The 56,744-nt window shown below is 64.6% G+C and carries 51 protein-coding genes and 2 pseudogenes (2 of these 53 running past the window's edge); 36 read left to right on the top strand and 17 right to left on the bottom strand.

Annotation, left to right across the window (positions count from 1 at the left end; all coding sequences use genetic code 11):
• Window positions 1–886: the 5' portion of an MlaE family ABC transporter permease gene (locus VSR82_RS14090; RefSeq protein ID WP_368583339.1), read on the bottom strand. It extends 248 nt beyond the left edge of the window; only the first 886 of its 1,134 coding nucleotides appear in the window; the start codon lies at window positions 884–886; its stop codon lies off the left edge, out of view.
• Window positions 887–1,033: 147 nt separating this feature from the next.
• Between VSR82_RS14090 and VSR82_RS14095 the strand changes: the two genes are divergently transcribed.
• The 3 genes from VSR82_RS14095 (at window position 1,034) to VSR82_RS14105 (ending at window position 3,126) form a co-directional block, all read left to right on the top strand.
• Window positions 1,034–1,972, top strand: a complete 939-nt coding sequence (locus tag VSR82_RS14095) for a biotin--[acetyl-CoA-carboxylase] ligase (RefSeq protein ID WP_429461089.1) — start codon at window positions 1,034–1,036, stop codon at window positions 1,970–1,972.
• The gene (locus tag VSR82_RS14100) at window positions 1,969–2,808 is read left to right on the top strand and encodes a type III pantothenate kinase (protein WP_429461091.1); all 840 of its coding nucleotides are present in this window, start codon (window positions 1,969–1,971) and stop codon (window positions 2,806–2,808) included. Before VSR82_RS14095 ends, VSR82_RS14100 begins: the two co-directional genes overlap by 4 nt.
• A gap of 78 nt (window positions 2,809–2,886) precedes the next feature.
• Window positions 2,887–3,126, top strand: coding sequence for a hypothetical protein (locus VSR82_RS14105; protein WP_368583336.1), 240 nt, complete (start codon window positions 2,887–2,889; stop codon window positions 3,124–3,126).
• Between the two features lie 68 nt (window positions 3,127–3,194).
• On the opposite strand, the gene rfaE2 is transcribed toward VSR82_RS14105, so the two are convergent.
• From rfaE2 to VSR82_RS14135, 6 genes are all read right to left on the bottom strand, one after another.
• The gene (gene rfaE2, locus VSR82_RS14110) at window positions 3,195–3,677 is read right to left on the bottom strand and encodes a D-glycero-beta-D-manno-heptose 1-phosphate adenylyltransferase (RefSeq protein WP_152851779.1); all 483 of its coding nucleotides are present in this window, start codon (window positions 3,675–3,677) and stop codon (window positions 3,195–3,197) included.
• Window positions 3,678–3,829: 152 nt separating this feature from the next.
• Window positions 3,830–4,708 (bottom strand): ferritin family protein, encoded by an 879-nt coding sequence (locus tag VSR82_RS14115; RefSeq protein ID WP_013088232.1) that lies wholly within the window; start codon window positions 4,706–4,708, stop codon window positions 3,830–3,832.
• Window positions 4,709–5,331: 623 nt separating this feature from the next.
• A complete protein-coding gene (locus VSR82_RS14120; RefSeq protein WP_429461093.1) occupies window positions 5,332–6,144 on the bottom strand; it encodes a PhaM family polyhydroxyalkanoate granule multifunctional regulatory protein in 813 nt (270 codons plus the stop codon).
• A gap of 82 nt (window positions 6,145–6,226) precedes the next feature.
• On the bottom strand, window positions 6,227–7,084 hold the full coding sequence (locus tag VSR82_RS14125; RefSeq protein ID WP_176122253.1) for an enoyl-CoA hydratase/isomerase family protein: 858 nt from the start codon (window positions 7,082–7,084) through the stop codon (window positions 6,227–6,229).
• A gap of 54 nt (window positions 7,085–7,138) precedes the next feature.
• A complete protein-coding gene (locus VSR82_RS14130) occupies window positions 7,139–8,392 on the bottom strand; it encodes an ABC transporter substrate-binding protein (RefSeq protein WP_429461095.1) in 1,254 nt (417 codons plus the stop codon).
• Window positions 8,393–8,588: 196 nt separating this feature from the next.
• Window positions 8,589–9,572 (bottom strand): fumarylacetoacetate hydrolase family protein, encoded by a 984-nt coding sequence (locus tag VSR82_RS14135; protein ID WP_429461097.1) that lies wholly within the window; start codon window positions 9,570–9,572, stop codon window positions 8,589–8,591.
• Window positions 9,573–9,593: 21 nt separating this feature from the next.
• On the opposite strand from VSR82_RS14135, the gene VSR82_RS14140 reads away from it, so the two are divergent.
• The 7 genes and pseudogenes from VSR82_RS14140 to VSR82_RS14170 all read left to right on the top strand — a co-directional run bounded on the left by VSR82_RS14140 (window position 9,594) and on the right by VSR82_RS14170 (window position 17,848).
• On the top strand, window positions 9,594–10,658 hold the full coding sequence (locus VSR82_RS14140; RefSeq protein WP_429461946.1) for an IclR family transcriptional regulator: 1,065 nt from the start codon (window positions 9,594–9,596) through the stop codon (window positions 10,656–10,658).
• Between the two features lie 41 nt (window positions 10,659–10,699).
• Window positions 10,700–11,989: a DUF3108 domain-containing protein gene (locus VSR82_RS14145; protein WP_429461099.1), complete on the top strand. Its 1,290-nt coding sequence runs from the start codon at window positions 10,700–10,702 to the stop codon at window positions 11,987–11,989.
• A gap of 151 nt (window positions 11,990–12,140) precedes the next feature.
• Entirely contained in the window at window positions 12,141–12,929 is a 789-nt protein-coding gene (locus VSR82_RS14150; RefSeq protein ID WP_429461101.1) for an alpha/beta fold hydrolase, read from the top strand.
• A gap of 119 nt (window positions 12,930–13,048) precedes the next feature.
• The gene (locus VSR82_RS14155; protein WP_013088223.1) at window positions 13,049–13,306 is read left to right on the top strand and encodes a BTH_I0359 family protein; all 258 of its coding nucleotides are present in this window, start codon (window positions 13,049–13,051) and stop codon (window positions 13,304–13,306) included.
• Window positions 13,307–13,602: 296 nt separating this feature from the next.
• A complete protein-coding gene (locus VSR82_RS14160; protein WP_176383760.1) occupies window positions 13,603–14,673 on the top strand; it encodes a homocysteine S-methyltransferase family protein in 1,071 nt (356 codons plus the stop codon).
• Window positions 14,674–14,735: 62 nt separating this feature from the next.
• Window positions 14,736–17,462: pseudogene (gene metH / locus VSR82_RS14165) on the top strand (methionine synthase); the annotation flags it as partial.
• Window positions 17,463–17,650: 188 nt separating this feature from the next.
• Window positions 17,651–17,848, top strand: coding sequence for an acid-shock protein (locus VSR82_RS14170; protein WP_368583330.1), 198 nt, complete (start codon window positions 17,651–17,653; stop codon window positions 17,846–17,848).
• Between the two features lie 131 nt (window positions 17,849–17,979).
• Here the strand turns inward: VSR82_RS14170 and VSR82_RS14175 are convergent, their stop codons facing one another.
• Entirely contained in the window at window positions 17,980–18,306 is a 327-nt protein-coding gene (locus tag VSR82_RS14175; protein WP_013088219.1) for a DUF1840 domain-containing protein, read from the bottom strand.
• 462 nt (window positions 18,307–18,768) lie between these two features.
• Here VSR82_RS14175 and argS point away from each other — a divergent pair, with 462 nt between their 5' ends.
• The 6 genes from argS to VSR82_RS14205 all read left to right on the top strand — a co-directional run bounded on the left by argS (window position 18,769) and on the right by VSR82_RS14205 (window position 25,747).
• Window positions 18,769–20,559, top strand: a complete 1,791-nt coding sequence (argS, locus tag VSR82_RS14180; RefSeq protein ID WP_410848230.1) for an arginine--tRNA ligase — start codon at window positions 18,769–18,771, stop codon at window positions 20,557–20,559.
• Window positions 20,560–20,638: 79 nt separating this feature from the next.
• The gene (locus VSR82_RS14185) at window positions 20,639–21,454 is read left to right on the top strand and encodes an SPOR domain-containing protein (RefSeq protein ID WP_368583328.1); all 816 of its coding nucleotides are present in this window, start codon (window positions 20,639–20,641) and stop codon (window positions 21,452–21,454) included.
• Between the two features lie 176 nt (window positions 21,455–21,630).
• A complete protein-coding gene (locus VSR82_RS14190) occupies window positions 21,631–22,269 on the top strand; it encodes a thiol:disulfide interchange protein DsbA/DsbL (protein WP_176109704.1) in 639 nt (212 codons plus the stop codon).
• 15 nt (window positions 22,270–22,284) lie between these two features.
• Window positions 22,285–23,058 (top strand): SDR family oxidoreductase, encoded by a 774-nt coding sequence (locus VSR82_RS14195; protein ID WP_410848232.1) that lies wholly within the window; start codon window positions 22,285–22,287, stop codon window positions 23,056–23,058.
• Between the two features lie 3 nt (window positions 23,059–23,061).
• Window positions 23,062–23,880: a helical backbone metal receptor gene (locus tag VSR82_RS14200; RefSeq protein WP_429461106.1), complete on the top strand. Its 819-nt coding sequence runs from the start codon at window positions 23,062–23,064 to the stop codon at window positions 23,878–23,880.
• Window positions 23,881–24,160: 280 nt separating this feature from the next.
• Complete coding sequence (locus VSR82_RS14205) at window positions 24,161–25,747, top strand: ABC transporter substrate-binding protein (RefSeq protein ID WP_429461108.1); 1,587 nt, start codon at window positions 24,161–24,163, stop codon at window positions 25,745–25,747.
• A gap of 94 nt (window positions 25,748–25,841) precedes the next feature.
• Here VSR82_RS14205 and VSR82_RS14210 read toward each other — a convergent pair whose 3' ends face one another.
• A complete protein-coding gene (locus tag VSR82_RS14210) occupies window positions 25,842–26,447 on the bottom strand; it encodes a hypothetical protein (protein ID WP_498857769.1) in 606 nt (201 codons plus the stop codon).
• Complete coding sequence (locus VSR82_RS14215; protein ID WP_429461112.1) at window positions 26,410–26,877, bottom strand: hypothetical protein; 468 nt, start codon at window positions 26,875–26,877, stop codon at window positions 26,410–26,412. The genes VSR82_RS14210 and VSR82_RS14215 overlap by 38 nt, the downstream gene beginning before the upstream one ends.
• A gap of 622 nt (window positions 26,878–27,499) precedes the next feature.
• Here VSR82_RS14215 and VSR82_RS14220 point away from each other — a divergent pair.
• Window positions 27,500–27,991: a lysozyme inhibitor LprI family protein gene (locus VSR82_RS14220; RefSeq protein WP_498857770.1), complete on the top strand. Its 492-nt coding sequence runs from the start codon at window positions 27,500–27,502 to the stop codon at window positions 27,989–27,991.
• A 105-nt stretch (window positions 27,992–28,096) separates the two neighbouring features.
• Here the strand turns inward: VSR82_RS14220 and VSR82_RS14225 are convergent, their stop codons facing one another.
• Window positions 28,097–29,170 carry an MBL fold metallo-hydrolase gene (locus tag VSR82_RS14225; RefSeq protein ID WP_429461116.1) on the bottom strand — a complete coding sequence of 358 codons (1,074 nt, stop codon included), beginning with the start codon at window positions 29,168–29,170 and terminating at the stop codon, window positions 28,097–28,099.
• Window positions 29,171–29,328: 158 nt separating this feature from the next.
• Between VSR82_RS14225 and VSR82_RS14230 the strand changes: the two genes are divergently transcribed.
• The 11 genes from VSR82_RS14230 (at window position 29,329) to bioB (ending at window position 41,995) form a co-directional block, all read left to right on the top strand.
• Complete coding sequence (locus tag VSR82_RS14230; protein WP_018436808.1) at window positions 29,329–29,733, top strand: MerR family transcriptional regulator; 405 nt, start codon at window positions 29,329–29,331, stop codon at window positions 29,731–29,733.
• Between the two features lie 39 nt (window positions 29,734–29,772).
• Window positions 29,773–31,590 carry a bifunctional isocitrate dehydrogenase kinase/phosphatase gene (gene aceK, locus VSR82_RS14235; protein ID WP_429461118.1) on the top strand — a complete coding sequence of 606 codons (1,818 nt, stop codon included), beginning with the start codon at window positions 29,773–29,775 and terminating at the stop codon, window positions 31,588–31,590.
• Window positions 31,591–31,662: 72 nt separating this feature from the next.
• Window positions 31,663–32,871 (top strand): acetyl-CoA C-acetyltransferase, encoded by a 1,209-nt coding sequence (locus tag VSR82_RS14240; RefSeq protein WP_429461120.1) that lies wholly within the window; start codon window positions 31,663–31,665, stop codon window positions 32,869–32,871.
• A gap of 27 nt (window positions 32,872–32,898) precedes the next feature.
• Window positions 32,899–33,576, top strand: coding sequence for an SDR family oxidoreductase (locus VSR82_RS14245; protein ID WP_368583317.1), 678 nt, complete (start codon window positions 32,899–32,901; stop codon window positions 33,574–33,576).
• Window positions 33,577–33,617: 41 nt separating this feature from the next.
• Entirely contained in the window at window positions 33,618–34,748 is a 1,131-nt protein-coding gene (locus VSR82_RS14250) for an acyl-CoA dehydrogenase family protein (protein WP_429461122.1), read from the top strand.
• A gap of 7 nt (window positions 34,749–34,755) precedes the next feature.
• The gene (locus VSR82_RS14255) at window positions 34,756–35,211 is read left to right on the top strand and encodes a YchJ family protein (protein WP_429461124.1); all 456 of its coding nucleotides are present in this window, start codon (window positions 34,756–34,758) and stop codon (window positions 35,209–35,211) included.
• A 613-nt stretch (window positions 35,212–35,824) separates the two neighbouring features.
• Complete coding sequence (locus tag VSR82_RS14260) at window positions 35,825–37,132, top strand: dienelactone hydrolase family protein (protein ID WP_429461126.1); 1,308 nt, start codon at window positions 35,825–35,827, stop codon at window positions 37,130–37,132.
• Between the two features lie 448 nt (window positions 37,133–37,580).
• Window positions 37,581–38,942, top strand: a complete 1,362-nt coding sequence (gene bioA, locus VSR82_RS14265) for an adenosylmethionine--8-amino-7-oxononanoate transaminase (protein WP_429461128.1) — start codon at window positions 37,581–37,583, stop codon at window positions 38,940–38,942.
• Complete coding sequence (gene bioF / locus VSR82_RS14270) at window positions 38,942–40,126, top strand: 8-amino-7-oxononanoate synthase (protein ID WP_429461130.1); 1,185 nt, start codon at window positions 38,942–38,944, stop codon at window positions 40,124–40,126. The genes bioA and bioF overlap by 1 nt, the downstream gene beginning before the upstream one ends.
• Window positions 40,123–40,971, top strand: a complete 849-nt coding sequence (gene bioD, locus VSR82_RS14275; RefSeq protein ID WP_429461132.1) for a dethiobiotin synthase — start codon at window positions 40,123–40,125, stop codon at window positions 40,969–40,971. The genes bioF and bioD overlap by 4 nt, the downstream gene beginning before the upstream one ends.
• Window positions 40,916–41,995, top strand: coding sequence for a biotin synthase BioB (gene bioB, locus VSR82_RS14280; RefSeq protein WP_429461134.1), 1,080 nt, complete (start codon window positions 40,916–40,918; stop codon window positions 41,993–41,995). The genes bioD and bioB overlap by 56 nt, the downstream gene beginning before the upstream one ends.
• Before the next feature lie 107 nt (window positions 41,996–42,102).
• On the opposite strand, the gene VSR82_RS14285 is transcribed toward bioB, so the two are convergent.
• Window positions 42,103–43,140: a sulfate ABC transporter substrate-binding protein gene (locus VSR82_RS14285; RefSeq protein WP_429461136.1), complete on the bottom strand. Its 1,038-nt coding sequence runs from the start codon at window positions 43,138–43,140 to the stop codon at window positions 42,103–42,105.
• A gap of 100 nt (window positions 43,141–43,240) precedes the next feature.
• Window positions 43,241–43,843 carry an RBBP9/YdeN family alpha/beta hydrolase gene (locus VSR82_RS14290; protein WP_368583308.1) on the bottom strand — a complete coding sequence of 201 codons (603 nt, stop codon included), beginning with the start codon at window positions 43,841–43,843 and terminating at the stop codon, window positions 43,241–43,243.
• Between the two features lie 314 nt (window positions 43,844–44,157).
• Between VSR82_RS14290 and VSR82_RS14295 the strand changes: the two genes are divergently transcribed.
• From VSR82_RS14295 to VSR82_RS14320, 6 genes and pseudogenes are all read left to right on the top strand, one after another.
• A complete protein-coding gene (locus tag VSR82_RS14295) occupies window positions 44,158–45,099 on the top strand; it encodes a 2-hydroxyacid dehydrogenase (RefSeq protein WP_498857771.1) in 942 nt (313 codons plus the stop codon).
• 117 nt (window positions 45,100–45,216) lie between these two features.
• Window positions 45,217–46,143 (top strand): hydroxymethylglutaryl-CoA lyase, encoded by a 927-nt coding sequence (locus VSR82_RS14300; RefSeq protein WP_429461141.1) that lies wholly within the window; start codon window positions 45,217–45,219, stop codon window positions 46,141–46,143.
• Window positions 46,144–46,177: 34 nt separating this feature from the next.
• Window positions 46,178–46,699, top strand: coding sequence for a YbaK/EbsC family protein (locus VSR82_RS14305; RefSeq protein WP_410848248.1), 522 nt, complete (start codon window positions 46,178–46,180; stop codon window positions 46,697–46,699).
• Between the two features lie 5 nt (window positions 46,700–46,704).
• Entirely contained in the window at window positions 46,705–46,950 is a 246-nt protein-coding gene (locus VSR82_RS14310; RefSeq protein WP_429461143.1) for a DUF1289 domain-containing protein, read from the top strand.
• The gene (locus VSR82_RS14315; protein ID WP_498857772.1) at window positions 46,947–47,420 is read left to right on the top strand and encodes a MaoC family dehydratase; all 474 of its coding nucleotides are present in this window, start codon (window positions 46,947–46,949) and stop codon (window positions 47,418–47,420) included. The genes VSR82_RS14310 and VSR82_RS14315 overlap by 4 nt, the downstream gene beginning before the upstream one ends.
• Window positions 47,417–48,284: pseudogene (locus tag VSR82_RS14320) on the top strand (MBL fold metallo-hydrolase). The gene VSR82_RS14315 and the pseudogene VSR82_RS14320 overlap by 4 nt, the downstream one beginning before the upstream one ends.
• Window positions 48,285–48,566: 282 nt before the next feature.
• On the opposite strand, the gene VSR82_RS14325 reads toward VSR82_RS14320, so the two are convergent.
• The gene (locus VSR82_RS14325) at window positions 48,567–49,505 is read right to left on the bottom strand and encodes a DMT family transporter (RefSeq protein WP_429461149.1); all 939 of its coding nucleotides are present in this window, start codon (window positions 49,503–49,505) and stop codon (window positions 48,567–48,569) included.
• A 113-nt stretch (window positions 49,506–49,618) separates the two neighbouring features.
• Between VSR82_RS14325 and VSR82_RS14330 the strand changes: the two genes are divergently transcribed.
• Complete coding sequence (locus VSR82_RS14330; RefSeq protein ID WP_368583300.1) at window positions 49,619–50,089, top strand: Lrp/AsnC family transcriptional regulator; 471 nt, start codon at window positions 49,619–49,621, stop codon at window positions 50,087–50,089.
• Between the two features lie 38 nt (window positions 50,090–50,127).
• Here the strand turns inward: VSR82_RS14330 and VSR82_RS14335 are convergent, their stop codons facing one another.
• Window positions 50,128–51,018: an alpha/beta fold hydrolase gene (locus tag VSR82_RS14335; protein ID WP_410848252.1), complete on the bottom strand. Its 891-nt coding sequence runs from the start codon at window positions 51,016–51,018 to the stop codon at window positions 50,128–50,130.
• A 316-nt stretch (window positions 51,019–51,334) separates the two neighbouring features.
• Between VSR82_RS14335 and VSR82_RS14340 the strand changes: the two genes are divergently transcribed.
• The gene (locus VSR82_RS14340; RefSeq protein WP_429461152.1) at window positions 51,335–52,294 is read left to right on the top strand and encodes an NAD(P)H-dependent flavin oxidoreductase; all 960 of its coding nucleotides are present in this window, start codon (window positions 51,335–51,337) and stop codon (window positions 52,292–52,294) included.
• A 38-nt stretch (window positions 52,295–52,332) separates the two neighbouring features.
• On the opposite strand, the gene icmF is transcribed toward VSR82_RS14340, so the two are convergent.
• A complete protein-coding gene (gene icmF, locus VSR82_RS14345; protein ID WP_498857773.1) occupies window positions 52,333–55,725 on the bottom strand; it encodes a fused isobutyryl-CoA mutase/GTPase IcmF in 3,393 nt (1,130 codons plus the stop codon).
• 118 nt (window positions 55,726–55,843) lie between these two features.
• Window positions 55,844–56,744 carry the 3' portion of a LysR family transcriptional regulator gene (locus tag VSR82_RS14350; RefSeq protein WP_368583296.1) on the bottom strand. The gene runs 32 nt beyond the window's last position, so only the last 901 of its 933 coding nucleotides appear in the window; the start codon falls outside the window, past its right edge; its stop codon occupies window positions 55,844–55,846.

Consider the following 56,744-nt stretch of genomic DNA (forward strand, 5'->3'; position numbering starts at 1 on the left):
CGATGCCGAGCACGAGCTTCGCGGCGAGCGCACCGCCCGTCAACGAGATCACGTTGGTCCACATCACGAGCAGCGGCATCGCGACGGCCAGTGCGATCACGCGCGGCAGGATCAGCCGCAAGCCGTGCGGGATGCCCATCACGCGCATCGCGTCGAGTTCCTCGGTCACGCGCATCACGCCGATCTGCGCGGTGATCGCCGAGCCCGAGCGGCCCGCCACCAGAATCGCCGACAGCACCGGACCGAGTTCGCGAATCACCGCGAGGCCGAGAATATTGACGATGAACTGGTTCGCGCCAAAGATGCGCAATTGCTGTGCCGACAGATAGCTCAACACGATGCCGATCAGGAACGCGACGAGCGCGGTGATCGGCAGCGCGCGGGCGCCGGCGTTGTAGATGTTCGCGGAGATTTCGGTCCACGGCGTGAGTTTCGGCTTGCGCAGGATCGCCAGCAGATCGAGCACGAAACGCCCGAGCATCGCGACGCCGCCCTGCATGTGCTCGACGAACGAGAAGATGCCAAGGCCGAGACGCGTGAAGGGATCGAAGCGCGTTACCGGTTCGGCGCTCTCGCGCACCGTGTCGAGCAGCGCGATGCGCTCGAAGATGTCCCGCTGCGTGTCCGTGAGCGCGGTGCCCGGCGGCAATTTGCGGCCCCATACGCGCCACAGCGCCTGGCCGCCGACGTGGTCCATGCTGTCGACGCGCGACAGGTCCCACCCGCCGATGCCCTGTGCACCGGTCAGCGAACGCAGTTGCGGAATCACGTGCCCGGTGTCGCGATCGCGCGCGAGCGCGAGCGCCGTCCACTGGCCCGAGAGACGGACGATCTTGCCTTGGCTGCCGGCCGCGACTTCAAGGCCGGGCGGAGTGTCGTAGTTCAAGGATCGCGTGAATCTGGTTATCGGATTAGCGGCCATTGTAGCGAAGGCTCGGCCGCCGGTCCGCCAGGATGTGCATCGGTCCGCGTCGCTTCCTCGGCGGTCCGCATTCGAGTCCCGGGAGGGTTTGCTGTGGCTACAATACGAGGCATGAATGCCTCCAAGACTCCCGCCTCTCCGCCCGCTGCGACAAGTGCGGCCGCGGCCTCGTCGTCGGCATCGGCCGACTGGCGCATCGATCGCGAGCGCGCGGTCAAACTGTTCGGCGCGCATGCGCATGACTGGCCGATCGAAATCGTCGAAGAAACCGGTTCGACCAACGCCGATCTGATGGCCCACATGAAAGCACTACCGCGACACGCGAACGCGCTGCCGCGGCCGATCGTGCGCGTCGCGTATCTGCAGACCGCCGGGCGCGGCCGTCGTGGCCGGCCGTGGTACGCGGAGCCAGGCAACGCGCTGCTGTTTTCCGTCGCGTGCGTGTTGCCGCGCCCGCTCGAAGGGCTCGCGGGCTTGAGCCTCGCGGTGGGCGTCGCGCTCGTCGACGGGCTGCGTTCGCTGCCGGTCGCGGGTCCCGGACAGATAGCGCTGAAGTGGCCGAACGACGTGCTGCTCGAAGGCGACAAGCTCGCCGGCATCCTGATCGAAACCGCGTGGAGCACCGACGACGCGAGTGCGGTCGTGATCGGCATCGGCACCAACGTGAAGGGCGCCGACGAACTCGCGGCGAAGGTCGGCGCGCTGAACGCCGAGGTACCGCCGCAGGCGCGCGGCACCGTGCCGACCGCGTTGCAGCGCGCGCTGCCGAACGCGAATCTGACCGATACGCTGGCCGCCGAATTGAACGCGCTCGAACCGATGCTGCAGCGGTTCGGCGCCGAAGGCTTCGCACCGTTCCAGACTCGCTGGAACGGCGTGCATGCATACGCGGGCCGCGAGGTGGTGCTGCTCGAGCATGGTCAAGAACTCGCGCGTGGGGTGGCGGCGGGCGTCGACGAACGCGGCCAGTTGCTGCTCGATACGGCCGAAGGGCGCCAGAGCATCGCAACCGGCGACGTGTCGCTGCGCCTCGCCGACGGTGCGGCATGACGCGGCGCGCGCCTTATCTGCTGATCGACTCGGGCAATAGCCGGATCAAGTGGGCGCTGGTGCAGCCGGACGGGACGCAGTTGGCGAGCGGTGCGCTCGCGCATCACGACGTTGCCGGACCACGCGCGCAGCCTGCTTCGCAAACTGGTTGGGCTGACTTGCCGGCGCCATGCGGCGCGTGGCTCTCCAACGTCGCGGGCGCGCAGATCGCGGCGCACCTCGCCGCGCTCGTCGAAGCGCGCTGGCCGCAACTGCCGCTCACGACGGTCCGCGCCAGCGCTCAGCAATGCGGCGTGACCAATTGCTATTCGACACCGCACTCGCTCGGTAGCGACCGCTGGTGCGGCATGATCGGCGCGCACGCGGCCTTTCCCGGCGAACATCTGCTGCTCGCGACCTTCGGCACCGCGACGACGCTCGAGGCGTTGCGCGCGGACGGCGCGTTTATCGGCGGATTGATTGCGCCCGGCTGGTCGCTGATGATGCGCTCGCTTGGTGAGCACACCGCGCAACTGCCGACGCTCGACGCCGCGCACGCGCGTGGTCTGCTCGATGGCGCCGATACGGCCGACGCGGCCCGTCGCGGTCCGTTCTTCGCGACGGATACGCCGCGCTCGCTGTCGTCGGGCTGCACACTGGCGCAGGCCGGATTGATCGAGCGGATGTGGCGGGATCTGCAGGATGAGTGGCAGTTGCCGGTGCGTCTCGTGGTCAGCGGCGGCGCCGCCGACGAAGTGGCGAGCGCGCTGAAGGTGCCGCATACTCGCCACGATTCGCTGGTACTGTCGGGGCTCGCGCTGATCGCCGCCGAGGATACGGCGCGCGAAGGCGGCTGATTGCCTGCCGGACGGGTGCGGCCATGTTTCGCTCTCGGACCCGGCGCTCCACTTCTTTCTGGATTGGAAATACCCACAATGCTTCGCTGGCCGATCGCCATTCTGATTTTTGTCAACGTGTTGGCTTTCGTCGCGCTGCGTGGCGCCTTCGGCCCGATACCCACCGCAAGCGGACGCGAGCCGGGTCATCTGAACCGCCAGATTCATCCGAACTGGCTGAAGGTGCGCCCGGTCAGCGCCGCCGATGCGGCCGACCAGGCAGTGGTCGGCGGACCGGCGCCGCAGGCGCCGATTTCAACATCGGAGTTGCCGCAGTAATCAGGTGAGCGACGCGGTCAGTTAGAGGTTCGGCATTGCGCCGTGCGTTCGCGGGGCAATGCGCGGCATCAACCCTGTGTGCGCACCTTCTTCAACAGCGCAGTGGTCGAGCGATCGTGCTCGAACGCAATCGCGAGCGCCTTGCCGCCCCAACCGCGCACTAGCGCCGATTCGGGCAGCGCGTCCATGTCGTAGTCGCCACCTTTCACCAGCACGTCCGGGCGCAGCGCGGAAATCAGCTCGACCGGCGTTTTCTCGCCAAAGCCCACCACGTAGTCGACACTTTCCAGCGCCGCGAGCAAGGCCATGCGGTCGGCCTCGTTGTTGATCGGCCGGTCGTCGCCTTTGCCGAGCATCCGCACCGATGCGTCGCTATTCACACCGACGATCAGACACGCGCCCAACGCCTTCGCGTCGGCCAGATAGGTCACGTGACCGCGATGCAGGATGTCGAACACGCCGTTCGTAAATACGACGGGCGCGCGCAGCGAAGGACGCAGCTTCACCAGGGCATCGCGCGTCAGAATCTTGCGTTCAAAGATGGCGGTCATCGCACGGTCACAGAGTTGGGGAGTTACGGAGTTGCGGGAAGAGCAATGCCGGGTGCCGCCACGATACACGCTGGGCGGCTCAAAGGAAAACGGTCCGGCAAGCTCACGCTTGCCGGACCGCCATTTGAACGGTGCTGAAACCGCCCGAGCCGTTACGCCGGTTGCTGCTGCGCCGGGCTTTGTTCGGCCGCTTGCAGACGCGCGACCACTTCCTTGCGATAACGGTTCAGTTCCTGCGCGGTGGTGAACGTGCGTTCGAACAGCAGCGACAGGTTGTGCAGAATGCGCTCGACAACCTTCTTTTCCCAACCGTCGTCGAAACGGATCTGCTCGTCGAGCCAGCGCTCGAGCCATTCCGGATCCGGCAGACGCGACTGGATCGTGTCGCGCGGGAACAGCGCCTGGTTCACGTGCAGGTTGGTGGGGTGCAGCGGCTTTTCGGTGCGACGCGCCGACGCCATCAGCACGCCGATCTTCGCGAATGCGGCACGCGCGATGTCGCCGGTTTGCGCCATGGCCTTCTTCATGTAGCGCAGATACGCGCCGCCGTGGCGCGCTTCGTCGCGCGAGATGGTTTCGTAGATGTGCTTGATGACCGGTTCGGTGTGCCATTCGGCAGCGCGGCGATACCAGTGATTCAGGCGGATTTCGCCGCAAAAGTGCAGCATCAGCGTTTCGAGCGGGGGCGCGGGATCGAACTCGAAGCGCACCGCGTGCAGTTCCTCTTCGGTCGGGACCAGTTCCGGCTTGAAGCGGCGCAGGTATTCCATCAGCACCAGCGAGTGTTTCTGCTCCTCGAAGAACCACACGCTCATGAATGCGGAGAAATCGCTGTCGTGATGATTGTCACGCAGAAACATTTCCGTGGCGGGTAACGCCGACCATTCGGTGATCGCGTTCATCTTGATCGTCGCGGCCTGTTCGTCGGTCAACAGCGATGCATCGAATTTGTCCCAGGGAATGTCCTTCTCCATGTCCCATCGAACGGATTCGAGCGATTTATAAAGTTCCGGATAAAGCATGGTGTTCATAGTCCCACCCCTGTTCTGCACATACTGTGTGTGTCTGTTGCTGCTACGTGTAGCCGTTTTTACCTGCGACGAACGGACATGCCGTTTATCGGCCAAGCATTCAATTTTACGCGTTAACCGGCCGCCCAGAAGCATCGGGCAGCAAAGAAGTCCGGGCTGTTGTATTGGCGCCTGGAGCGTGAATCGGGCGCCGCGGCCAACCGTGGGTGAGGAATACCCTTTGCCTGAGGTCGAGCCAGTCCGGGTCGACAACCGCACCGTCCAGCCCTGCACCGGTAGCGCCGGCGGCGAATGACGAGAGGGCGGTGGGATTGGTTGTTTTCGGCGCAAGCCCCAAAGCCAGATCAAGCTTACACAATGATAGCACGCGCCTCCGGCCAAACCCGTGACAGAAGCGGTGCGAGCGCGCTATGGCATTGACTTCTCTCAATAAAGTCGGCAATTCGCGCGGGAAGAAATCGCCGGCGTTGGCATACGGCAAAAACGTAGGCGACGGGTTGTCTTTGGCATGGGGCACTGATTCGCGGCGGCCAGAAGGTGGAAGTGCGGACCTGACCGCCGCTGCTTCTGATATTGCTTGCGCAGTCGCACCGAGCGCGAGCGTGCTGCCCGCACCGCCCCGCTCACGTCGACTTTTTCGGCGTTGCCGCGCTCCTGCCCTCGCCGGACGCGCGTTTGGCCGATGTCGCGGCGCGCTTCGCGGCCGGCCGCTTGGCGGCCGGCTTCGCGCTTTGCGCACCGGCGCCGGACGGATCGCCGCCCGACGGATCGCCGCCCGACGCATCCGCAGCCTTCGACGACTCCGCCTTGCCCTGCGTGCCTCCACCCGCCGCCGCGACTGCGACGGACGGCTGCGTCATCGCGAACTGCGCGATCTGGTTGAACTGCGATTGCAGAAGATTCCACCATGCGGATGCATCGAAAGCGGGTGCCGCCGGCGCTTGCTCTTCGTCGCTGTCTGCTGGAGGGGCGCTTTCGGGGGCTGGCTCAGCGGGCCTCGTCCAGCTCGGCGCCGGCGCGGGGCTCGGGGCGCGGCTCGGCGCGTCAGTCGCGGCCGCACCCGTTGCAGCAGCCGCCGCCTGCGACATCGAGGTCTGCGCGAACGCGCCGAACGCGCGCAGCGTCGCGAGCGTCGCGCGCTGCACTTCCAGCGCCTGGATCGCCGACTGCAGCATGCTCAGATTCAGCTTCAGCCATTGCTCGACCGCGCGCATGTCGGTGATGCGCTTGTCGAGCTCCTCGACGCTCGTGAGCGGCGCCATCATGTCGGACATCATCGACAGCGACGGACTCGTGCCGCCCCCCGGCTGCGCGCCCGTCATGGCGGCGCCGAACGGCGACAGCCGAATCATGCTCCACATCCGATCGAGCATTTCAGCGGGCGGAAAACCGGGAAAGCCGGGAAAGGGCGGCGCGGAGCCAGTGGTGTCGGTCATGGTTGTCGCCTCGGTACTGGATGACAGGTAGAGCGCGCGATGCGGCGCGCGTTGATTCGATCATACCGTTTGGGGTATGACATCACGATGGTTCGCCGTGACGCGGACGGCCCGCGCCAAAATCCGGCGCGCGCCGCTCGCGCAACGAGCTCAAGCCCTCGCGCACATCGGGCCCCGCGAAGCCCATGAACTCCAGCGCGAGCGATGTATCGAACGCCGGCCCCGCCGTGCGCAGCCAGTTGTTCAGCGCGTACTTGGTCCAGCGGATGGCGGTCTGCGACCCGTCGGCGAGCTTGCGCGCGACTTCGAACGCCTTCGGCAGCAGCGCGCTTTCGTCGACCGCGAGCGACACGAGCCCGATACGCTCCGCCTCCTCGCCGCTCACCGGCTCGCACAGCAGCAGGTAGTACTTCGCCTTCGCCATGCCGCACAAGAGCGGCCAGACGATCGCCGCATGATCGCCCGCGGCAACGCCGAGACGCGTATGCCCGTCGATGATGCGCGCCGTCTTCGCCGCGATCGAGATATCGGCGAGCAGCCCCGCGACGAGCCCCGCGCCGACCGCCGGCCCGTGCATCGCCGATACGATCGGCTTGCCGCAGTTGATCACGTTGTAGACAAGGTCGCGCGCTTCGCGCCACACCCGCGTGCGCACCTCGAAATCGTTCGCCATGTCCTCGACGAGCTGCAGATCGCCGCCTGCCGAAAAGCCCTTGCCCTCGCCGCGAATGATCGCGACGCGCGTGTCGGGATCTCGATCGATGTCGCGCCAGATTTCCGCGAGTTCGTAATGCATGCGTGCGTCCGCGGTCGCGAGGCCGCTCTTGTTCGCGCCCTCGCCGCTCATCACGACTTCGAGCACGCCGTGCGGATGACGCTGCAAACGCAGCGACTGGTAGTGCGCGTAGTACGCGTCGTTCGGTTGCGATGACTGAGTCATGGTGAGCGGTCCATAGGTGATTCGTTCAGTCGCGCGCGGAACGTCGCGACCCGTTCAATGCGGCTGATAAAGCCACTTGCCATTAGTGATTTCGACCATCACGCGCGCGCGCTGATCGAGCCCGAGATGATCGGCCGCGCTCATGTTGACGACGCCGTTGGTATCCGCGAGACCGCGGGTTCCTTCGAGCGCGTCGCGCAGCGCGCGGCGAAACGCCGGCGTGCCTGGCGCGCCGCTCTTCAACGCGAGCGGAATCGCGTGCTCGAGCAATGCGTCCGCGTCCGACGTGTACGAACCGAACGCCGACACGCTGCCCGCGCCGTGCTGCGCCTCAAACCGCGCGATGTATTCGAGCGCGAGGCGCCTGGCCGGATGGTCGGCCGGCAATTGCGCGGCGACCAGCACCGGGCTCGCGGGCAGGAACGTGCCGTTGCAATCGGCGCCGCACACACGCAGGAAGTCGTTATTGCCGACGCCGTGGTTGTGATAGATGACGCCCTTGTAGCCGCGCTCGCGCAGCGTTTTCGGCGGCAGCGCGGCAGGTGTGCCGGCCGCGCCGACCACCACCGCGTCGGGGTGAGTCGCGAGAATCTTCAGCACCTGGCCGGTCACGCTCGGATCGGTGCGATTGAAGCGTTCGCTCGCGACCACGTCGATGTGATGCAGTTGCGCGAATTTCGCGACCTCGGCGTAGAACGTCTCGCCGAGCGCGTCGGCCTGGCCGATGAACGCGATCGTCTTCACGCCGTGTCCGCTCGCATGCTCGGCGATCGCCGAGGCCATCATCGCGTCGGTCTGCGGCGTCTTGAAGACCCAGCGACGTTTTGCATCGACCGGTTCGATGATTTTCGCGGACGACGCGAGCGAGATCATCGGCGTTTCGCCCTCGGCGACCACGTCGATCATCGCGAGCGAATTCGGCGTGATCGACGAGCCGATGATCGCGTCGACATGATTTTCGCTGATGAGTTTCTTGGTGTCCTGCACGGCTTGGGTCGTGTCCGAGGCATCGTCGAGCACGATGTACTCGACGGTTTGCCCGCCGATCTGTTTCGGCAGCAGCGCGACCGTGTCGCGCGCGGGAATGCCGAGCGATGCGGCAGGCCCGGTCAGCGACAACACGAGACCGATCTTCACCTGCGCGAACGATGTCAGCGGCAACGCGCAGACGAGCGCGGCGCACAGCGTCGCGGCGCGCCGCGCGAAGCGCCGGCCGCGTTGATACGAGCCACGCGCGCTCGTGCGCGCTTGAACGAGTGACGCATCAGCGCGTCGATGTCCAGCTGCGGGGAAGTTCAATCGCGGCATGCTGTCTCCTCACGTCGGGGTTTTCGTTGTGATGTAGTGCCGATGTGCTACCGATGCGTCGCTGCACGCTATCTGACATTGGCGCCGTCCCAGCCGGCGCGCCAGTCAGTGTAGCCGCGCGCGCGGGCGGTGGCATCGGGCGAAACCCTTTCGCGCGTGCCGCCGCGTCAACGCATTGCCGCGTGAGCGCCGCGCTTCATTCGAGCGGCGCGATGCTCTGCTCAATCGCACCGAAAATCGACTTGCCCGCGTCGTCGAACATTTCGATCTTCACGGTGTCGCCGTACTTCATGAACTCCGTTTGCGGCGCGCCGTGCTCGATCGTTTCGAGGCAGCGCTTCTCCGCGATACAGCAGTAGCCGCGCTTCGCGTCCTTGTTCGACACCGTGCCCGAACCGACGATAGAACCAGCACGCAGATTGCGCGTCTTCGCCGCATGGGCGATCAGCTGACCGAAGTGAAACACCATATCGGTGCCCGCGTCGGGCTGGCCGACTTTCCTTCCGTTCCAGTGGACGATCATCGGCCGATGCACGCGGCCTTCGCGCCAATGCTCGCCGAGCTCGTCGGGCGTCACCGCGACCGGCGCGAACGACGTGGCCGGCTTGCTCTGGAAAAAGCCGAAGCCCTTCGCGAGTTCGGCTGGAATCAGCTGGCGCAATGACACGTCGTTGACGAGCGTCACCAGCCGCACGCCGCGCAACGCCTGCTCGGGCGTTGCGCCCATCGGCACGTCAGCGGTGATGACCGCGACTTCGGCCTCGAAGTCGATGCCGTACTGTTCCGATGCGCACACGATGTCATCGCGAGGGCCGATGAAGTCGTCGCTGCCGCCTTGGTACATCAGCGGGTCGGTCCAGAATTCGGGCGGCATTTCCGCGCCGCGTGCGCGCCGCACGAGTTCCACATGGTTCACGTACGATGAACCGTCGGCCCACTGGAACGCGCGCGGCAGTGGCGCCATGCACTCTTTGGCGTCGAACGAAAAGCTGTTGCGCGCGCGGCCCTGGTTCAGCGCATCGTAAAGGTCGTGCAGTTGCGGCGCGTAGAAGGCCCAGTCGTCGAGCACGCGCTGCAGCGTGGGCGCGATCGCGTCGGCGATGGCCGCCGTGTGCAGGTCGCGGGACACGACGATCAGTTGACCGTCGCGCGTGCCGTCCTTCAGCGAGGCAAGTTTCATAGAGCTGTGAACCGTGTGTTAGTGACGATGGAAGGAATCTATTCTACGATGGTGAATCGGCGCGGCCCAAGATGTGCGTGTTCGTCGTCGTTGTCACTGCCACCATCGCCGTTACGCGCCTTTTTCGATTACCGAACGCGCTGCCCGCGCCCTTTGCACATGTCCGCCAACGCCCGCTCCGGCACGATCCGCACCCGCACCGACCCCGCGTCCGCCGACGAACTGCTCGAACCCGCCGATGCCACCGACGCAACCGGCGCCGATGACGAAGCCGGCGAACCCGGCGAAGAAAAACTGCGCTCAGGCATCCAGTCGATCGAGGTCGGGTTCAGGCTGCTCGACGTGCTGACCCGCGAGCCGCGCGCGATGATGCTGCGCGATCTCGCGCAGCGCGCGGGCATGAGTCCGGCGAAGGCGCATCGCTATCTGGTCAGCTTTCTGCGTCTCGGCGTGGTCGCGCAGGACCCGCTGTCGGGCCGCTACGAACTCGGCGGCTTCGCGTTGCAGTTGGGGCTCGCGCGGCTCGCGCGGGTCGACGGCGTGAAGCTCGCGCGCATCGCGCTCGCCGAGTTGCGCGACCGGCTCGATCAGACGGTCGGCATCGCGGTGTGGGGTAATCAGGGGCCGACGATGGTGCACTGGATGGAGTCGAGCTATCCGGCCAAGGCATCGCTGAAACTCGGCGACGTGATGCCCTTGCTCAGTTCCGCGACCGGTCTGCTGTTCGCCGCCTACCTGCCATCCGGCAAGACCGACGCGATGATCGAGCGCGAGCTGGCCGACTCGCGGCGTTCGTCGCATAGCGGCGCGCCGCGCACCCGCGAAGACGTCGACAAGGTGCTCGCTGAAGTGCGCGAGCACGAGGCCGCGCGAGTCGAAGGCATGCTGCTGCCGACGATCCACGCGTTTTCGATGCCGGTGTTCGATTCGACCGGCGACCTCGCGCTCGCTCTCGTCGCGCTCGGCCATGAAGGCGCGTTCGATATCCGCTGGGGTGGCGAAATCGATACCGCGCTGCGCGAATGCGCGCGCAAGCTGTCGTACGAACTCGGCTATAGCGCGACACCGCGTAGCGACAACGGTTGATACGCGCCAGACCTTTCAAGCTCTCACCGATTCAAGCGCCGATGGATTTTGCTTCCGCCAGCCGCCGTCATGATCGCCTTCCCGCTTTGGGCAGCGGGCCGGGACGCGGCGCGCGCGCGGGGCGCTGGATCGCGGTGCTCGTGGCCGTGGCGGTCTTGCACTGGATCGCGGCGCAATGGTTCGAGCGCAATCGAATGGATCTGAATCCGGCAAATCGCGAGCATGTGCCGGTGCAGGTCGCGCTGCTGACGCCCGAGAGGGTCCAGCGTCAACCGGCGCCAAAACCGGCCGCGCCGGCACCGCACCCGCCCGCGCCTACACGCAAGCCCGCGGCGCGTGCGCCGCGCGAGCAGCATGTGCTGAGCGCGTTGCAGCCGGCCAAGCCGACCGAGCCGGCGGCCACGCCGGCATCGGAGGTCGCGGCAAGCGCGCCGCCCGCCGCCGCGAGCGCGAATGCGCCGGTCAATGCCAATGCCAGCGGCGCCGCCGCGAGCGCCGCTGGCGCGGCCAGCGCGCCGCAAGCGTCGCAGGGCCTGAAGTTTTCGGTGCCGCCGTCGGGCGAACTCGACTACGACACGTTCTACAACGGCGTGCGCAACGCGCCCGGCACGATCCATTGGGCGAGCAATGGGCAAGGCTACGAAATGGTCGTATCGGTGCCGCTGCCGTTCGTCGGCCCGTTCGTGTTTTCAAGCCACGGCGGGATCGATGCGTTTGGCCTCGCGCCGGCGCAGTACAGCGAAAAGCGTGGCCGTCGCGCGGAAGACATCGCGATTTTCAATCGCAGCGACAAGAAGATCGGCTTCACGCGCACGCCCGCCTCGTTGCCGTTGCCCGACGGCGCGCAGGACCGCTTCAGCGTCGTGATGCAGCTCGCGAGCCTCGTGCGCGGCGATCCTGACGCCTATAAGCCTGGCGTGACGCGACAGTTTTTCGTCGTCGATTCCGATAGCGGCGAGAACTGGCCGATCGAGACGATCGGCGACGAAACGATCCGCGCCGCGCAGGGCTATCTGCAGACGCGTCATTTCAAACGTCTGCCGCGGCACGATGGCGACCAGCGCCGTATCGACGTGTGGCTTGCGCCGTCGCTCGGCTGGCTGCCTGCGCGCATTCTGCAGACTGAGCCGAACGGTACCCAGTTCGAGCTGGTGTGGCGCGGCAAGCTGAATGTCGATGGGGCGCCGGCGGAGGATGCCATGCCCGCCGCTACCTCCGCCAAGAGCCCTGCAACGCCAGCGCCGTCGCCAGCCGACGCATCGGCAGTAACGCCCGAGCCCGCCCCCGCAGCACCGGTCGATTCAACCGCTCCAACAATCATCAAACCGTGACACTGGTCGTGACACAGTGTCACGAGCAGAACCGCCCGAGATCGGCGAAACTTACTTTGCAACACTGACTCGCACGTCAATGGAGCCTCCGTTTGCGCGAACGGGGCGACCCACCGCGCTTTTTCACTGCGTTTCCTTCAAAGGAGTCTGCATGCAAGTGAACATCAACGGTATCGACACACGCTATGTGCTGAGCAACGAAGGCGGCGGCCCGTGGCTCACGTTCATCCATCAGCTGGGCGGTGATCTTTCCATCTGGGATCAGATGGCCGGCTATTTCCGCGACGACTACACGGTGCTGCGCTACGACGTGCGCGGCCACGGCCACAGCGCGGTCGCGCGCGAGCCGTTCGGCATGCGCGATCTGGCCGACGATCTCGCCCAACTGCTCGATGCGCTCGGCGCGCCGACGACGCACCTGGTCGGCCTGTCGCTCGGCGGCATGATCGCGCAGCAATTCGCGCTCGACCATCCATCGCGTCTCGACACGCTGACGATCGCCGACAGCACCGGCGGCACGCCGCCCGAAAACCGCGAGTTGTGGAATCAGCGCGCCCACACCGCTCGCAGCGACGGCATGGAGGCGCTGCTACCGTCGACCATCGCGCGTTGGCTCACGCCCGACTTTCAGGCCCGGCATCCCGAAGCGGTCGAGCCGATCCGTGAGGCATTTGCGCGCACCCCGCCGGAAGGCTTCGCGATGGCGTGCGAGGCGCTGCGCGACTTCGACCTGCGCGGCAAACACGGCGCGATCCGCGTGCCTACGCTGACGGTGGCCGGACGTCACGATACGGGCACGCCCCCTGCTGCTACGCAGGCAATAGCGGAGGCGATCGAGGGCGCCCGCTTCGAGTTGCTGGATGCCGCGCATCTCGCGCCCGTCGAGCAATCTCACCGTTTTGCCGCGTTGCTTGAATCGTTTCTGGAGCGGCGAGTCTAACCGTCAGGTCCGGAGTTTTTTACTTGCGTCGTCCGGACCCACCCCTTGAATTCCATCCCCCACGCTCCACCTATGTTGCAGAAAAGGGCAGGAGCCCAACGGAAATAAGGAGTGTCGCCATGCAAATGATCTATAACAGCCCTAACTACTGTGTCGTCGAGTTTCCTCCGCAGGAAGGTCAGCTGGCCATGAAGTCGGGCGGCTACGAGATTGTCGACAAGAACATGCAGCGCGAAATCTACATCGACGGTGCAATGGCGGCGCGTTTTCGCGAGCATGTGCAAAAGCTGATCGAAGGCGAGCCGACGCTCGACGAGGTCGACGAATTCCTCGGTCAATTCGACAGCTTGATGCACCAACCCGTTGTTCTGCATTGACCGGAGGGGTTCAGCTGGCGCTCAGGCGACATCAACCGACCGTACCGCGCGGCTTTTGCGGCGGGTTCCATCTTGCGGTCGGCGGCAACGAAAACGGCCCGGCAGGCTTTGGCTTGCCGGGCTATTTTTTATTGCTTCGTTTGTTAGCGCGTTCTGAATTGCTGGCGCGACGCATTCCTATCGGTCGATTTTGCCGGCCGCGCCTCAGACCCGTCTCCCGCTCGCCGGGCGCATCCGCGCGGCAGCGGCTACAATGACAGGCTTTCCGCCAACGCCGGCGCAAGCCCTCGTCCGCCATGACCCAGCCTGCTCAATCCATCACGCCAGTCCGTTCCGAGCCCGCCTATACCCGCGGCGCAGCGCTGCCCGCGCTGCTGAACTCGCGCATCCTGATCCTGGACGGCGCGATGGGCACGATGATCCAGCGCTACAAGCTCGACGAAGCCAGCTATCGCGGCGAACGCTTCAAGGACTACGCGCGCGACATCAAGGGCAACAACGAACTGCTGTCGATCACCCAGCCGCAGATCATCTCGGAGATTCACGAGCAATATCTGGCGGCAGGCGCGGACATCATCGAGACCAACACGTTCGGTGCGACCACGGTCGCGCAGGCCGACTACGGCATGGAGTCGCTCGCCGTCGAGATGAACATCGAATCGGCGAAGCTCGCGCGCGCCGCGTGCGATAAATACGCGACCCCGGACAAGCCGCGCTTCGTCGCCGGCGCAATCGGCCCGACGCCGAAAACCGCCAGCATCTCGCCGGACGTCAACGATCCGGGCGCCCGCAATGTGACCTTCGACGAACTGCACGCCGCGTACTACGAGCAGGCGAAAGCGCTGCTCGACGGCGGCGCGGACCTGTTCCTCGTCGAAACGATCTTCGACACGCTGAACGCGAAGGCCGCGCTGTTCGCGCTCGACGAACTGTTCGAAAACACCGGCGAGCGTCTGCCGATCATGATCTCGGGCACCGTCACCGATGCCTCGGGCCGCATTCTGTCCGGCCAGACCGTCGAGGCCTTCTGGAATTCGCTGCGTCACGCGAAGCCGCTCACGTTCGGCCTGAACTGCGCGCTCGGCGCGGCGCTGATGCGCCCGTATATCGCCGAGCTCGCGAAGCTGTGCGACACCTACGTGTCGTGCTATCCGAACGCTGGTCTGCCGAACCCGATGAGCGACACCGGCTTCGACGAATTGCCCGCCGATACCTCGGGCCTGCTAAAGGAATTCGCCGAAGCGGGACTCGTGAACATCGCTGGCGGCTGCTGCGGCACGACGCCCGAGCACATCGCGGCGATCGCGAAGGCGCTCGCCGAGCTGAAGCCGCGCAAGTGGCCGAGCCAGTATCGCGACGCGGCCTGAGCCGGACTGACGCACTTCACCCCGAAGCCCAGCACGCCCCTTAACGCACGCACCCGACTCGCACATACGCCATGACCGATCACACCATGCGCCTTAGCGGCCTCGAGCCGTTCAACGTCACGTCCGGGACGCTCTTCATCAACGTTGGCGAACGCACCAACGTGACCGGCTCGAAAGCGTTCGCGCGAATGATCCTGAACAATCAGTTCGACGAGGCGTTGGCCGTCGCGCGCCAGCAGGTCGAGAACGGCGCGCAGGTCATCGACATCAACATGGACGAGGCGATGCTCGATTCGAAAGCGGCGATGGTGCGCTTCATGAATCTGATCGCGTCGGAGCCGGACATCGCGCGCGTGCCGATCATGATCGACTCGTCGAAGTGGGACGTGATCGAGGCGGGGCTCAAGTGCGTGCAGGGCAAGGCGATCGTCAATTCGATCTCGCTGAAGGAAGGCAAGGAGCAGTTCGTTCACCACGCGAAGCTGATTCGCCGCTACGGCGCGGCCAGCGTCGTGATGGCCTTCGACGAACAGGGCCAGGCCGATACGTTCGCGCGCAAGAAGGAAATCTGCCGGCGCTCGTACGAGATCCTCGTCAACGAAGTCGGCTTCCCGCCCGAAGACATCATCTTCGATCCGAACATCTTCGCGATCGCGACCGGCATCGAGGAACACAACAACTACGCAGTCGACTTCATCGAGGCGACGCGCTGGATCAAGCAGAACCTGCCGTACGCGAAGGTGAGCGGCGGCGTGTCGAACGTGTCGTTCTCGTTCCGCGGCAACGACCCGGTGCGCGAGGCGATTCACACCGTGTTCCTCTATCACGCGATCCAGGCGGGGATGGACATGGGCATCGTCAACGCGGGTCAGCTCGGCGTGTATGCCGAGCTCGATCCGGAACTGCGCGAGCGCGTCGAAGACGTCGTGCTGAATCGCCGCGAAGACGGTACCGACCGTCTGCTCGAAATCGCCGACAAGTTCAAGAGCGGCGCCGCGAAGAAGGAAGAGAACCTCGAGTGGCGCAACCAGCCGGTCGAAAAGCGTCTCGCGCACGCGCTCGTGAGCGGCATCACCACGTTCATCGTCGAAGACACCGAGGAAGTGCGCGCGAAGATCGCCGCCGAGGGCGGCCGTCCGATCAACGTGATCGAAGGCCCGCTGATGGACGGCATGAACATCGTCGGCGACCTGTTCGGCCAAGGCAAGATGTTCCTGCCGCAGGTCGTGAAGTCGGCGCGCGTGATGAAGCAGGCGGTCGCGCATCTGATCCCGTTCATCGAGGAAGAAAAGCGCCAACTCGCGGCGGCCGGCGGCGATGTGCGCGCGAAGGGCAAGATCATCATCGCGACCGTCAAGGGCGATGTGCACGACATCGGCAAGAACATCGTGTCGGTCGTGCTCCAGTGCAACAACTTCGAAGTGGTCAACATGGGCGTGATGGTCCCGTGCAACGAGATCCTCGCTAAGGCGAAGGTCGAGGGCGCGGACATCGTCGGGCTGTCGGGCCTAATTACGCCGAGTCTCGAAGAGATGGCCTACGTCGCGTCGGAAATGCAGCGCGACGACTACTTCCGCGTGAAGAAGATTCCGCTGCTGATCGGCGGCGCGACGACCTCGCGCGTGCACACCGCGGTGAAGATCGCGCCGCAGTACGATGGTCCGGTGGTCTACGTGCCGGACGCATCGCGCTCGGTGTCGGTCGCCTCGAGCCTGCTGTCCGACGAGGGCGCAGCAAAGTACATCGACGAATTGAACGCCGATTACAACCGCATCCGCGATCAGCACGCGAACAAAAAAGCGCAGCCGATGGTCACGCTCGCCGAAGCGCGCGCCAATAAGACGAAGATCGACTGGGCGGGCTATCAGCCGGTCAAGCCGAAGTTCATCGGCCGGCGCGTGTTCAAGAACTTCGATCTGAACGAACTCGCGAACTATATCGACTGGGGTCCGTTTTTCCAGACGTGGGATCTCGCCGGCCCGTATCCGGCGATCCTCAACGACGAGATCGTCGGCGAATCGGCGCGGCGCGTGTTCTCCGACGGCAAGTCGATGCTCGCGCGTCTGATCCAGGGCCGCTGGCTGCAGGCCAACGGCGTGATCACGCTGCTGCCGGCCAACACGGTGAACGACGACGACATCGAAATCTACACGGACGAATCGCGCACCGACGTCGCGCTCACCTGGCGCAATCTGCGTCAACAGAGCGTGCGGCCGGTGGTCGACGGGGTGATGCGACCGAACCGGTCGCTCGCCGACTTCATCGCGCCGAAGGACTCGGGCGTCGCCGACTACATCGGCATGTTCGCGGTGACGGCGGGTCTTGGCGTCGACGTCAAGGAGAAGCAGTTCGAGAAGGATCTCGATGACTACAGCGCGATCATGCTGAAGGCGCTCGCGGACCGGCTCGCCGAAGCGTTCGCCGAAGCGATGCACGCGCGTGTGCGGCGCGACCTGTGGGGCTACGCGAACAGCGAAAACCTGTCCAACGACGAACTGATCGCCGAAAAATACCGCGGCATCCGCCCGGCGCCGGGCTACCCGGCCTGCCCCGATCACCTCGTCAAGCGAGACATGTTCGAGGTGCTGCAGGCGAACGAAATCGGCATGAGCGTGACCGAATCGCTGGCGATGCTGCCGGCGGCGAGCGTGTCGGGCTTCTACCTCGCGCATCCGGACAGCACCTATTTCTCGGTCGGCAAGATCGGCGCGGATCAGCTCGACGACTATGCACAGCGGATGTCGCTCTCGAAAGCGGACGCCGAGCGCGCGTTGGCGCCGTTGCTTTGAGCGTGAAACGACGCGTGGTCCGGCCGTGCGGCCCGGGCCGCGCATGCGCGACTATATCGAGTCCGAAAGACTGAATATTTGGCGCCACGGCAATTTCGGCTTTGTAGACTGAGTCGACTTTCATCCCGTCAGGCGCGAGCACAACGCGCCGGCTCACCGAGATTGCAACCGTCAACGGAGAAAATCGTATGAAGAAGCTGACGCTGTTATTGACCGCTGTTTCACTGGCCGCGGGTGCTTCCGTGGCGCTCGCGCAACCCGCCGCGCCGGGCGGATCGAGCTCGGTCAGTTCCTACTCGCCCCCCACCGAGACGCATGTCAAAAAGGCGAAGAAGCAAAAGATGAAGAAGGGCGCGGCAGCGTCGGCGGCCTCCGAGAGCCAATGAGCGGCACGGCGGATAAAACCTTCTGAATGACAAAGAGCCCGCGTCGAGCGGGCTCTTTTCTTTGGTGCGCCACCAGAGCGCTTATGAAGACTTTCTGAGTCCGGGCCGCGGCGCTCGGAACCCGCCAGAAATCAGATCCCCCAAACGATATCCGCGTTTTCCTTCTGCGCCGCGCGCAGCATGTCGAGGAACGGATACGCGCGCTGCGCGAGACCGGGCGGAATCTCGTGACGATCGCGGCCGTCCTCGCCCTCGTGGAAATGACCCTCGTGCTCGGCGCGCTCCTGCTTGTCGGACGTGATCGCCGCTTCGAGTTTTTCGATGGCCGGGCCCAGTTCGTCGTGAGTAATGACGCCCCGCTGCCCAAGGCGTTTGCCGACAATGCCGACCAGATACTGCGCCAGATTCTCCAGCATCATCACGTCCGGGCAGGCGTGGCACTTGAAAGTAATCAGCATGACTGTTCCCTTTTTCGTTATGTCGGGTGAGCGCACGAGCGTCCCAAGGGCGGCAACTGCGCGCGCCTGACGTGGCGCCGGCAAGGCGCGGCGGCCACACCCCTCGCGGGCAACTCATTGAACATATTAGCACCTGCTAAAATCCGTCTGAACGGAAAAGCACGCCGCCCAGCGCCACGTACGGCGCGGCTCGACGAGCATCGCGCACGCGGGCAACCCGGGGGCGTCGAATCATCGGCCGCAATCCGCATACCGCGCGAGCCTGCGTAACGGCAAGCCGCCGTGCGGAGTCCACCGCGTTGCGCTGCTTGCGTTGCGAGTGGTCGCATCGCCTCGGGGATGCTCTGCCAGCGGCGCAGCCATCAGCGCCGCAAAGCGCGGCCGCGCTTCACGCTTGCGACACCGGCCGCGGCCGGCGCCTCTTCCGCCTTACCGGATTGCCTCACTGGACTTGCAACAAGCATGCTGCCCGCACATAAACACACACTCGAAACACTGCTCGCCGACACGGTGAAGCAGGTCGCGACCGCCACGCAAGGCGCGACCGAAGCCGCTTTCGTCTCGCCCGCCATCGCGCTGGAGCGCCCGAAAGTCGCCGCGCACGGCGACGTCGCGTGCAACGTCGCGATGCAGCTCGCCAAGCCGCTGCGCGCCAATCCGCGCCAGCTCGCGCAACAGATCGTCGATGCGCTGCTCGTCAATCCGCAGGCCAAAGGCCTGATCGAGACCGCCGAAGTGGCGGGTCCCGGCTTCATCAACCTGCGCCTCACGGCCGCGGCCAAGCAAGGCGCGATCGCCGCCGTGTTCGCCGAGAAGGACGCGTACGGCCGCTCGCGGCGCGACGCCGGCAAGCACGTGCTGATCGAGTTCGTGTCGGCCAACCCGACCGGCCCGTTGCACGTCGGCCACGGCCGCCAGGCCGCGCTCGGCGACGCGCTTGCGCACGTGCTCGAGTCGCAGGGCTGGGACGTGCATCGCGAGTTCTACTACAACGACGCCGGCGTCCAGATCCAAACGCTCGCGCTGTCGACTCAGGCACGCGCACGCGGCCTCGCCCCCGGCGACGAAGGCTGGCCCGCGTCGGCCTACAACGGCGAGTACATCGCCGACATCGCGAAGGACTATCTGAACGGCGTCACGGTCGAGGCGAGCGACGGCGAGCCCGTCACCGGCGCGCGCGACGTCGAGGACCTCGAGGCGATCCGCCGCTTCGCCGTCACGTATCTGCGTCGCGAGCAGGACATGGACCTGCAGGCGTTCGGCGTGAAGTTCGACCAGTACTATCTGGAATCGTCGCTTTACACGGAAGGCCGGGTCGAGAAAACCGTCGACGCGCTGATCGCCGCGGGCAAGACCTACGAGCAGGAAGGCGCGCTGTGGCTGCGCACCACCGACGACGGCGACGACAAGGACCGCGTGATGCGCAAGACCGACGGCACCTACACGTACTTCGTGCCGGACGTCGCCTATCACGTCGCGAAGTGGGAGCGCGGCTTCACCAAGGTCATCAACGTGCAGGGCTCGGATCACCACGGCACGATCGCGCGAGTGCGCGCCGGTCTGCAGGGTCTCGGCATCGGCATTCCGAAGGGCTACCCCGACTACATCCTGCACAAGATGGTCACGGTCATGCGCAACGGCGAAGAGGTGAAGATCTCCAAGCGCGCGGGCAGCTACGTGACGGTGCGCGACCTGATCGAATGGTCGGGCGGCGCGACGCCGGGCTCGGAAGCGGCCGTCGATCTGATCGACGAGGAAACCATCCGCCGCGGCCGCGATGCGGTGCGCTTTTTCCTGATCTCGCGCAAGGCGGACACCGAGTTCGTGTTCGACATCGACCTCGCGCTGAAGCAGAACGACGAGAATCCGGTGCACTACGTGCAGTATGCGCACGCGCGCATCTGCTCGGTGATCGCCGAATGCAACGCGCGCTACGGCTTCGACGAGAGCACGCTCGCGAGCGTAGATGTCGCGCCACTCACGAGCGAGCGCGCAATGGCGCTGCTCAACAAGCTCGCCGAATTCCCGGACATGCTGCAGCACGCCGCCGACGAGCTCGCGCCGCACGCGGTCGCGTTCTACTTGCGAGAACTCGCCGGCGAATTTCACTCGTTCTACAATGATCGTGCCGAGCGCGTGCTGGTCGACGATGCGGCCGAACGCAACGCTCGCGTCGCGCTGCTCGCGGCCACGCGCCAGGTGCTGGCCAACGGTCTCGCGACGATCGGCGTCTCCGCTCCCGTCAAGATGTAACTCCTCCAGCGTAATATGCGCGCGGCCGTCGCTATAATCGGCGGCCGTTCCTGGATTCTTTTTGCAGGTGATTCGTACGATGGCAAAACCACGCCGCACAACAAAGCAATCGAAGCAAACCGGGGGCACTTTTCTCGGCATCGTGCTGGGCCTGATCGTCGGCCTGGCGATCGCGGTGGTGGTGGCGCTGTATATCACCCGTGCGCCTACGCCGTTCGTGTCGAAGGTCGCGCCGCCGGCGCCGACCGACAACGGCGCGAGCCAGGCGCAATACGACCCGAACCGTCCGCTGCAAGGCAAGACGCCGGGTCAGCCGGTGCCGCAGGCCGCGCAACCGGCGCCGCCGAACACCGCGCCGGGTCAGACCAACGCGCAGACCCAGTCGGGCATGCTCGAAGAACCGCAGATCGTCGAAGTGCCGCCGTCGGGCGGCAATGCGAATAACAACGGCACGGCGGTCGCACCGAGCCCCGCGCAGGAAAACGGCACCGGCGGCATCGTCGCGCCCGCGCCGGCGAAGAAGCCGCAGACCTCGAGCGCGCCGGCCGCCACTGCGGCAGGCTCGGCGCCGAAGAGCCCGAGCACGACCACCCTGGCCAACGTCAAGCCTGGCTCGGCTGCCGCGCCCGCCCCCGCACCCGCACCGGGCGACGCGAACACCGGCTACTTCCTGCAGGTCGGCGCGTACAAGACCGCCGCCGATGCCGAACAGCAGCGCGCGCGCCTCGCGTTCCAGGGCTTCGAATCGAAGGTCACGCAGCGCGATGCCGGCGGCGTCACGTACTACCGCGTGCGCATCGGGCCGTTCTCGAAGTTCGAGGACATGAATTCGAGCCGTCAGCGTCTGTCGGACGCGGGTGTCGATACCGCCGTGATCCGCTTCACCAAACAATAAATAAACGGTAATGCCGGCTCGCGCGGCGCGTCGAACTATCGGCGCGACGCGCGAGTCACAAGCACGATGGCCGCTTCGACCTGTATTGTGGCGGGCGACCACACCGAATCCCACCAGCGGTGACGGGCCTTTCGCATGGCGTCGCCGCGCTACCGCCTTATCTGGGTCTACACGACATGAAAAAACTGCTGAGCATCCTGTTTCTCTCGCTGGGCCTGATCGCGGCGAGCGCGCATGCGTCGCCGACCGCGCCGGTCGCCGGCAAGGACTACACCGTGCTGGCCACGCCGCAACCTACCGACGTGCCGGCCGGCAAGATCGAAGTCATCGAATTCTTCTGGTACGGCTGCCCGCACTGCAATGAATTCAACCCGTTCCTCGAAGCATGGGTCAAGAAGCAGGCCCCGGACGTCGTGTTCCGCCGCGTGCCGGTCGCCTTCCGCGACGACTTCATCCCGCACTCGAAGATGTTCCACGCGCTCGACGCGCTCGGCCTCGCGAACGAACTGACGCCGAAGGTCTTCAACGAAATCCACGTCAACAAGAACTATCTGCTGACGCCGGAAGACCAGACCAAATTCCTGGCGAAGTTCGGCGTCGATCCGAAGAAGTACATGGAAGCGTACAACTCGTTCTCGACGCAAAGCGCGCTGCAAAAGGACAAGAAACTGCTCGACGGGTTCAAGATCGACGGCGTGCCGACGCTCGCCGTGCAGGGCAAGTATTTGACCGGCCCGGCCGCGACCGGCACCCTGCCGGGCACGATCCAGGTGCTTGACTACCTCGTCTCGCAAGTCCGCGCCAAAAAGATGTAATCACGAGGCGCCGGTATGACCTCTCCACTGAAGGTTTTCATTACCGGCGCTTCGAGCGGCATCGGCCTCGCGCTCGCCGGCGAATATGCACGGCGCGGCGCGATTCTCGGCCTCGTCGCCCGCCGCGGCGACGCGCTCGCCGCGTTCCAGCAGTCCCATCCCCGGAACACTGTCTCTATCTATGCGCTCGACGTGCGCGACGCGGAAGCGCTCGCCGATGCGGCCGCGCGCTTCATCGGCGAGCACGGCCTGCCCGACGTCGTGATCGCCAACGCCGGCATCAGCCGCGGCGCGCTGACCGGTCACGGCGATCTACGCACGTTTCGCGAGGTGATGGACATCAATTACTTCGGGATGGTCGCGACGTTCGAGCCGTTCGCCGCCGCGATGGCCGACACGAAACGCGGCACGCTGGTCGGCATTGCGAGCGTCGCCGGTGTGCGCGGCTTGCCGGGCTCGGGCGCGTACAGCGCGTCGAAATCGGCGGCGCTGAAGTATCTCGAAGCTTTGCGCGTCGAGATGCGGCCGTTCGGCGTCGGTGTCGTGACGATCGCGCCCGGCTATATCCGCACGCCGATGACCGAGCACAATCCGTACAACATGCCGTTCCTGATGGACGCCGACCGCTTCGCGGCGAAGGTCGCGCGGGCGGTCGAACGGCAGACCTCGTTCGCGGTGTTTCCGTGGCAGATGCGCGTGGCCGCGATGTTGCTGCACGCGCTGCCGCGCTGGCTCTACGATCGCGTGTTCGAACGCGCGCCGCGCAAGCCGCGCGCCGCCACCGAGTAAGCCATGCAGCCCCGTGCGGTCGATGCAGCCGGCGTCGCGCACGAATCCGCGGGCGCCGATGCGCGCATCGTGTCGCTGGTGCCGAGCCTCACCGAAACCCTGTTCGCGCTCGGGCTTGAGCGGCAGATCGTCGGGCGCACCGGCTTTTGCGCGCATCCTCTCGACAAGGTCCGCGCGGTGCCGAAGATCGGCGGCACGAAAGCCGTCAAAGTCGACGCGATCCGCGCACTGCGCCCCACCCACCTGATCGTCAATATCGACGAAAACGAACGCGACACCGTCGAGCAATTGCGCGCGTTCGTGCCGCACATCGTCGTCACTCATCCACAGACGCCGCGCGACAACCTCGCGCTGTACGAGCTGCTCGGCGCGATTTTTGGACGTGAAGAAGAAGCGCGGCGCTTGAGCGGCGCGCTCGATGCGCGTCTGCGCGAAGCCGCCGCACACACCTTCGCCGCTCAGAACGTGCTGTACCTGATCTGGCGCGAACCGTGGATGAGCGTCGCGCGCGACACGTACATCGCCGCGATGCTGCGTCTCGTGAACTGGCACACATTGCCCAACGTGCACGGCGGCAGCGTCGGCGCCACGCGCTACCCCACGCTCGACTTCGACACCGCGCCATGGCTCGCGCAAGTCGAGCGCGTGCTGCTGTCGAGCGAGCCGTACCGCTTCACGGCCGCGCATCGCGATGCGCTCGCGCGCGATCCGCGGTTCACCGGCAAGCGCATCGAGCTGATCGATGGGGAAATGACGTCGTGGTACGGCGTGCGCGCAATCGATGGCATCGGCTACCTGCTGCGCCAGGCCACGGCGGCCTGATGCCGCAACGCAGCCGCGCCGCCCCATATGGATATGTCGATTAAATTGTTGTCGCCATAATGGCCCTTCGATAAGCTTTCGCGAAGGCGCGCCGCCGGCCAGGCCTCGAAGGCAGGCATCTCGGCTTCAGGCCGGGATCGCCCGACCTGTATGGCGGCGCCGGGAACGTATCACAATCGTGGCGACGCGCGCGCCGGGAGCGCTCTCCTGCCCGCTCACGCATCGCCGCCATAAACACAACCAGACGCACTGCCTGACTGCGCTCGTTACCGGAGATCCTATGCGCTTCAATCTGCTCGCAGCCGCCATCCTGCTCACGGCGCCCGCGCTCGCGCTCGCCAAACCGTTGACTGTCTGTACCGAATCGAGCCCCGACGGCTTCGACGTCGTGCAGTTCAATTCGCTCGTCACGACGAATGCATCGGCCGACGTGATCTTCAACTCGCTGGTGTCGTTCGATGAAGCCGCGAAGAAGGTCGTGCCCGCGCTCGCCGACAAGTGGGAAGTGAGCCCCGACGGCCTGACCTACACGTTCCACCTGCGTCCGAACGTGCAGTTCCAGACCACCGACTACTTCAAGCCCACCCGCGCGCTGAATGCCGACGATGTGATCTTCACGTTCGACCGCATGCTCAACGACAGCAATCCGTGGCACAAGGTGGCGGGCGCGAGCGGCTTCCCGCACGCGCAATCGATGGGGCTGCCGAAGCTGATCAAGTCGATCACCAAGGTCGACGACAACACGGTGAAGTTCGAATTGAACGAGCCGAACGCGACGTTCGTGTCGATCCTGTCGATGGGCTTCGCGTCGATCTATTCGGCCGAGTACGCGGACCAGTTGCTGAAGGCCGGCAAGCAGGTCGACCTCAACGCGAAGCCGATCGGCACCGGGCCGTTCGTGCTGAAGAGCTATACGAAAGACGCGGTGATCCGTTATGACGCGAACCCCACCTACTGGGGGCCGAAGCCGAAGATCGAGCGTCTGATCTACGCGATCACGCCGGACGCAACCGTGCGGGCGCAGAAGGTGAAGGCTGGCGAATGCCAGATCGCACTGTCGCCGAAGCCGCAGGATCTCGCCGACGCGAAGAAGGACAAGTCGCTCGCGATCGTGCAGACGCCCGCGTTCATGACGGCCTTCGTCGCGCTGAACACGCAGCAGAAGCCGCTCGACAACCAGAAGGTGCGCGCCGCGCTGAACATGGCGTTCGACCGCACGACGTATCTGAAGACCGTGTTCGACAACACCGCGACGCCGGCCGTGAACCCGTTTCCGCCGAATACGTGGAGCTACAACCACTCGATCAAGGGCTGGCCGTACGACCCGGCGAAGGCGAAGCAGTTGCTCACCGACGCGGGTTTTCCGAACGGCTTCCAAACGACCATCTGGGTGCGTCCGAACGGCAGCGTGCTGAATCCGAATCCGAAGGCCGGTGCCGAACTGTTGCAGGCCGACTTCGCGAAGATCGGCGTGAAGGCAGACGTCAAGGTGATCGAATGGGGCGAGCTGATCAAGCAGGCGAAGCAAGGCCAGCATGACTCGCTGTTCATGGGATGGGCCGGCGACAACGGCGATCCGGACAACTATCTGTCGCCGCTCTTCAGTTGCAACGCGGTCAAGTCGGGCATCAACTTCGCGCGCTTCTGCGATCAGGATCTCGACAAGCTGATCGCCGACGGCAGAGCAACGTCGGATATCGCCAAGCGCACGAAAGCGTATGAAGCCGCGCAGCAGATCATCCACGATGAAGCGCTGTGGATTCCACTCGGCTATCCGACCGCGGCCGCAATCACGCGTACGAACGTGAGCGGGTATCACGTGAGTCCGTTTGGACGGCAGAACTTTGGGGCGGTGGTGGTGCAGTGATTTTGTGCTGCGGTTGAAACCGGAAAAGAATAAAGCCGACCTTCACGGGTCGGCTTTTTTATGTCCAGCGTTTCCGGCCGATACAGTTCGCCCGTTACTTCACCGCGCTGTCTGCTGCGGCGATTATTGGATCGACCGATACCCCTTCGAGACAATCACGATTACGTTCAGCGAAAGCGAAGGACAAGGTTCCCCACGGCAGAAAAGCTGAATATGCCGTGGTTTCATCCAGTGAATGTCCGCGCGGAGAGTCGGTAATCTTGAGGTTGCTGTAATGCGCACGGACCATCGCGAGCGTGACGCATTCGCCGCTCAATCTCCCGAGCGCAAGAAAACCAGGATGCCCTCCAGTGTGCCGGACCCGTAAATCCACATTGCCGATCACGACACCATCTGCCATCTTCGCAGGACCGCCGACATAAAACTGGAATGCGGTATTTTGGATTGACTCTCTGCTGGTATCTCTGCCGACAAGGTCAGTCGCCAGCACGCTTTCGACCTTTTCCTTAGTGAATGGAATTTGCTGCACCAAAGAGTCGATGGTCTGCCACAGTGTCATGTCCGGTTGAGTCATCTGTGAATCCTTTCCATATTGTCCAGCCGCGAGGCTGCATCCGCCAAACCATCCCGCCAGGCACAGTGCTGCAAGCACCCCGGTCCGATTACCGGAACGCGGAAGTTTTGTAATACCAGCTTCCATAGTAATCTGCGTACCTCTGTCCCGTGTTCGACGTGACTTCGTCGCCGAATGCAGTCCCGATTGCTGCCCTGCAGGCCGCGGCGTTTCCGTCCTGCAAGTACTTGTCGTATGCGGCGTTGTAAGCTGCACTGTTTGCGCCAGCAACGCCAATGTTCGGGCCATGGTTGGCAAGATTCTCCCGCTGCGCGCGAATATTGCTCATCGTTGCTGCAGCCTCGTCTTCGAGCTTGCCCTTCACATAGGCCGCCTTTGATGAGACATCCTCGTCATAGGAGTACGCCGCATGTCCGACCTCGTGGGATAAGACTTGCACATATGCGCTTGGGCGGCTGAGGAGATCTCCGTCCAGGGTGATGACCTTGTTGTAGCGATTGGTATATGAGCCCCCATGCGGCTTGCCATTCTCGATCTGCCAACCGGATTCCCCCAAGCCTTTTTATATCAGCCAATAAACCCGGAGACTTGCGAACAAGTCGGTCAATATCTTCGCCGACTTCAGTAGCCATAATGTCAGCTACAGGCGATGGCGCAATCGGATTAAGCAAAGCAGGCAGATCAGTACGCGTGATCTCGGCCTTCGCGAATACTTGATTGGGTATGGGCAGATCATCTCTTTGGTGCAGGCGTTTGCATTTCGTCTTGACCTCTTCGATGTGCCATTTGACCTCCAAAGGCGGCGGAACAAATATCAGCTTGCCTTGTTGAAGATACCCAAAGATTGCCCGCGCCACCTCGTGGTCGCTCATCAAGTCAATCCGCAGGTTTATACCGTTCGTTCGGGACAGAAGGTGCCGCAGGCTATGTATATCCGCATTACTCGACCTCCACGGTAGGGAACTTGTCCACGTCACATAATCTTCGTGCGCGGTTTTCAACGCTTGCGCTACTTCGTTGTGCTCCTCGCGCGTCAGGGGTCGCCTGGAGACCAAGCTCCACCAGGAAGCCAGAGAGAATTCCCGCGCCTCCGTTACGTACATAATGCTCCGACTGAAAAACATCAGTACCCCGCAATTTTTCCATTACTAAAGACGAGCTTCGGATCGTAGCATCTGATGCACGATCGCATACCGTCTCAATATATTCTTTACATGTCTTTAAGTTTCGCTATGCGTTCGATAAAGCTGATCTGTTTCGCCCTGGCCGCCTGCCTGCCAACAATGGTGCTTGCAGCCTCAGCGGTTCCCGTCGCAAGCGAGCGGGCCTTGCGCGAGGAATGCAGCGCGTTCTCGCAAGCGGGGATGCGGGACTGTCTGGCAGAAAAAGCAGAGGCGAGTAAGAAGACCCTCAGACGAGCCGAGGAGAAGATGGCTGGCACCCTCGCCAGATGGGATGAAGACGACAAGTACGTCAACCAGGCCAGGGCAAACCTCGCCGCATCAAACAGAAAATTCGCTCTGTACCGTGAGTCTCAATGCGACTTCGCAGCTTCGCTGACCGGTGGTGCAGCCGGCAATGCGCACGAAATCAGCCGTTTAGCTTGCGTTTTCGAACTCAACAACCGGCGGCCCGAGCAACTACGCAACGCTGCATCTGACATGCCTTGAAGTAATTCGCATGGGAGGACACCCAGCATCGTTGCGCCGCTCAGTGCCTTCGCCCAGCGCGGACCTATTCGTCCGCGCTTCTCCACCCGCAGCAAACGGCCGAGATCACACCGCCGCGAACCGGATCACCCCATCCGCATCCTGCGCCCGCTTCAATTCCCCCGCCCGCCACAGCAGATGCAAATGCGCGAGCGCCTCACCCATCGCGAACGTCATCTGATGGATATCGAGTTGGCGCTTGAACATCAGCGGCACAATATCGGCGGCGCTGCGCGGCTTTTCCGCGCACGCTTCGCGCACTTCGGCGAGCCGCGCATCGTGATGCTCGCGCAGTTGCTGAATGCGCGTGCGCACGCCGCGAAACGGCTTGCCATGCGACGGCAGCACGAGCGTGTCTTCAGGCATCGTCTCGTAACGACCGAGCGACTCCAGATATAGTTCGAGCGGCGAGCCCTCAGGCTCGATATCGAACACCGACACGTTGGTCGAAATGCGCGGCAGCACCATATCGCCCGAAATCAGCGTGCCGGTTTCCGCACAGTGCAGCGCACAGTGTTCCGGCGAGTGGCCAAAGCCTGTCACCACGCGCCACGTCCTGCCGCCGATTCTCACGTCCTCGGCTTCACGCAATCGGCGGTATTGCCCCGGAATCGCCGGCACGAGGCTCGAGTAATAGCTCGTGCGATTGCGCAGCTTGTCGAGCGATTCCGCGTCGTTCAGACCATGCCGCGCGAAGTGTCGCGCCGCGGCCTCGCCGCCCGCGTTCGAACCGTCGCCCGTCGCCATTACGCGCGCCTGCATGTATTCGCCGAGCGTCATCCACAGCCGCGCGTCCCACCGTTTTTTCTCGCCGCCGCTGCACACCCAGTGCGCGAGGCCGATGTGGTCCGGATGGCAATGCGTGACGATCACGCGCAGCACCGGCAGCCCGTCGAGCGCCGACTCGAACACGCTCTCCCAATTCGCCTTGATCGTGTCCGACGTAATGCCGCAGTCGACCACGGTCCAGCCTTGCTGACCGTCGATCTCATCGCGCAGCAGCCACAGGTTGATATGGTCGAGCGCAAACGGCAGCGGCATGCGCAGCCAAAGCACGCCGGGCGCGACTTCCATCGTGCGGCCCGAGTCGGGCATCGTGTCGTTGAACGGGTATTGGAGTTGGTGTTCGAGTGAATTCATGGGGACTGTCTTCCTCCGACGACTCTCCGGCAGGGCCACGTATGCGATGCCGGTCGGCCTGGTTGTAGTTGCGTTCCGCTCAGGTTGACGATAACGTAAACGTCGATTCTATCGTCCAATCCGGTTTTGTGCCGGCCAAGCGGCCACGAGATGTCCCGATGAATACGCAATACACGATCACCGAACTCGCGCGCGAATTCGACGTCACGCCACGCGCAATCCGCTTCTACGAAGACCAGGGTTTACTCTCGCCGAGCCGCGAGGGTTCGAGCGGCTTGCGACGTGTCTATTCCGGCCGCGACCGCACGCGATTGAAACTCACGCTGCGCGGCAAGCGGCTTGGCTTCACGCTGTCGGAGATCCGTGACCTGCTCGACGTCTACGAGTCGCCGACCGACACCGTGCCGCAATTGCACGCGTTTCTCGCGACGGTCGCGCGTCACCGCGAAGTGCTCGAACGTCAGCGCGAAGATCTCGACGCGACGCTCGAAGATCTCGCGCAGTACGAAGCGCAGGCGCGCGCGTTGCTCGATGGCACGAGGCACGACGCGAAACCTGCCTGAAGCTGCCTGACTCTGACCGGCGTTTGCGGAGCGCGCGTGATGAATCACTTCCCCAAACTGTTATCGTCGCAAATCGGTTTCGACGTCGCGCAGACGATGCTCGAAGGGTTCGACCGTCACTACCGGATCTTTCGCGACGCGGCGATCCATGCGAAGACGCTGTTCGAAGCCGGCGACTGGCACGGCCTGCAAAAGCTCGCGCGCGAGCGCATCGCGTCGTACGACGATCGCGTGCAGGAATGCGTGCACCTGCTCGAAGACGAATACGACGCGGAGAACATCGACAGCGAAGTGTGGCAGCAGATCAAGCTGCACTACATCGGTCTTCTGACCACGCACCGTCAGCCCGAATGCGCGGAAACCTTCTTTAATTCGGTTTCCTGCAAGATCCTGCACCGCTCGTACTTCAACAACGATTTCATTTTCGTGCGCCCGGCGATTTCGACCGAATACATCGAGAACGACGAACCGGCCGCGAAGCCGACCTATCGCGCGTATTACCCCGGCACGGACGGACTTGCCGCAACGCTGGAGCGGGTCGTCACGAACTTCCAGCTCGATCCGCCGTTCGAGGATCTGACACGCGACGTCGCCTGTGCGGTGCAGTCGATTCGCGAAGCGTTCGGCGTGTTCGACGAAGCGGCGAATTTCCAGATTCACGTGCTGTCGTCGCTGTTTTATCGCAACAAGGCTGCGTATATCGTCGGGCGGATCATCAACGGCGACACGCTGCTGCCGTTCGCGGTGCCGCTGCGTCACGTGAAACCGGGCGTGCTCGCGCTGGACACCGTGCTGCTCAAGCGCGAGCAGTTGCTGATCATCTTCAGCTTCTCGCACTCGTATTTTCTGGTCGACATGGAAGTGCCGTCCGCGTATGTCGAGTTTCTGCGCACGGTGATGCCGGCCAAGCCGAAGGCGGAAATCTATACGTCGTTGGGTCTGCAGAAGCAGGGCAAGAATCTGTTGTATCGCGATCTGCTGCATCACCTCAAGCATTCGAGCGACCGCTTCATCGTCGCGCCCGGCATCAAGGGTCTCGTGATGCTCGTGTTCACGTTGCCGTCGTTCCCCTACGTGTTCAAGCTGATCAAGGACAACTTTCCGCCGCCGAAGGAAACCACGCGAGCGCAGATCCAGCAGAAGTATCTGCTCGTCAAACGTCACGACCGGCTCGGCCGCATGGCCGACACGCTCGAATATTCGAGCGTCGCGCTGCCGCTCGCGCGGCTCGACGAAACGCTGTTGCGCGAACTCGAGAAGGAAGTGCCGTCGCTGATCGAATACGACGGCGAGAACCTCGTGATTCGCCACATGTACATCGAGCGACGCATGATCCCGCTCAATCTGTTCCTGCAGAACGGCAACGACGACGACATCGAGCACGGCATCAAGGAATACGGCAACGCGGTGAAGGAGCTGATCCAGGCGAACATCTTCCCCGGCGACATGCTGTACAAGAACTTCGGCGTGACGCGGCATGGCCGTGTCGTGTTCTATGACTACGACGAGATCGAATACCTGACCGACTGCAACGTGCGCGCGGTGCCGGCGCCGCGCAACGAGCAAGACGAAATGTCGGACGAGCCGTGGTACCCGGTCGGTCCGCACGATATTTTCCCGGAGACGTACGGCACGTTCCTGCTTGGCGATCCGCGTGTGCGCCGCTCGTTCATGCGGCATCACGCGGATTTCTTCGAGCCCCAGCTGTGGCAGCGATACAAGGATTTTCTGTTGAAGGGCGAGTTGCCCGATTTTTTCCCGTACGACCAGAGCGTGCGCTTCTGCGTGCGTTATCCGGAGCGGTTCGCCGACGCAGCCGATGCAGAGGCGAACCAGCCGAATGTGCGCGTGGCTTGATGAATCTCACGAGGATTCGCAGCAGGCCACGCGCGGCGGTAGCCATCCAAGCTATGACCAAGGAGCTCAAACATGAGTGACGCAATTCAAAGTGGTATCCATGCCGATCCGATCGTGATCGTCAGCGCGGCGCGCACGCCGATGGCCGGCTTTCAGGGCGACTTCGCGTCGCTGAGCGCGCCACAACTCGGCGCGGTCGCGATCAAGGCGGCCGTCGAGCGCGCGGGTCTGAAGCCCGAGCAGATCGACGAAGCGGTGATGGGCTGCGTGCTGCCCGCCGGCCTCGGCCAGGCGCCCGCGCGCCAGGCCGCGCTCGGCGCGGGTCTGCCGCTCGCCACCGGCTGCACGACGGTCAACAAGATGTGCGGCTCCGGCATGCGCGCGGCGATGTTCGCGCACGACATGCTGGCCGCGGGCTCGCTCGACGTGATCGTCGCGGGCGGCATGGAAAGCATGACGAACGCCCCGTATCTGTTGCCGAAAGCGCGCGGCGGCATGCGCATGGGCCACGGCCAGGTAATCGACCATATGTTCTACGACGGCCTCGAAGACGCGTACGACAAAGGCCGTCTGATGGGCACGTTCGCCGAGGAATGCGCGGCGTCGTTCGACTTCACGCGCGAGGCGCAGGACGCGTTTGCGGTCGAGTCGCTGAACCGCGCGAAGCGCGCGAACGAGGACGGCTCGTTCGACTGGGAAATCGCGCCGGTTACGGTGGCGGCCCGCAAGGGCGACGTCACGATCGCGCGCGACGAACAGCCGTTCAAGGCCAACCTCGACAAGATCCCCACGCTGAAGCCCGCGTTCAGCAAGACCGGCACCGTGACGGCGGCGAACTCGTCGTCGATCTCGGACGGCGCGGCCGCGCTCGTGATGATGCGCGAGTCGACCGCGAAGCGGCTCGGCGTGACACCGCTCGCGCGCGTCGTCGGTCATTCGACGTTCGCGCAGGAGCCCGCGAAGTTCACCACCGCGCCGGTCGGCGCGATCCGCAAGCTGTTCGGGAAGAACGGCTGGCGCGCCGGCGACGTCGATCTGTACGAGATCAACGAAGCATTCGCGGTCGTCACGATGGCCGCGATGAAAGAGCACGATTTGCCGCACAACAAGGTCAACGTGAACGGCGGTGCGTGCGCGTTAGGCCATCCGATCGGCGCCTCGGGCGCGCGCATCCTGGTTACGCTCATCGGCGCGCTGAAGAATCGCGGTCTGAAGCGCGGCGTCGCGACGCTGTGTATCGGCGGCGGCGAGGCGACCGCGATGGGTATCGAACTGATCTGAAGCGTTGACCAAACTTCGAGGAATACGATGAAAACAGTGTTGATCGTCGGTGCGTCGCGTGGCATCGGCCAGGAATTCGTGCGGCAGTACAGAAAGAGCGGCTGGCGCGTGCTCGCGACCGCGCGCGACGGCGCAGCGCTCGACGCGCTCAACGAGCTCGGTGCGGAAACCTTCATGCTCGACGTCACCGCGCCCGAAGAGATCGCAGCGCTCGGCTGGAAGCTCGACGGCGAACGGCTCGACGTCGCGATCGTGGTGTCGGGCGTGTACGGTCCGCGCACCGAAGGCATCGAGACGATCACCGCCGAAGACTTCGATCACGTGATGCACACGAACGTGCGCGGCCCGATGCAGCTGCTGCCGATCCTGCTGCCGCTCGTCGAGGAAACGGACGGCGTGCTCGCGGTGATTTCGAGCCGCATGGGCAGCATCGCCGAAGCGAGCGGCACGACGGGCTGGCTGTATCGCACCAGCAAGGCGGCGCTGAACGCCGTGCTGAAGCTCGCGTCGCTCGACGCGCAACGCGCGACCTGCGTGTCGCTGCATCCCGGCTGGGTGCGCACCGACATGGGTGGCGCGCAGGCCGCGCTCGATCCGGCGCGCAGCGTCGCGGGCATGCGCGAGGTGCTGGCGCAGGCGGCGGCATCGCGCGACGCGTTCCACGGCCGCTTCGTTCAGCACGACGGTACGCAGCTCGACTGGTAGACGACCAGGTTGCATCGGATCATCGGCTCGGAGACACACTCATGGTGCTTGACCAGGATCACCTGATGGTGCGCGACGCACTGCGCACCTTCGTGCGCGAAGCGATCACGCCATACGCGGCGCAATGGGATCGCGAACGCACCTTTCCGCGCGACGTGCACCGGCAGCTCGCCGAGCTCGGCGCCTATGGCGTGCTGGTGCCCGACGCGTATGGCGGCGCCGGCATGGACGCGCTCGCGCTCGCGCTGATCCTCGAAGAAATCGCGGCGGGTGATGGCGGCACGTCGACCGCGATCTCGGTGAACAACTGCCCGGTGTGCAGCATCCTGCTCACCTATGGCAACGACGCGCAGAAGCGCGACTGGCTCACGCCGCTCGCGCGCGGCGAGATGCTCGGCGCGTTCTGCCTGACCGAGCCGCAAGCGGGCTCGGATGCGTCGGCGCTGCGCACCACCGCGACGCGCGACGGCGACGCGTACGTGCTCAACGGCGTCAAGCAGTTCATTACGAGCGGCAAGAACGGCGACGTCGCGATCGTGATGGCCGTCACCGACAAGACCGCCGGCAAGCGCGGCATCAGCGCGTTCATCGTGCCCACCAGCACGCCGGGCTATGTGGTCGCGCGGGTCGAGGACAAGCTCGGTCAGCATTCGTCGGACACCGCGCAGATCGTGTTCGAGGACTGCCGTGTGCCGGCCGCGAACCTGATCGGCGCGGAAGGCGAAGGCTACCGGATCGCGCTATCGGGGCTCGAAGGCGGGCGCATCGGCATCGCCGCGCAAAGCGTCGGCATGGCGCGCGCCGCGTTCGAAGCGGCGCTGACTTACGCAAAAGAACGCGAGAGCTTCGGCGCGCCGCTGATCTCGCACCAGGCGGTGCAGTTCCGTCTCGCCGACATGGCCACGCAACTCGAAGCCGCGCGTCAATTGATCTGGCACGCGGCGTCGCTGAAGGACGCGGGCCAACCGTGCCTGACCGAAGCCGCGATGGCGAAACTGTTCGCTTCCGAAGCGGCCGAGCGCATCTGCTCGGCCGCGTTGCAGATTCACGGCGGCTACGGCTATCTCACCGACTTCCCGGTCGAGCGGATTTACCGTGACGTGCGCGTGTGTCAGATCTACGAAGGTACGAGCGATATCCAGAAGATCCTGATCGCTCGCGCGCTCAACTGAAATTTCAATGAATAAGCCATTGTTGTCACTGCAAAGACCTGTCGACTGTCCATGCGGCGGCGCCGCGCCTGATGCACGCGGAGGCACCGCGACGAAGGCCCCGCGTTTCGCGCAATGCTGCGGCCGCTACATCGACGGCGGCGAAGCGGCGCCGCGCGCGCTCGAACTGATGCGCTCGCGCTATAGCGCGTACGTGCTTGGCGCAACCGACTACCTGCGCGCGACGTGGGACCCCCGCACCTGCCCCGCCGCTCTCGACGTCGATCCCGCCCCACCCGACGCGCCGCGGTGGCTCGGACTGCAGATCAAAGCGTTCGCCGAAAGCGATGCCGATCACGCGACCGTCGAATTCATCGCCCGCTACAAAGTGGGCGGACGTGCGCATCGGTTGCATGAATTGAGCCGCTTCCTGCGTGGCGATGATGGCCGCTGGCGTTATGTCGATGGCGATGTCGATGAGTAGCAAGCACTGATTAAGTAATCGCTGCATTACGCATCGCAGCTTTCTCATGTCTTTCGTTCGCTCTCTACAAAACTCATAAAAGGCCCTCTGACAGGGCCTTTTTTTCGATCCACTCGCGCAGGGTTCTTCGTTGGCCTCGCACCACAGCACTTACAGACCTTTACCCGGCGCTTCCCGCCACCTGTCCCCGGCCCTTGCCTGGCAAGGCTTTGAGGCCTCATTCGGCATGCAGCAATTTTTTCGTCGCGGGTTCTCCTTGATTGCACAAAACAAAATTGTCGTGCCAGGATGAGTCCGTAGTTTCATGACGTCACATTGCGAGAGCGGGTCACACCCGTTCCGCAAGATGCAAAGGAAGCCTGACCGGCCGCTGATCGAAAGCGCGCCGCGCAGACTCCGGCAGCATCGAGTGACGCTCATCCTCGGCGCGTGGGGTCGCGTCGGCCGTTGGGTTCATCCCGTGCGATCTCGATTTGCGTGCGTGCGCTTTGCGCACTACGCACGTGAGTGAGTCTGTTTGTGTCGAAAACGCGAACGAAAGCTGAACGTCAGCAGCGTTTTTGGCAACCGGACAGCACGGAGTTCAGGACAGGTCTTTCGAGCAGGTGCGTCAATGGTGTTGAGCAAGGTTCTGACGAAGTGTGCGGCGATCTGCGCCGCGGCCACGTGTGCAGTCGCGATCGCGCACGCCGATCCGCTCGCCTACTCGTCGCTTTCGGCACACAACGCAACGCCGTCCAGCGACACCCAGGGACCGCTGTCGCGTGCCCGCGTGCCGCGCCTCGCGCTCGACGACGATGTCTACCTGCCCACCGCTCACCTGAACGAAAAGATCATCCGCGTGCCGGTCGACGCCGCCGGCACTGTCACGCTGGAAACCACGATCTATAAGCCGGACGGCCCCGGCCCGTTCCCGATGATCGTGTTCAACCACGGCAAGATTCCGGGCGATCCGCGCACACAGGAACGCAGCGACCCGCTGCCGTTCGCGCGCGAATTCGTACGCCGCGGCTACGTGGTCGTCGCGCCGAACCGCCAAGGCTTCGGCCACTCGGGCGGCGTGTACGAGCAGGACGGCTGCGACGTCCAACGCAATGGCCTCGGCCAGGCCGGCGACGTTGCCGCGACGATCGATTACATGTCGAAGCAACCTTATGTCGACGCGACGCACATCGCGGTGGCCGGCACCTCGCATGGCGGCCTCGCGACGATTGCGTACGGCACCGAAGCGGCGCCCGGCGTGCGCGCGCTGATCAATTTCTCGGGCGGCCTGCGCCAGGACGCCTGCGAGGACTGGCAAGGCAATCTGACGCGCGCATTCGGCGCGTATGGCGAGAAGACCACGGTGCCGTCGCTGTGGCTCTATGGCGATAACGATTCGGTGTGGAACGCGCCGCTCGTCGCCGGCATGTACGCCGCGTATGGCGCGCATGGCGCGAGCGTGAAGATGGTCGACTTCGGCAAGTACAAGAACGACGCGCATCGGCTGGTCGGTGATCGCGACGGCGTGCGCGTGTGGTGGCCGGCCGTCGAAGCGTTCCTCGCGCGCGCCGGCATGCCGACGGCCGTGCAGTATCACGTCGCCGATCCGGCCGCGCCGAAGGCAACCGGCTTCGCCGCGCTCGACGCGGTCGACGCGGTGCCGTTCCTCGACAACGAGGGCCGCAATGGCTATCGCAACTTCCTGCATCAGTATCCGAGCCGCGCATTCGCGGTGTCGGATTCGGGCGCGTGGTCGTGGGCCGAGGGCGGCGACGATCCGATGTCGGTGGCGGTGGCGAATTGCCAGAAGCAGAGCTCCGATCCGTGCCGGCTGTATGCGGTCGATAATTCGGTCGTGTGGGGCAATCAGAACTCGCAGACGGCGGATGCGGGGGATGCCGATGCGAATAGCCGTAAAGCGATTGCGAGCCGGGAGTGAGGTACGCATAGCATCCGGATTCGAGTCCGGTTCCGACGTGTCGAAGGCCTGCTGATTCAGCAGGCCTTTTTGCATTCGGGCCGCCGTTGCACGATGAGAGCTACGAGCGTTCGCGCGGCGCGCATGTGCAAAAGCACCTCTTCACCACAAATTCTCGCCAGTAATAGCCGATTACTTTGACGTCGCTATCTCCGTCGATTGGCGAGCTTCGATCCCGAAGTCGAACGAGCTGCATCGAACAGCGGCAAACCTCGACGCCAGCGCGAAAGACGTGCGTTTCGCACCTGATGCGCGCGGCGAAATAAACCGCTAATCTCGACCCCGCGCACTCGCCAAGGCTCGCTCCCCGCGACCGCAATAGGTCTGCGGAAAAACGAAAACGCCTTTCAAAAAGGGACTGGAATCACCCTCACGCGTGCGTGGCAAAAAAGCACCTCGGAGTACCTCTTTGGAAAATTCAGCAGCCCCCACGGTCGCCCCTGAAGATTGGGTCGCCCGCAGCCTTCGCGCGGTATGGCATCCGTGCACGCAGATGAAGCACCACGAACGTCTGCCGCTGATCCCCGTCGCGCGCGGTCAAGGCGCATGGCTATACGATCGCGCGGGTCATCGCTATCTCGACGCGATCAGTTCGTGGTGGGTCAATCTGTTCGGTCACGCGAACCCGCGCATCAACGCGGCGCTGAAAGATCAGCTCGATACGCTCGAACACGCGATGCTCGCCGGCTGCACGCACGAACCCGCCGTCGAGCTCGCCGAACGTCTGCACGCGTTGACCGGCAACACGCTCGGCCACGCGTTCTTCGCATCGGATGGCGCGTCGGCGGTCGAGATCGCGCTGAAGATGAGCTTTCACAGCTGGCGCAACCGGGGCTACGCCGACAAGCAGGAATTCGTCTGCGTTGCCAACAGCTACCACGGCGAGACGATCGGCGCGCTCGGCGTGACCGACGTCGCGCTGTTCAAGGACGCGTACGATCCGCTGATCCGTCACGCGCATGTCGTCGCGTCGCCCGATGCGCGGCTCGCGCAAGCGGGCGAAACCGCCGCCGACGTCGCGCGCCGCGCGCTCGACAATGTGCGCGCGCTGTTCGAGGCGCGCGCGAACCGCATCGCCGCGCTGATCGTCGAGCCGCTCGTGCAGTGCGCGGCCGGCATGGCGATGCACGACGCGTCGTACGTCGCCGGATTGCGCGCGCTGTGCGACCAGTACGGCGTGCATCTGATCGCCGACGAAATCGCGGTCGGCTGTGGCCGCGCCGGCACGTTCTTCGCATCCGAACAGGCAGGCGTGTGGCCCGACTTCCTGTGTCTGTCGAAAGGCATCAGCGGCGGCTATCTGCCGCTGTCGATCGTGCTGTCGCGCGACGAGATCTTCGCGGCCTTCTATCACGACGACACCGCCCGCGGCTTCCTGCACTCGCATTCCTACACCGGCAATCCGCTCGCGTGCCGCGCCGCGCTCGCTACGCTCGATCTGTTCGCGAGCGACGACGTGCTCGCCACCAACACCCGCAAATCGGCAAAGCTCGAGGCCGCGCTCGCGCCGCTCGCCGAGCACGCGCAGGTACGCAATCTGCGTCAGCGCGGCACGATTTTCGCGTTCGATGCGGTGATCGACGATCCCCAGCGAGCCAAAACATTCTCGCGCCGCTTCTTCGAAAACGCGCTCCAACGCGAGCTACTGTTGCGCCCGATCGGCACCACCGTGTACTTGATGCCACCGTACATTCTCGACGACGAAGAGCTCGCGCTGCTCGCCGCGCGCACACGCGACACCTTCGACGCCACGCTCGCGGAGGCCCGCTGATGCATCTGCTCGACACACTCGCCGAAGGCCTGAAGGAAATCGACGCACGCGGCCTGCGTCGCCGCCGCCGCACCGCGGACACACCCTGCGCCGCGCACATGACGGTCGACGGCCGTGAAATCATCGGCTTCGCGAGCAACGACTACCTGGGCCTCGCCGCGCATCCGCAGTTGATCGAGGCGATCGCCGAAGGCGCGCGGCTGTATGGCGCGGGCAGCGGCGGCTCGCATCTGCTCGGCGGTCATTCGCGCGCGCATGCGCAGTTGGAAGACGATCTCGCGGCATTCGCGGGCGGCTTCGTCGACGATGCCCGCGCGCTGTATTTCAGCACCGGCTATATGGCGAATCTCGCGACGCTGACCGCGCTCGCGGGCCGCGGCACGACGCTGTTCTCCGATGCGCTCAATCACGCATCGCTGATCGACGGTGCGCGGCTGTCGCGCGCCGATGTGCAGATCTATCCGCACTGCGACATGGTTGCGTTGAGCGCGATGCTCGAAGCGTCCGAAGCGGACGTCAAGGTGATCGTCTCCGACACGGTGTTCAGCATGGACGGCGACATCGCGCCGCTGCCGCGTTTGCTCGAACTCGCGGAGCGGCACGGCGCGTGGCTGATCGTCGACGATGCGCACGGCTTCGGCGTGCTCGGTCCGCAAGGCCGCGGCGCGATCGCGCAAGCCGCGCTGCGCTCGCCGCATCTGATCTCGATCGGCACGCTCGGCAAGGCGGCGGGCGTTTCCGGCGCGTTCGTGGCCGCGCACGCAACCGTGATCGAATGGCTCGTGCAGCGCGCGCGTCCGTATATCTTCACGACCGCGTCGGTGCCGGCGGCCGCGCATGCCGTGTCGGCGAGCCTGCGCATCATCGGCGGCGATGAAGGCGATGCGCGCCGCGCGCATCTGCGGCAACTGATCGAGCGCACCCGCGCGATGCTGAAGGCGACACCGTGGCTGCCCGTCGATTCGCATACGGCCGTTCAACCGCTGATCATCGGCGCGAACGACGCGACGCTCGACATCGCCGCGTCGCTCGATCGCGCGGGGCTGTGGGTCCCCGCGATCCGTCCGCCGACCGTGCCCACCGGCACGTCGCGCCTGCGCATCTCGCTGTCGGCCGCGCACTCGCATGCGGATCTCGACCGGCTCGAAGCCGCCTTGAAACAAGTCGGAGCGCGCGCCGCATGAGCAACCTGAATAACGATGGCGGCGCACTGTCGCTGTTCGTCACCGGCACCGATACGGAAATCGGCAAGACCTTCGTGTCGTCGGCGCTATTGCGCGGCTTCGTGCGCGAAGGTCTGCGAGCGGCCGCGATGAAGCCGATCGCGGCGGGCGCGTTCGAAGTGAACGGCGTGCTGCACAACGAAGACGCCGATCAACTCGATGCCGCGTCGAGCGTGCTGCTGCCGCCCGCGATGCGCACGCCGTATCTGCTGAAGGAACCGGCCGCGCCGCACATCGCTGCGGCGCTGGAAAACGTCTCGTTCGATCTCGACCACATCGTCGCGTGCCATCGCGAAGCGCTGAAGCTCGCCGAGGTCGTCGTCGTCGAAGGTGTCGGCGGATTTCGCGTGCCGTTGACCGCGACGCAGGACACCGCCGATCTCGCCGTCGCGCTGAAGCTGCCGGTGGTGCTGGTGGTCGGCATGCGGCTCGGCTGCATCAGCCATGCACTGCTGAGCGCCGAAGCGATCGCCGCGCGCGGTCTCACGCTCGCGGGATGGGTCGCCAATCGCATCGACCCGGATATGACCTTCGCCGACGAAAACATCGCGTCGATTCGCGCGCATCTCGCGCAAGCGTACGACGCACCGCTGCTCGGAATCGTGCCGCATATCAGCCCGCTGTCGCCGGAACTTGCGGCCGAACAGCTCGACATTCGTCGGCTTCTGCAAACGCTGCGCCAATTGCGCGCGGCATATCGCTGCCCAGCAGCGCCGAACCCCATTTCATCCGTACACGAGGATCGATCACATGACACAACTGAACATCGCAGCGGGCAGCGCCGACACGAGCGCCGCCGCCACTGAAGCGAAGCCGCTCGCGCGCTGGCGCGTCGCCGATATCGTCGCGTTGTACGAATTGCCGTTCAACGACCTGCTGTTTCGCGCGCAGCAAACCCATCGCGAGCATTTCGACGCGAATGCGGTGCAGCTGTCGACGCTGCTGTCGATCAAGACCGGCGGCTGCGAAGAAGATTGCGCGTACTGTCCGCAATCGGTGCATCACGACACCGGTCTCGCGGCCGACAAGCTGATGCCGGTCGACGAAGTGCTCGCCGCAGCGAAACTCGCGAAGGACAACGGCGCGACGCGCTTCTGCATGGGCGCCGCGTGGCGCAATCCGAAGGACCGCCACCTCGAGCCGATCAAGGACATGATCCGCGGCGTGAAGGCGATGGGCCTCGAAACCTGCGTGACGCTCGGCATGCTCGAAACGCATCAGGCACAAGCGCTGCGCGATGCGGGCCTCGACTACTACAACCACAACCTCGATACGTCGCCGGAGTTCTACGGCCAGATCATTTCGACGCGAACCTATCAGGATCGCCTCGACACGCTCGAGCGTGTGCGCGACGCGGGCATCAACGTGTGTTGCGGCGGCATCGTCGGCATGGGTGAATCGCGCCGCGAACGCGCGGGGCTGATCGCGCAGCTCGCGAACATGGAGCCGTATCCGGAATCGGTGCCGATCAACAATCTGGTGCAGGTGCAAGGCACGCCGCTGACCGGCACCGAACCGATCGATCCGTTCGAATTCGTGCGCACGATCGCGATTGCGCGCATCACGATGCCGCGCGCGATGGTGCGTCTATCGGCCGGCCGCGAACAGATGGATGAGGCGTTGCAGGCGATGTGCTTCCTCGCGGGCGCGAATTCGATTTTCTACGGCGACCAGTTGCTGACCACGAGCAACCCGCAGGCGGAAGCGGACCGCAAGCTGCTCGCGCGGCTGGGCATTCGCGCTGAGGCTGCGCAGCAGATGCCGGTCGAGCAGAGTGGCTGCGAGCATGGGTGTGCGCATGGGCATGGGGTTCACGGCGCGGCGAATTGAGTCGCGGAGTCGCTGCATCGGTAACTCGCATGCGCTAAGCGTGCGGGAATAAAAAAGGCTGCCTCGTTTTGCGAGGCAGCCTTTTCTTTTTACGCTAAACGCGAAGCTTATTTCCGATCAACAATAATCTGATCGAACGTCCCCCCATCGGAGAAGTGCGTGTCCTGCGCCGTCTGCCAGCTGCCGAACATCTGCTCGACCGTGAACGTCTTGATCGGCTTGAACTCGGCCGCGTGCTTCGCGAAGACGTTCTTGTCGCGCGGACGCAGATGATGCTGCGCGATGATTTCCTGCGCGGCCGGCGACCACAGATAGTCGAGATATGCCTGCGCTTGCTTGCGCGTGCCACGCTTGTCGACGACCTTATCGACGATCGATACCGGCGGCGCCGCGAGCAGACTCAGCGACGGATACACCGCTTCATAGCTGCCCGCGCCGACACCCGTATCGATCAGCGACACTTCGTTCTCGAACGTGACGAGCACATCGCCGATACCGCGCTGCGTGAACGTCGTCGTCGCTCCTCGACCGCCGGTGTCGAGCACCGGCACGTTGCGGAAGATCGCCTTCACGAAGTCGAGCGCCTGCGCATCGGTGCCGCCGTTCTGCTTGCGATAACCCCATGCGGCGAGATACGTATAACGTCCGTTGCCCGACGTCTTCGGATTCGCGATCACCGCCTGGATGCCCGGCTTCGCGAGATCGTCCCAGTCCTTGATGTGCTTCGGGTTGCCCTTGCGCACGAGGAACACCATCGTCGTCGTGTAGGGCGCGCTATCGTCCGGCAGACGCGCGCGCCAGTTGGCCGGGACCAGGTGGACCTTTTCGGCGAGCAGGTCGATGTCGTTCGGCTGATTCATCGTCACCACGTCGGCCTGCAGCCCCTGCAGCACCGACAGCGCCTGCGCGCTCGACGCGCCGTGCGACTGCCGCAGCGACACCGTCTCGCCGTTCTTCTGCTTGTAGTCCGCGATGAAGCCCGCGTTGATGTCCTTGTACAGCTCGCGCGTCACGTCGTACGACACGTTCAGTAGCGACGTATCCGCATGCGCCGTCGAGACGCCGCCGAACGCGAGCGCAATCAGTGTGAAGCCAGCCGTGACGCCCGCTTTGAACCGGCTTGATGTCCCCGTGATGCCCTTCATTGTTTCCCCGTCGTCGATGATAAAACCTGTAGCCGCGCATACGCGGCGTGACTCGGGATTCTAACGGATTGCTTACCTCGCGCGCGCCGCAGCGGGGTGTTCACAAAAGTGCATGCTGCGCGGTATCGATCGCCTCCTCGCGAAAGCGCAGCGGCGCCGCGCAATGCACGAGCGTATCGATGAAGTACTTCGCGCGCGGCCACGGACCGAAGCCCGCTGCCGTGTTGATATGCCCCGCATCGCCGAGATTGACGAACGCGCTGCCGAAACGCTGGGCGAGATCGCGCGCGTCGGCGAGCGTCATCCACGGGTCGGTTTCGCTGCCGATCAGGATCGACGGTACGCCCACACGTCGCGCGTCGAACGGTCCCGCGAAGTCGAACTTGCGCGGACTAGCGGGCGCGACGAACAGCACGCCGACCACGTCGCTGGCGAGCGCGCCCTGCTGCAACGCATGCGCAGTCGCAAGGCAGCCGAAGCTGTGCGCGGCCAGCACGAACGGACCGCGTTCGCGTGCGAGCAGATCGCGCAACGACTTTGCCCATAGCGCGAGATCGGGCGCGTCCCAGTTGGCCTGCTCGACGCGCAACGAGCGCGCGAACTGCCGCTCCAGCCATGTTTGCCAGTGCGCGCCTTCGCTGCCGTGCAGGCCGGGAACGGTGACGAGCCGCGGCGGCCAGCTCGATCTGGTGCATGAAAGCATGTGCGTGTCTCGCTGCGCAGGGAATCCGGGCGATCATTGTCCCGCTCGGTCGCGCGTCGATGAACCAACATTTTGTGCTTTGGTTATGGGGCAAACGAGGAAATGCGCCGTTACGTGCGAACTCGACGCCCGCGACCACACGCATCGCGAAACGCACGCCCGTGCGCAGACGCGCGCGATTTGCGTCAAAAAAGTAGAATGAAGCCTATTTCAACGGGAGGAGACCCGATGCCGCTCGCGTCGCCCCATCGCCGAGGCGCGCTGACAGTCCGCCCCGCTGATGCTCAGGTCGACGCCGCCGCAATCCGTACCGCATGAAAATACTCTTCTACGCCCCGCACACCGAAGCCGCCGCCTGGCTGCACGACTTCGCGCGCGCCTTGCCCGCGGCCGAGCTGCGCGAATGGCAGCCCGGCGACAACGCGCCAGCCGATTTTGCGGTGGTCTGGCGTCCGCCGCGCGAGATGCTGGCCGGCCGCACTACGCTGCGCGCGATCTTCAATTTGGGTGCGGGCGTCGATGCGATTCTCGCGCTCGAACGCGCGCACCCCGGCACGTTGCCGCCCGAGGTGCCGCTGATTCGCCTCGAAGATACCGGCATGGGCGCGCAGATGGCCGAGTACGTAACGCATGCGGTGCTGCGCTATCTGCGTCGCTTCGACGAATATCAGATGCTGCAAGACGAGCGCCGCTGGAAAGTGCTCGAGCCGCATCCGCGCGCAACGTTCACGGTGGGCGTGCTCGGTCTCGGCGTGCTCGGCACGCAGGTCGCGCAAACGCTCGCTTCGTTCGGCCTGCCGGTGCGCGGCTATAGCCGCAGCGCGAAGCAGATCGACGGCATCGCGACGTTCGCCGGCGACGCCCAGTTCGATAGCTTCCTCGACGGCGCGAAGGTGCTCGTCAACCTGCTGCCGCATACACCCGACACGGAAAGCGTGCTGAATGCGCGAGTCTTCGCGAAGCTCGTGCGCGGCGCGTATCTGATCAACGTCGCGCGCGGCGCGCATCTAGTGGAAACGGATCTGCTCGCCGCGCTCGCGAGCGGCCAGTTCGCCGCCGCGACGCTCGACGTGTTCCGCGAGGAACCTCTGCCCGCCGATCATCCGTTCTGGCGCGAGCCGCGCATCACGATCACGCCGCACACGTCGGCGCTGACATTGCGCGAGGACAGCGTCGTGCAGGTCGCGGACAAGATCGGCGCGATGATGCGCGGCGAGCAGGTGAGCGGCGTCGTGCGGCTGGAGCGCGGCTACTAAGTGAATTCCCACACCCGCGCGCGTCGCAGACGTGCGCGCTGAACTGAATCACAGCAATGCGGCGGCACCCGTCCTGGATGGGACTGCGATAAAACCGCATCGGATCGGAGACACATCATGGCCTTACCGCAACAAGTGAAAATCGTCGAAGTGGGTCCGCGCGACGGGCTGCAGAACGAGAAGGAATTCGTGCCGACCGCAACCAAGATCGAACTGATCAACCGGCTGTCGGCGGCGGGTTTTCGCAACGTCGAAGCGGCGTCGTTCGTGGCGCCGAAATGGGTGCCGCAGATGGCCGACGGCGCTGATGTGATGGCCGGCATCGAGCGCCGCGCCGGCACCATCTACTCGGTGCTGACGCCGAACCTGCGGGGCTTCGAAGGCGCGCTCGCGGCGCGCGCCGACGAGATCGTGATCTTCGGCGCGGCGAGCGAGGCGTTCTCGCAGAAGAACATCAACTGCAGCATCGCCGAGAGCATCGAGCGCTTCGCGCCGGTTGCCGCAGCGGCGAAAGAACATGGCCTGCGGATTCGCGGCAGCGTGTCGTGCGCGCTCGGCTGTCCGTATCAGGGTGAGGTGCCGGTCGCGTCGGTCGTCGATGTCGTCAAGCGCTTCGCGGCGCTCGGCTGCGACGAAATCGATATCGCCGACACGATCGGCGTCGGCACGCCGAAGCGCACCCGCGAGGTGTTCGAGGCGGTGACCGAAGTGTTTCCGCGCGAGCATCTGTCGGGACACTTCCACGACACCTACGGCCAGGCGCTTGCGAACATCTACGCTGCGTTGCTCGAAGGCATCGAGATTTTTCATGCGTCGGTCGCGGGGCTCGGCGGTTGCCCGTACGCGAAGGGCGCGACCGGCAACGTCGCGACCGAAGACGTGCTGTATCTGATGAACGGCCTCGGCATCGAGACCGGCATCGACCTCCCCCAGGTGGTCGAGATCGGCGACTTCATTTCGAACGCGATCGGCCGGGCCAACGTGTCGCGCGCCGGCAAGGCGCTGCTCGCGAAGGCGCGCAGCGAAGCGAATTCCTGCGTATAAACGCTCCATCCATTTTGAATCAGGATCTCCAACGATGAACGACCTCGCGTCCTTCGACTCCGACGATCTCGCCGCGCTGCCCGACTCGGCACGCCGCGTCGCGCTGCTGCTGCGCGAACGCGGTCACGCGGGGCGAATCGTGATGCTGCCGGAAACCGGCAAGACGTCCGCCGAAGCGGCCGCTGGACTTGGCTGCTCGGTCGCACAGATCGCGAAGTCGATCCTGTTCCGGCGCCGCGAAGACGACGCCCCAGTGCTCGTGATCGCGAGCGGCGCGAATCGCGTCGACGAAAAGAAGGTGGCCGCGCAGGTCGGCGAGATCGGCCGCGCGGACGCGAAGTTCGTGCGTGAAAAAACCGGCTATGCGATCGGCGGTGTGTGCCCGGTCGGCCATGCGACCGAACCGGTCACCCTGATCGATGCCGATCTGCTCGAGCTGGAGAGCCTGTGGGCGGCCGCTGGTCATCCGCATGCAGTGTTCAATCTCACCGCGCAGGAGCTGATTGCGCTGACCGGCGCGCCGGTCGCCGATGTCGCGTTGCGCGAGCCGGCCTGAACACGATGGCGAGCAGTAAGCCTTACGAACAAAAAGCCGCCGGCGTCTGTGTGCCGTCGCCGTGCATCAACGTGTGCAGGATGGATGCGTCGACGGGCTGGTGCGAAGGATGCCTGCGCACGATCGATGAAATCGCCGGCTGGTCGACCTTCAACGACGACGATAAGCGCGCGGTATGGGACTCGATCGAAGCGCGCCACGCGCAGTTCATCGCTAGCCGCACGGCATCGACGGCGAAGGAGAAGCAATGAAAGCCGCACCGCGCGTCGTCACGCTCGGTGAGACGTTCAGTTCGACGGTCGAATTGTCGGTGGATTCGATCAAATCGTTCGCGACGCTCGTCGTCGATCTGAACCCGCTGCATCACGATGAAGCGTATGCCGCGCAAAGCCGCTTTGGCGGGCTGATCGCGTCGGGCACGCAACCCACCGCGTATTTCATGGCGCTCCTCGCCACGCATTTTTCGACTTACGCGCAACCACTCGGCCTCGAATTCGATATCAAGCTGAAGAAGGCAGTGCAGGCGCACGACACGCTGACGATAACCTGGCGTGTGCGCGACGCTCACTGGAAGCCGAGCCTGAGCGGCGACCTGACCTACCTCGAAGGCACGGTGGTCAATCAGCGCGGCGAGCTGATGCTTACGGGCACCTCGACGATCCTCGTGATGCCGAAGCCCGACGTGCTCGAGCACGCGCAATCGAAAACGGCCGCACCATGATCGCGCTGCCCGCATCGATCCAGGTGTTCGAGCGCGGCTGGCTGTCGTCGAACAACGTGCTGCTCGTCGATGACACCTGCGCGGCGCTCGTCGATACCGGCTATGCGACGCACGCTTCGCAGACGGTCGCGCTGGTGCGCAATGCGCTGCACACGCGGCCGCTCGATCTGATCGTCAACACGCATCTGCATTCGGATCACTGCGGCGGCAACACGCTGTTGCAGGCCACATGGCCGTGTCGCACGCTGATCCCGTCATCCGAAGCCGATGCCGTACGCGACTGGGACGAAACGCGCCTCAGCTTTCGCGCGACCGGTCAAACCTGCGAGCGCTTCGGTTTCACCGGCACGCTCGCGCCCGGCGCGCGATCCGCATTCGCTGATGCTTTATTGCGCGGACGAACGCTTGCTGATCAGCGCCGACGCACTATGGGAAAACGGCTTCGGCGTGATCTTTCCCGAACTCGAAGGCGAAAGCGGCTTTGCCGAGCAGCAGGCCGTGCTCGACATGATCGCGACACTCGACGTGCGCGTGGTCATCCCTGGCCACGGCGCGCCGTTCACGCATGTCGAACCGGCGCTCGAACGCGCGATGTCGCGCGTCGCGTGGTTGCGTGCCGACCCCGCGCGCAATGCGAGGAACGCGCTGAAGGTGCTAATCGTATTCAAGCTGCTCGAAGTCCGCGAGATGAGCGTGGACACGCTTTTGCGCATGCTCGACGACGCATCCGTGATGCGCGCCGCCGCGTCGATGCTGAAGCCACGCAGCGAATGGCCAGCGATGCTGAAGGGAATGATCGGGGAGCTCGCGGCAAACGGTGGACCGCTCGAAGTGGACGGCACGCGCATTCTCGCCCGGCGTTGAACGTGTGATTGGCCCGTGCAGTCGGGTGCAGTTGGAACGCGCACCGGAACCAAAACCGTACCTACAAAAAGAAAGCCGCTCGACAAGGCGAGCGGCGGAACATCTGTGTGGACGTGATCAGCGTCGCCATCAATGATACGCGAGCGAATATTCGCAACGCATCGGTGATTTCCCTACAGAAATTTGACACCGCGTTTTACAAATGCATACACATTCTGTCATCAAGCCGCGTTAGGCGTTCGAATGCGCGCGCTTATTCCGGAATCCCTGGCAAGAGCCGTATCACGTGGACGAAAAGCGCTTTTTCTGCGGCACGATCCGCCAGCCGAGATTCACGCCCGCCGCTGCCAGCAGAATCAGCGCGGCGCCAAGCACCTGAATCCATGCGAGCGTCTGCCCGAACGCAATCCGGTCGACGATGATCGCGACCACCGGATAGATGAATGACAACGCGCCCGTCATCGACGTCGGCAGCTTCTGGATCGCGCCATACAGCAGCACGTACATGAGACCGGTATGGACGACGCCGAGCACGACCAGTTCGAGCCACTGCACACCGCTTGCCGGCAGTGCGTCGAAGCGCACGAACGGTGCTAGCAACAGCACGCCGAGCGACACCTGGATCAGCGCGAGCAGATGCGGCGGCGTGCCCTTCAGCCGCTTCGTGATGATCGACGACACCGCGTACATCGCCGCCGCGCCGACCGCATAGGCGACGCCGACCAGATATTGCCCCGGCACCGCGAGCACGGCCGGCTCGACCTTCACGACGAACACGAGCCCGACGAACGCGACCACGAGCCACGCGATCGTCGACGTGCTGATGCGCTCGCGAAACACCAGCGCACCGAGCCCGACCAGCATGAACGGCTGCGTGTTGTAGACGGCCGTCGCCATCGAAATCGACGCGCGTGAATATGCGGCGAACAGCAGCACCCAGTTCACGACGATCGCCGCGCCGCCGAGTAACGCGAGGCCGAGCATCTTCCACGAAAACAGCTCGCGGCGGAACAGGCCGAGCACGGCGCACACGAGCGCGAGCGTCGCGCCGCCGAAAATGCAGCGGAAAAACACCACGTTAAAGGGGCTTTGCTGCGACGACACGACGAGCCAGCCGATCGTGCCCGACATCAGCATCGCAATGCTCATCTCGGCCGCGCCGCGGCGGATGTCGCTGGACGAACTGCTCGCGGTCGTTGCTGAAGCCTTGTTTGAAGCCATGGTTCGATCCCGGATTGATGACTGCATAACTGGCAGTGTAATTAATCCACCTACGCGAATACATGGCTAAACTTAAGCGTTACTGCTTTTTCACCTCATAAACGAAGGCCACTATGAGCAAACGCCTTGCTTCGATCACGCCGGTCGCACTCGACGACACCGACCGGGCACTGCTCGCCGCGCTCGCGCAGGACGCGCGCCAGCCGGTCAGCGAACTCGCGCGCGTCGTCGGCTTATCGGCGCCCAGCACGGCTGAGCGCGTGCGGCGGCTCGAAGCGCAGGGCGTGATCGAACGCTTCACCGTGCAGATCGATCCGCGCGCGCTCGGCTTCACGCTGCAGGCGATCGTGCGCGTGAAGCCGCTGCCGGGCCAGTTGCATCTGGTGGAAGAAGTAATCCGGCGCATTCCGGAGTTCGTCGAATGCGACAAGGTAACCGGCGACGACTGTTTCATCTGCCGCCTGTACCTGCATTCGATCGAGCAACTCGACGAGATCCTGTCGAAAGTGACCGAGCGCGCGGAGACCAGCACCGCGATCGTCAAGTCGACGCCGGTCACACGACGTCTGCCGCCGCTCGGCTGAGAAAGGTCGAACGAAGGCCGCGCGAAGCGGCCCAGCGCTTATTTTTCGACCGCCTCGAAAAACGACAGCATCTCGGCGACCAGTTCGTCCGGGGCTTCCTCGGGCAGATAGTGTCCGCACGATAGCGCGCGGCCGCTCACGTCGCGCGCGACATGCCGCCATTCGTCGAGCGCATCGAAGCATTTTTCGACCACGCCCTTGTCGCCCCACAGCACGCGCAGCGGACAGCCGATCTTGATGCCGCGCTCGATATCGGCGCGATCATGCTCGAGGTCGATGCTCGCCGACGCGCGATAGTCCTCGCACATCGCGTGCACCGCGCCCGGTTGGGCGAGCGCTGCCCGATAGGCGTCGAGCGCGGCGGGATCGAACGGCGCGAGGCCCGCGTGACGTCCGCCCATCACCGCGTCGACATAGGCGGCCGGATTCGCGCCGATCAACGTTTCGGGCAGCGGCTCGGGTTGAATCAGGAAGAACCAGTGGAAGTAGTGCGTCGCGAACGTTCGGTCGGTGGCTTCGTACATCGCGAGCGTCGGCGCGATATCGAGCAGCATCAAACGCTCGACCGCATCGGCGTGATCGAGCGCCATCCGGTGCGCGACGCGCGCGCCGCGATCGTGCGCGCAGACGAGGAAGCGCTCGAAGCCGAAGTGGCGCATCACCGCGACCTGGTCGGCGGCCATCGCACGTTTCGAGTACGGCATGTGCGTCGCATCGCTCGGCGGTTTGCCCGACGCGCCATAGCCGCGCAGATCGGTTGCTATCACCGTGAAGTGCTGTGCGAGCGGCGCGGCGCAGCGTTCCCAGATCAGATGCGATTGCGGATGGCCGTGCAGCAGCAACAGAGGCGGCCCGGCGCCGCCCTTCACTCCGAAAATATCGACATCGCCCACGGCGACGCGAAAAGGCGTGAAATTTTCGAAGGCCATGACGTCTCGTTGATCGATTCAGGTCCGTGCATTGTAGAAGGCCGACAAGTCCGTGCGAGGTGGGATAACCCCCGCAGACATGGAACCTGAATACTCCTTCGAACCGTTCAAATGGCCCTAACGCGCCGGTGCTCGTCCACTTAGCCTATAATCGAACGATCGTTCTTAAATGTTTGCCGCGACTGCGGTATGCCGGTTTCGTGCGATTGCCACACGCATTCGCCGCTCGGCCTGCCGCAAGCCGCGTGCCGCCGCTAAACTCATCTATTCGCCGGGCGCGCGCCGCACCGGTTGGCCCAATCTGGAGATTCGCACCATGGCACTGCCCGCCGTTCTGCAAAACCTCGCGCTGCCCGTCGTCGCTTCACCGATGTTCATCGTCAGCTATCCCGAACTCGTGTTGGCACAGTGCAAGGCCGGTATCGTCGGCTCGTTCCCTGCCCTCAACGCGCGTCCGGCCGAGTTGCTCGACGAGTGGCTCACGCAGATCCAGGCGCAACTCGCCGAGCACAGGGCCGCGAACCCGGATGCGGTGATCGGCCCGATCGCGGTCAATCAGATCGTTCATCAGTCGAATGCGCGGCTCGAACACGACGTGCGCGTCTGCGTCGAGCACAAGGTGCCGATCTTCATCACCAGCCTGCGCGCGCCGGCGCGCGAGATCGTCGATGCGGTGCATAGCTATGGCGGCATCGTGCTGCACGACGTGATCAATCTGCGTCATGCGCAGAAGGCGCTGGACGCTGGTGTCGACGGGCTGATTCTGGTTGCGTCGGGCGCGGGTGGCCACGCGGGCACCACCTCGCCGTTCGCGCTGGTCGGCGAGGTGCGGCGCATTTTCGACGGCCCGATCGTGCTGTCGGGCTCGATCGCGAACGGCGGCTCGATTCTCGCCGCGCAGGCGATGGGCGCGGACCTCGCGTACATGGGCACGCGCTTCATCGCGACCAAAGAGGCGCATGCGGTCGATAGCTACAAGCAGGCGATCATCAACGCGAAGGCGTCGGACATCATCTACACGAACCTGTTCACCGGCGTGCATGGCAACTACATCCGCGAGAGCATCCAGAACGCGGGGCTCGACCCGGACGCGCTGCCCGAATCGGACAAGACCAAGATGAACTTCGGCAGCGACAAGGCGAAGGCGTGGAAAGACATCTGGGGCGCGGGCCAGGGCGTCGGCCTGATGGACGACGTGCCCGACGTCGCCGAACTCGTGCGGCGTCTGAAGAAGGAATACGACGACGCGAAGGCGCGGCTCGGCATCGCGCGCTGAGGTGTTGAACGGGGGCGGGCCGGGCCGCCCCTCGCGGCCTACATATTCCGCCGATACTGCCCGCCCACCTCGAACAGTGCATGGGTGATCTGCCCGAGCGAACACACGCGCACCACGTCCATCAACACCGCGAACACGTTGCCGTCGTCGATCACCGTGCGCTTCAGGCGTTCGAGCGCCTCAGGCGCGGCGTCGCGGTGGCGCGTCTGGAAATCGCGCAACCGCCGCAGCTGACTCTGCTTTTCCGCGTCGGTGGAACGCGCCAGCACCAGCGGACGCGGCGCTTCATGCGGATGCGCGCTCACGAACGTATTCACGCCGACGATCGGATACGAGCCGTCATGTTTGCGATGCTCGTACAGCATCGACTCGTCCTGAATCCGTCCACGCTGATAGCCGGTTTCCATCGCGCCGAGCACGCCGCCGCGCTCGGTGAGCCGCTCGAACTCGGCGAGCACCGCTTCCTCGACCAGATCGGTCAGCTCGTCGATCACGAAGCTGCCCTGATTCGGATTCTGGTTCTTCGCCAACCCCCATTCGCGATTGATGATCAGCTGGATCGCGACCGCGCGGCGCACCGATTCCTCGGTCGGCGTCGTGATCGCTTCATCGAACGCATTGGTGTGCAGCGAGTTGCAGTTGTCGTAGATCGCGATCAGCGCCTGCAGCGTCGTGCGGATGTCGTTGAAATCGATCTCCTGCGCGTGCAGGCTGCGGCCCGACGTCTGCACGTGATACTTGAGCTTCTGGCTGCGCTCGTTCGCGCCATAGCGCTCGCGCATCGCGATCGCCCAGATGCGCCGCGCGACGCGGCCGAGCACCGTGTACTCCGGGTCCATGCCGTTCGAGAAGAAGAACGACAGATTCGGCGCGAAGTCATCGATCGACATGCCGCGCGCGAGATACGCCTCGACGTACGTGAAACCGTTCGCGAGCGTGTAGGCGAGCTGCGAGATCGGGTTCGCACCGGCCTCGGCGATGTGATAGCCGGAGATCGACACCGAATAGAAATTGCGCACGCCGTGTTCGACGAAATACGCCTGGATGTCGCCCATCACCTTCAGGCTGAATTCGGTCGAGAAGATGCAGGTGTTCTGCCCCTGGTCTTCCTTCAGGATGTCGGCTTGCACGGTGCCACGCACGTTTTCGAGCGCGGCACGGCGCGTTGCGGCGAGTTCGGCTTCGCTCAGCGGACGGCCTTGCTGTTGCTCTTTCAAAGCAATCTGCTGGTCGATCGCGACGTTGAAGAACATCGCGAGGATCGTCGGCGCGGGGCCGTTAATCGTCATCGACACCGACGTTTCCGGCGAGCACAGGTCGAAGCCGTCGTACAGCGTCTTCATGTCGTCGAGGGTCGCGACCGACACGCCCGAATTGCCGACCTTGCCGTAGATGTCCGGGCGCTCGTGCGGCTCCTCGCCGTACAGCGTCACCGAGTCGAATGCGGTGGATAGCCGTTTGGCCGACATACCTTCCGACAGCAGCTTGAAGCGGCGATTGGTGCGCTGCGGATCGCCCTCGCCCGCGAACATGCGCGTCGGGTCCTCGTTCTCGCGGCGAAACGGAAACACGCCAGCGGTGAACGGGAAATAACCGGGCAGATTGTCGAGCATCAGCCAGCGCAGGATCTCGCCGTGATCGACGAATTTCGGCAGCGACACTTTGCGGATTGCGGAGCCGGACAGCGTCGTGACCGTCAGCGCGGTGCGGATTTCGCGTTCGCGGATGCGCACCACGTGTTCGTCGCCGGTATAGGCGGCCACCGTTCGCGGCCACGCATCGAGCAGCTTGCGTTCGCGCTCGCCGAGCGCGGTGTTGCGTTGCTCGATCAGCGCGTCGAGCGATGACGCGTCGTGGCCCGCTTCGCCGAGCATGCGGCGCGTCTCGATCAGTTGCCAGCGCTCGCGCGCGATCTGCGCCTGCACGTCGGCCCGCTCGCGATAGCCGCGGACGGTTTGCGCGATGTCGGCCAGATAGCGCACGCGCGCGGGTGGCACGATTGCGTGCAGGTTGCTCGAAAAGCGCAAACCTTCGGGAGCACTCAGCCGGGCGCCGCCGTCGCGCAGACCGTGGGCGCGCAGCGCTGCGGCGATGCGCAGGTACAGCGCGGTCACGCCGTCGTCGTTGAAGCGCGACGCGATCGTGCCGAACACCGGCATCGCATCGGGCGATGTCGCGAAGTCCGCGCGGTTGCGCTGCACCTGCTTCGCGACATCGCGCAGCGCATCCTGCGCGCCCTTGCGATCGAACTTGTTGATCGCGACGAAGCTCGCGAAGTCGAGCATGTCGATCTTCTCGAGCTGGCTCGCGGCACCGAACTCCGGCGTCATCACGTACAGCGATTCGTCGACGAACGGCACGATCGCCGCATCGCCCTGACCGATCCCCGAAGTCTCGACGACGATCAGATCGAAACCCGCGACCTTGCACAGCATCAGCGCGGCGGGTAGAGAGTCGGAGAGTTCGGTCGACGCCTCGCGCGTGGCCATCGAGCGCATATACACACGGGCGTCGCCCCGTGCGCCGCCGCCCCAATCGCCGATCGCGTTCATGCGGATCCGGTCGCCGAGCAGCGCGCCGCCGGATTTGCGGCGCGACGGATCGATCGCGAGCACGGCGATGTTCAGCGTGTCGTCGTAGTCGAGCCGGAAACGGCGGATCAGCTCGTCGGTCAGCGACGACTTGCCCGCGCCGCCGGTCCCGGTGATGCCGAGCACGGGAACCCGCGTGGTCTGCGCGAGTGTCGATAGCTGGTCGCGTGCGGCGGCGTCGACGGTGTTCGTTTCGAACGCGCTGATCAGTTGCGCGAGGCGGCGGAAGATCGGCGCGGCGGGATCGGCGGGGTACGAGCCAGGGGCAGCGCGGCCGTGCGGAGCATTAACCTCGACGCAAAGCGGCAACGGCCGCGCGGCCAGTTCGGCGAGCCATTCGCGCACCGGCGTCGGGCGCGCGGCATCGGCCGCGCGCGCGCCTTCGACGCAGCGCGCGATCATATCGTCGATCATGCCTTGCAGGCCGAGCCGCTGGCCGTCGTGCGGCGAGTAGATTTTTTCGACGCCGTCGCGTTCCAGCGCGGCGATCTCCTCGGGGACGATCACGCCGCCGCCGCCGCCGAACACCTTGATGCGCTCGCCGCCGCGCGCACGCAGCAACTCGACGAGATAGCGGAAATATTCGTTGTGACCACCCTGGTAGCTCGACACGGCGACGCCGTCGGCGTCCTCGTTGAGCGCGGCGGTCGCGACTTCGGCGACGGAGCGGTTGTGGCCCAGGTGGATCACCTCCACGCCGCTCGCCTGCAGGATGCGCCGCATGATGTTGATCGACGCGTCGTGGCCGTCGAACAGTGCGGCGGCGGTGACGAAGCGCAGGCGCCGGCCCGCGGGCAGTTCGTGGCTGCCGGCACGCTGCGGCGTGGACAGATCGGTCATGTCTCCCCCAATTCATTTAACTGATGGGTGTTGACAGTCAGTATATAGAAACGGGGTAAGACGGCGCCGGGGCGCCGGGCGGCCGATTGGCGGCGTCTGTTAGGTGCTGCGGGAAACGCTACCGCACAGCCAACCCCTTGATCTCATCGAGCGACGGCCACAGCGATTCGTTCGCGAACCGCTCCGCCAGAAAATCGACGAACGAGCGGACCTTGGCCGACAGATGCCGCCGGCTCGTGTAGACGACGTGGATCGGCAGCTCGCGCGGCGGCACTTCGTCGACGAGCAGCGGCACGAGCCGCCCTTCGGCGAGATCGCTGCCGATCACCTCGGTGCCGAGCATCGCGATGCCCGCGCCGTGCAGCACGACCACGCGCTGCGCCTCGAGCTGATTGACGATCAGGTTGCCCGACAGGCGCACGCGCGAGCTCGCGTCGCCGGTCGCGACTTCGAGCGCCGACACGCCCGCGTACTGCAGATAGTTGTGGCGCGCGAGATCGGCGACGCGCTTCGGCGTGCCATGCTTGCGCAGATAGGCGGGCGACGCGCACAGCACCAGGTGAGCAGTCGCGATCTGCCGCGCGATCAGCGACGACGACTTGAGCCCGCCCGGCGACGCGCGAATCGCGACGTCGAAACCCTCATCGATCAGCTCGACGACGCGATCGGACAGCGTCATATCGACGGTGACCTGCGGATACAGCTCGGCGTAGTCCGCGACCGCGGCCATCACGTGATTCAGGCCGAACGCCGACAGCGACGACACCCGCAGTCGCCCATGCGGCACGACGCTCGCCGCGCCGACCGCCTGGCCGGCCTCGTCGAGCTCGGTGAGCGCCTGACTGAGCCGCTCGTAGTACTCGCGGCCCGCCTCGGTCGGTGCGACGCGGCGCGTGGTGCGGTTCAGGAGCCGCGCGCCGAGCTGCTGCTCCAGATGCATCACGTGCTTGCTCGCCATCGCGGCGGACATCTCCATCTTCTCCGCCGCACCGACGAAGCTCCCGGCTTCGACCACGTGG

The organism is Burkholderia sp. JPY481 (genome assembly GCF_038900515.1).
Taxonomy (GTDB): Bacteria; Pseudomonadota; Gammaproteobacteria; order Burkholderiales; family Burkholderiaceae; genus Paraburkholderia; species Paraburkholderia youngii.

Excerpts from the sequence above, each read along its gene's own strand:
- VSR82_RS14100 (WP_429461091.1), top strand. The coding sequence starts at position 1,969 with ATGACGCGGCGCGCGCCTTATCTGCTGATCGACTCGGGCAATAGCCGG.
- VSR82_RS14335 (WP_410848252.1), bottom strand. The coding sequence starts at position 51,018 with ATGGCCTTCGAAAATTTCACGCCTTTTCGCGTCGCCGTGGGCGATGTC.
- aceK (WP_429461118.1), top strand. The coding sequence starts at position 29,773 with ATGAATCACTTCCCCAAACTGTTATCGTCGCAAATCGGTTTCGACGTC.
- VSR82_RS14155 (WP_013088223.1), top strand. The coding sequence starts at position 13,049 with ATGCAAATGATCTATAACAGCCCTAACTACTGTGTCGTCGAGTTTCCT.
- VSR82_RS14250 (WP_429461122.1), top strand. The coding sequence starts at position 33,618 with ATGGTGCTTGACCAGGATCACCTGATGGTGCGCGACGCACTGCGCACC.
- VSR82_RS14340 (WP_429461152.1), top strand. The coding sequence starts at position 51,335 with ATGGCACTGCCCGCCGTTCTGCAAAACCTCGCGCTGCCCGTCGTCGCT.
- VSR82_RS14190 (WP_176109704.1), top strand. The coding sequence starts at position 21,631 with ATGAAAAAACTGCTGAGCATCCTGTTTCTCTCGCTGGGCCTGATCGCG.
- VSR82_RS14225 (WP_429461116.1), bottom strand. The coding sequence starts at position 29,170 with ATGAATTCACTCGAACACCAACTCCAATACCCGTTCAACGACACGATG.
- VSR82_RS14295 (WP_498857771.1), top strand. The coding sequence starts at position 44,158 with ATGAAAATACTCTTCTACGCCCCGCACACCGAAGCCGCCGCCTGGCTG.
- VSR82_RS14260 (WP_429461126.1), top strand. The coding sequence starts at position 35,825 with ATGGTGTTGAGCAAGGTTCTGACGAAGTGTGCGGCGATCTGCGCCGCG.
- VSR82_RS14305 (WP_410848248.1), top strand. The coding sequence starts at position 46,178 with ATGAACGACCTCGCGTCCTTCGACTCCGACGATCTCGCCGCGCTGCCC.
- VSR82_RS14315 (WP_498857772.1), top strand. The coding sequence starts at position 46,947 with ATGAAAGCCGCACCGCGCGTCGTCACGCTCGGTGAGACGTTCAGTTCG.
- VSR82_RS14240 (WP_429461120.1), top strand. The coding sequence starts at position 31,663 with ATGAGTGACGCAATTCAAAGTGGTATCCATGCCGATCCGATCGTGATC.
- VSR82_RS14290 (WP_368583308.1), bottom strand. The coding sequence starts at position 43,843 with ATGCTTTCATGCACCAGATCGAGCTGGCCGCCGCGGCTCGTCACCGTT.
- VSR82_RS14325 (WP_429461149.1), bottom strand. The coding sequence starts at position 49,505 with ATGGCTTCAAACAAGGCTTCAGCAACGACCGCGAGCAGTTCGTCCAGC.
- VSR82_RS14175 (WP_013088219.1), bottom strand. The coding sequence starts at position 18,306 with ATGCTGATTACTTTCAAGTGCCACGCCTGCCCGGACGTGATGATGCTG.
- rfaE2 (WP_152851779.1), bottom strand. The coding sequence starts at position 3,677 with ATGACCGCCATCTTTGAACGCAAGATTCTGACGCGCGATGCCCTGGTG.
- VSR82_RS14095 (WP_429461089.1), top strand. The coding sequence starts at position 1,034 with ATGAATGCCTCCAAGACTCCCGCCTCTCCGCCCGCTGCGACAAGTGCG.
- VSR82_RS14185 (WP_368583328.1), top strand. The coding sequence starts at position 20,639 with ATGGCAAAACCACGCCGCACAACAAAGCAATCGAAGCAAACCGGGGGC.
- VSR82_RS14150 (WP_429461101.1), top strand. The coding sequence starts at position 12,141 with ATGCAAGTGAACATCAACGGTATCGACACACGCTATGTGCTGAGCAAC.
- VSR82_RS14300 (WP_429461141.1), top strand. The coding sequence starts at position 45,217 with ATGGCCTTACCGCAACAAGTGAAAATCGTCGAAGTGGGTCCGCGCGAC.
- icmF (WP_498857773.1), bottom strand. The coding sequence starts at position 55,725 with ATGACCGATCTGTCCACGCCGCAGCGTGCCGGCAGCCACGAACTGCCC.
- VSR82_RS14145 (WP_429461099.1), top strand. The coding sequence starts at position 10,700 with ATGGATTTTGCTTCCGCCAGCCGCCGTCATGATCGCCTTCCCGCTTTG.
- VSR82_RS14205 (WP_429461108.1), top strand. The coding sequence starts at position 24,161 with ATGCGCTTCAATCTGCTCGCAGCCGCCATCCTGCTCACGGCGCCCGCG.
- VSR82_RS14230 (WP_018436808.1), top strand. The coding sequence starts at position 29,329 with ATGAATACGCAATACACGATCACCGAACTCGCGCGCGAATTCGACGTC.
- VSR82_RS14195 (WP_410848232.1), top strand. The coding sequence starts at position 22,285 with ATGACCTCTCCACTGAAGGTTTTCATTACCGGCGCTTCGAGCGGCATC.
- VSR82_RS14125 (WP_176122253.1), bottom strand. The coding sequence starts at position 7,084 with ATGACTCAGTCATCGCAACCGAACGACGCGTACTACGCGCACTACCAG.
- VSR82_RS14200 (WP_429461106.1), top strand. The coding sequence starts at position 23,062 with ATGCAGCCCCGTGCGGTCGATGCAGCCGGCGTCGCGCACGAATCCGCG.
- VSR82_RS14330 (WP_368583300.1), top strand. The coding sequence starts at position 49,619 with ATGAGCAAACGCCTTGCTTCGATCACGCCGGTCGCACTCGACGACACC.
- VSR82_RS14105 (WP_368583336.1), top strand. The coding sequence starts at position 2,887 with ATGCTTCGCTGGCCGATCGCCATTCTGATTTTTGTCAACGTGTTGGCT.
- VSR82_RS14120 (WP_429461093.1), bottom strand. The coding sequence starts at position 6,144 with ATGACCGACACCACTGGCTCCGCGCCGCCCTTTCCCGGCTTTCCCGGT.
- VSR82_RS14115 (WP_013088232.1), bottom strand. The coding sequence starts at position 4,708 with ATGAACACCATGCTTTATCCGGAACTTTATAAATCGCTCGAATCCGTT.
- VSR82_RS14130 (WP_429461095.1), bottom strand. The coding sequence starts at position 8,392 with ATGCCGCGATTGAACTTCCCCGCAGCTGGACATCGACGCGCTGATGCG.
- VSR82_RS14245 (WP_368583317.1), top strand. The coding sequence starts at position 32,899 with ATGAAAACAGTGTTGATCGTCGGTGCGTCGCGTGGCATCGGCCAGGAA.
- bioB (WP_429461134.1), top strand. The coding sequence starts at position 40,916 with ATGACACAACTGAACATCGCAGCGGGCAGCGCCGACACGAGCGCCGCC.
- bioF (WP_429461130.1), top strand. The coding sequence starts at position 38,942 with ATGCATCTGCTCGACACACTCGCCGAAGGCCTGAAGGAAATCGACGCA.
- argS (WP_410848230.1), top strand. The coding sequence starts at position 18,769 with ATGCTGCCCGCACATAAACACACACTCGAAACACTGCTCGCCGACACG.
- VSR82_RS14310 (WP_429461143.1), top strand. The coding sequence starts at position 46,705 with ATGGCGAGCAGTAAGCCTTACGAACAAAAAGCCGCCGGCGTCTGTGTG.
- VSR82_RS14220 (WP_498857770.1), top strand. The coding sequence starts at position 27,500 with ATGCACGATCGCATACCGTCTCAATATATTCTTTACATGTCTTTAAGT.
- bioD (WP_429461132.1), top strand. The coding sequence starts at position 40,123 with ATGAGCAACCTGAATAACGATGGCGGCGCACTGTCGCTGTTCGTCACC.
- VSR82_RS14135 (WP_429461097.1), bottom strand. The coding sequence starts at position 9,572 with ATGAAACTTGCCTCGCTGAAGGACGGCACGCGCGACGGTCAACTGATC.
- VSR82_RS14285 (WP_429461136.1), bottom strand. The coding sequence starts at position 43,140 with ATGAAGGGCATCACGGGGACATCAAGCCGGTTCAAAGCGGGCGTCACG.
- VSR82_RS14255 (WP_429461124.1), top strand. The coding sequence starts at position 34,756 with ATGAATAAGCCATTGTTGTCACTGCAAAGACCTGTCGACTGTCCATGC.
- VSR82_RS14160 (WP_176383760.1), top strand. The coding sequence starts at position 13,603 with ATGACCCAGCCTGCTCAATCCATCACGCCAGTCCGTTCCGAGCCCGCC.
- VSR82_RS14210 (WP_498857769.1), bottom strand. The coding sequence starts at position 26,447 with ATGGAAGCTGGTATTACAAAACTTCCGCGTTCCGGTAATCGGACCGGG.
- VSR82_RS14170 (WP_368583330.1), top strand. The coding sequence starts at position 17,651 with ATGAAGAAGCTGACGCTGTTATTGACCGCTGTTTCACTGGCCGCGGGT.